The 55,472-nt window shown below is 58.3% G+C and carries 58 protein-coding genes and 9 pseudogenes (1 of these 67 cut by a window edge); 28 read left to right on the plus strand and 39 right to left on the minus strand.

What is annotated here, in order from left to right; genetic code table 11:
• Positions 1-175 precede the first annotated feature (175 nt).
• A complete protein-coding gene (locus N7E02_RS04265; protein WP_286578840.1) occupies positions 176-361 on the plus strand; it encodes a hypothetical protein in 186 nt (61 codons plus the stop codon).
• Between the two features lie 346 nt (positions 362-707).
• Here N7E02_RS04265 and N7E02_RS04270 read toward each other — a convergent pair whose 3' ends face one another.
• Complete coding sequence (locus tag N7E02_RS04270) at positions 708-866, minus strand: entericidin domain-containing protein (RefSeq protein WP_286578841.1); 159 nt, start codon at positions 864-866, stop codon at positions 708-710.
• Positions 867-1,114: 248 nt separating this feature from the next.
• Entirely contained in the window at positions 1,115-1,357 is a 243-nt protein-coding gene (locus tag N7E02_RS04275) for a hypothetical protein (protein ID WP_286578842.1), read from the minus strand.
• A 318-nt stretch (positions 1,358-1,675) separates the two neighbouring features.
• On the opposite strand from N7E02_RS04275, the gene N7E02_RS04280 reads away from it, so the two are divergent.
• Positions 1,676-1,933: a hypothetical protein gene (locus N7E02_RS04280; protein WP_286578843.1), complete on the plus strand. Its 258-nt coding sequence runs from the start codon at positions 1,676-1,678 to the stop codon at positions 1,931-1,933.
• Between the two features lie 82 nt (positions 1,934-2,015).
• On the opposite strand, the gene N7E02_RS04285 is transcribed toward N7E02_RS04280, so the two are convergent.
• From N7E02_RS04285 to N7E02_RS04320, 8 genes are all read right to left on the minus strand, one after another.
• On the minus strand, positions 2,016-4,778 hold the full coding sequence (locus tag N7E02_RS04285; protein WP_445344457.1) for a PAS domain-containing protein: 2,763 nt from the start codon (positions 4,776-4,778) through the stop codon (positions 2,016-2,018).
• Entirely contained in the window at positions 4,775-5,434 is a 660-nt protein-coding gene (locus N7E02_RS30160) for a PAS domain-containing protein (protein WP_286578844.1), read from the minus strand. The genes N7E02_RS04285 and N7E02_RS30160 overlap by 4 nt, the downstream gene beginning before the upstream one ends.
• Before the next feature lie 212 nt (positions 5,435-5,646).
• On the minus strand, positions 5,647-6,033 hold the full coding sequence (locus N7E02_RS04295; RefSeq protein ID WP_286578845.1) for a response regulator: 387 nt from the start codon (positions 6,031-6,033) through the stop codon (positions 5,647-5,649).
• A gap of 2 nt (positions 6,034-6,035) precedes the next feature.
• Positions 6,036-7,082 (minus strand): HWE histidine kinase domain-containing protein, encoded by a 1,047-nt coding sequence (locus tag N7E02_RS04300; protein WP_286578846.1) that lies wholly within the window; start codon positions 7,080-7,082, stop codon positions 6,036-6,038.
• 38 nt (positions 7,083-7,120) lie between these two features.
• A complete protein-coding gene (locus N7E02_RS04305; protein WP_286578847.1) occupies positions 7,121-7,300 on the minus strand; it encodes a hypothetical protein in 180 nt (59 codons plus the stop codon).
• A gap of 10 nt (positions 7,301-7,310) precedes the next feature.
• Complete coding sequence (locus N7E02_RS04310) at positions 7,311-7,589, minus strand: hypothetical protein (RefSeq protein WP_286578848.1); 279 nt, start codon at positions 7,587-7,589, stop codon at positions 7,311-7,313.
• A gap of 167 nt (positions 7,590-7,756) precedes the next feature.
• Complete coding sequence (locus tag N7E02_RS04315) at positions 7,757-8,203, minus strand: flavin reductase family protein (RefSeq protein ID WP_286578849.1); 447 nt, start codon at positions 8,201-8,203, stop codon at positions 7,757-7,759.
• 334 nt (positions 8,204-8,537) lie between these two features.
• A complete protein-coding gene (locus tag N7E02_RS04320) occupies positions 8,538-8,885 on the minus strand; it encodes a DUF4440 domain-containing protein (protein WP_286578850.1) in 348 nt (115 codons plus the stop codon).
• A 25-nt stretch (positions 8,886-8,910) separates the two neighbouring features.
• Between N7E02_RS04320 and N7E02_RS04325 the strand changes: the two genes are divergently transcribed.
• Positions 8,911-9,099 (plus strand): hypothetical protein, encoded by a 189-nt coding sequence (locus N7E02_RS04325; protein WP_286578851.1) that lies wholly within the window; start codon positions 8,911-8,913, stop codon positions 9,097-9,099.
• 80 nt (positions 9,100-9,179) lie between these two features.
• On the opposite strand, the gene N7E02_RS04330 is transcribed toward N7E02_RS04325, so the two are convergent.
• Positions 9,180-9,734 carry an NAD(P)H-binding protein gene (locus N7E02_RS04330; protein WP_286578852.1) on the minus strand — a complete coding sequence of 185 codons (555 nt, stop codon included), beginning with the start codon at positions 9,732-9,734 and terminating at the stop codon, positions 9,180-9,182.
• A 321-nt stretch (positions 9,735-10,055) separates the two neighbouring features.
• Between N7E02_RS04330 and N7E02_RS04335 the strand changes: the two genes are divergently transcribed.
• The 3 genes from N7E02_RS04335 to N7E02_RS04345 all read left to right on the plus strand — a co-directional run bounded on the left by N7E02_RS04335 (position 10,056) and on the right by N7E02_RS04345 (position 11,507).
• Positions 10,056-10,874: an alpha/beta fold hydrolase gene (locus tag N7E02_RS04335; protein WP_286578853.1), complete on the plus strand. Its 819-nt coding sequence runs from the start codon at positions 10,056-10,058 to the stop codon at positions 10,872-10,874.
• Positions 10,875-10,950: 76 nt separating this feature from the next.
• Positions 10,951-11,277 (plus strand): hypothetical protein, encoded by a 327-nt coding sequence (locus N7E02_RS04340; protein ID WP_286578854.1) that lies wholly within the window; start codon positions 10,951-10,953, stop codon positions 11,275-11,277.
• Positions 11,256-11,507: an iron transporter gene (locus N7E02_RS04345; RefSeq protein WP_510185300.1), complete on the plus strand. Its 252-nt coding sequence runs from the start codon at positions 11,256-11,258 to the stop codon at positions 11,505-11,507. Before N7E02_RS04340 ends, N7E02_RS04345 begins: the two co-directional genes overlap by 22 nt.
• Positions 11,508-11,550: 43 nt before the next feature.
• Here N7E02_RS04345 and N7E02_RS29435 read toward each other — a convergent pair whose 3' ends face one another.
• The gene (locus N7E02_RS29435; protein ID WP_353622825.1) at positions 11,551-11,823 is read right to left on the minus strand and encodes a hypothetical protein; all 273 of its coding nucleotides are present in this window, start codon (positions 11,821-11,823) and stop codon (positions 11,551-11,553) included.
• On the opposite strand from N7E02_RS29435, the gene N7E02_RS29440 reads away from it, so the two are divergent.
• Positions 11,746-11,970, plus strand: a complete 225-nt coding sequence (locus N7E02_RS29440; protein WP_353622807.1) for a hypothetical protein — start codon at positions 11,746-11,748, stop codon at positions 11,968-11,970. The genes N7E02_RS29435 and N7E02_RS29440 overlap by 78 nt on opposite strands.
• On the opposite strand, the pseudogene N7E02_RS04355 reads toward N7E02_RS29440, so the two are convergent.
• From N7E02_RS04355 to N7E02_RS04370, 4 genes and pseudogenes are all read right to left on the minus strand, one after another.
• A pseudogene (locus N7E02_RS04355) lies at positions 11,936-12,501 on the minus strand (flavodoxin family protein). The gene N7E02_RS29440 and the pseudogene N7E02_RS04355 overlap by 35 nt on opposite strands.
• A gap of 63 nt (positions 12,502-12,564) precedes the next feature.
• A complete protein-coding gene (locus tag N7E02_RS04360; RefSeq protein WP_286578855.1) occupies positions 12,565-13,149 on the minus strand; it encodes a glutathione S-transferase family protein in 585 nt (194 codons plus the stop codon).
• A gap of 78 nt (positions 13,150-13,227) precedes the next feature.
• Complete coding sequence (locus N7E02_RS04365; RefSeq protein ID WP_286578856.1) at positions 13,228-14,106, minus strand: SDR family oxidoreductase; 879 nt, start codon at positions 14,104-14,106, stop codon at positions 13,228-13,230.
• A gap of 75 nt (positions 14,107-14,181) precedes the next feature.
• A complete protein-coding gene (locus N7E02_RS04370; protein ID WP_286578857.1) occupies positions 14,182-14,478 on the minus strand; it encodes a PRC-barrel domain-containing protein in 297 nt (98 codons plus the stop codon).
• A gap of 229 nt (positions 14,479-14,707) precedes the next feature.
• Here N7E02_RS04370 and N7E02_RS04375 point away from each other — a divergent pair, with 229 nt between their 5' ends.
• From N7E02_RS04375 to N7E02_RS04385, 3 genes and pseudogenes are all read left to right on the plus strand, one after another.
• On the plus strand, positions 14,708-15,214 hold the full coding sequence (locus N7E02_RS04375) for a (2Fe-2S)-binding protein (RefSeq protein ID WP_286578858.1): 507 nt from the start codon (positions 14,708-14,710) through the stop codon (positions 15,212-15,214).
• Positions 15,211-16,197 carry an FAD binding domain-containing protein gene (locus N7E02_RS04380; protein ID WP_286578859.1) on the plus strand — a complete coding sequence of 329 codons (987 nt, stop codon included), beginning with the start codon at positions 15,211-15,213 and terminating at the stop codon, positions 16,195-16,197. The genes N7E02_RS04375 and N7E02_RS04380 overlap by 4 nt, the downstream gene beginning before the upstream one ends.
• A pseudogene (locus N7E02_RS04385) lies at positions 16,194-18,526 on the plus strand (xanthine dehydrogenase family protein molybdopterin-binding subunit). The gene N7E02_RS04380 and the pseudogene N7E02_RS04385 overlap by 4 nt, the downstream one beginning before the upstream one ends.
• Before the next feature lie 176 nt (positions 18,527-18,702).
• On the opposite strand, the gene N7E02_RS04390 reads toward N7E02_RS04385, so the two are convergent.
• Positions 18,703-20,364, minus strand: a complete 1,662-nt coding sequence (locus N7E02_RS04390) for an alpha-amylase family protein (RefSeq protein ID WP_286578860.1) — start codon at positions 20,362-20,364, stop codon at positions 18,703-18,705.
• 231 nt (positions 20,365-20,595) lie between these two features.
• On the opposite strand from N7E02_RS04390, the pseudogene N7E02_RS04395 reads away from it, so the two are divergent.
• Positions 20,596-22,247 (plus strand): annotated as a pseudogene (locus N7E02_RS04395) (alpha-glucosidase).
• A gap of 152 nt (positions 22,248-22,399) precedes the next feature.
• On the opposite strand, the pseudogene N7E02_RS04400 reads toward N7E02_RS04395, so the two are convergent.
• Positions 22,400-22,691: pseudogene (locus N7E02_RS04400) on the minus strand (type II toxin-antitoxin system RelE/ParE family toxin).
• 492 nt (positions 22,692-23,183) lie between these two features.
• Between N7E02_RS04400 and N7E02_RS04405 the strand changes: the two are divergent.
• The 4 genes from N7E02_RS04405 to N7E02_RS04420 all read left to right on the plus strand — a co-directional run bounded on the left by N7E02_RS04405 (position 23,184) and on the right by N7E02_RS04420 (position 27,631).
• On the plus strand, positions 23,184-23,360 hold the full coding sequence (locus N7E02_RS04405) for a response regulator (RefSeq protein ID WP_286578861.1): 177 nt from the start codon (positions 23,184-23,186) through the stop codon (positions 23,358-23,360).
• A gap of 464 nt (positions 23,361-23,824) precedes the next feature.
• On the plus strand, positions 23,825-24,349 hold the full coding sequence (locus N7E02_RS04410; protein WP_286578862.1) for a (2Fe-2S)-binding protein: 525 nt from the start codon (positions 23,825-23,827) through the stop codon (positions 24,347-24,349).
• A complete protein-coding gene (locus N7E02_RS04415; protein WP_286578863.1) occupies positions 24,346-25,362 on the plus strand; it encodes an FAD binding domain-containing protein in 1,017 nt (338 codons plus the stop codon). Before N7E02_RS04410 ends, N7E02_RS04415 begins: the two co-directional genes overlap by 4 nt.
• Positions 25,363-25,483: 121 nt before the next feature.
• Entirely contained in the window at positions 25,484-27,631 is a 2,148-nt protein-coding gene (locus tag N7E02_RS04420; protein WP_286578864.1) for a xanthine dehydrogenase family protein molybdopterin-binding subunit, read from the plus strand.
• 11 nt (positions 27,632-27,642) lie between these two features.
• Here the strand turns inward: N7E02_RS04420 and N7E02_RS04425 are convergent, their stop codons facing one another.
• Positions 27,643-27,927 (minus strand): hypothetical protein, encoded by a 285-nt coding sequence (locus N7E02_RS04425; protein WP_286578865.1) that lies wholly within the window; start codon positions 27,925-27,927, stop codon positions 27,643-27,645.
• Between the two features lie 98 nt (positions 27,928-28,025).
• Between N7E02_RS04425 and N7E02_RS04430 the strand changes: the two genes are divergently transcribed.
• Positions 28,026-28,772 (plus strand): catalase family protein, encoded by a 747-nt coding sequence (locus N7E02_RS04430; RefSeq protein ID WP_286578866.1) that lies wholly within the window; start codon positions 28,026-28,028, stop codon positions 28,770-28,772.
• A gap of 183 nt (positions 28,773-28,955) precedes the next feature.
• Here the strand turns inward: N7E02_RS04430 and N7E02_RS04435 are convergent, their stop codons facing one another.
• The 9 genes and pseudogenes from N7E02_RS04435 to N7E02_RS04475 form a co-directional block, all read right to left on the minus strand.
• On the minus strand, positions 28,956-29,249 hold the full coding sequence (locus N7E02_RS04435; protein ID WP_286578867.1) for a type II toxin-antitoxin system RelE/ParE family toxin: 294 nt from the start codon (positions 29,247-29,249) through the stop codon (positions 28,956-28,958).
• Positions 29,249-29,503, minus strand: a complete 255-nt coding sequence (locus tag N7E02_RS04440; RefSeq protein ID WP_286578868.1) for a type II toxin-antitoxin system ParD family antitoxin — start codon at positions 29,501-29,503, stop codon at positions 29,249-29,251. Before N7E02_RS04440 ends, N7E02_RS04435 begins: the two co-directional genes overlap by 1 nt.
• 208 nt (positions 29,504-29,711) lie before the next feature.
• A pseudogene (locus N7E02_RS04445) lies at positions 29,712-29,825 on the minus strand (GntR family transcriptional regulator); the annotation flags it as partial.
• The gene (locus N7E02_RS04450) at positions 29,804-30,070 is read right to left on the minus strand and encodes a hypothetical protein (RefSeq protein WP_286578869.1); all 267 of its coding nucleotides are present in this window, start codon (positions 30,068-30,070) and stop codon (positions 29,804-29,806) included. The pseudogene N7E02_RS04445 and the gene N7E02_RS04450, both read right to left, overlap by 22 nt.
• A gap of 227 nt (positions 30,071-30,297) precedes the next feature.
• Entirely contained in the window at positions 30,298-30,795 is a 498-nt protein-coding gene (locus tag N7E02_RS04455; RefSeq protein WP_286578870.1) for a GNAT family N-acetyltransferase, read from the minus strand.
• Positions 30,792-31,088: a type II toxin-antitoxin system TacA family antitoxin gene (locus N7E02_RS04460; RefSeq protein ID WP_286578871.1), complete on the minus strand. Its 297-nt coding sequence runs from the start codon at positions 31,086-31,088 to the stop codon at positions 30,792-30,794. The genes N7E02_RS04455 and N7E02_RS04460 overlap by 4 nt, the downstream gene beginning before the upstream one ends.
• Before the next feature lie 162 nt (positions 31,089-31,250).
• Entirely contained in the window at positions 31,251-31,700 is a 450-nt protein-coding gene (locus N7E02_RS04465) for a type II toxin-antitoxin system VapC family toxin (protein WP_286578872.1), read from the minus strand.
• Positions 31,697-31,867, minus strand: a pseudogene (locus N7E02_RS04470) (type II toxin-antitoxin system prevent-host-death family antitoxin); the annotation flags it as partial. The pseudogene N7E02_RS04470 and the gene N7E02_RS04465, both read right to left, overlap by 4 nt.
• A 672-nt stretch (positions 31,868-32,539) precedes the next feature.
• Entirely contained in the window at positions 32,540-33,766 is a 1,227-nt protein-coding gene (locus N7E02_RS04475) for a GGDEF domain-containing protein (RefSeq protein ID WP_286578873.1), read from the minus strand.
• A gap of 281 nt (positions 33,767-34,047) precedes the next feature.
• Between N7E02_RS04475 and N7E02_RS04480 the strand changes: the two genes are divergently transcribed.
• The 5 genes from N7E02_RS04480 to N7E02_RS04500 all read left to right on the plus strand — a co-directional run bounded on the left by N7E02_RS04480 (position 34,048) and on the right by N7E02_RS04500 (position 38,011).
• On the plus strand, positions 34,048-34,314 hold the full coding sequence (locus N7E02_RS04480) for a hypothetical protein (protein ID WP_286578874.1): 267 nt from the start codon (positions 34,048-34,050) through the stop codon (positions 34,312-34,314).
• 617 nt (positions 34,315-34,931) lie between these two features.
• Positions 34,932-36,305, plus strand: coding sequence for a sensor histidine kinase (locus N7E02_RS04485; RefSeq protein WP_286578875.1), 1,374 nt, complete (start codon positions 34,932-34,934; stop codon positions 36,303-36,305).
• 158 nt (positions 36,306-36,463) lie between these two features.
• A complete protein-coding gene (locus N7E02_RS04490) occupies positions 36,464-36,781 on the plus strand; it encodes a response regulator (protein WP_286578876.1) in 318 nt (105 codons plus the stop codon).
• Positions 36,782-37,016: 235 nt separating this feature from the next.
• Positions 37,017-37,787, plus strand: coding sequence for an MDR family NADP-dependent oxidoreductase (locus N7E02_RS04495; RefSeq protein ID WP_286578877.1), 771 nt, complete (start codon positions 37,017-37,019; stop codon positions 37,785-37,787).
• The gene (locus N7E02_RS04500) at positions 37,784-38,011 is read left to right on the plus strand and encodes an MDR/zinc-dependent alcohol dehydrogenase-like family protein (protein WP_286578878.1); all 228 of its coding nucleotides are present in this window, start codon (positions 37,784-37,786) and stop codon (positions 38,009-38,011) included. The genes N7E02_RS04495 and N7E02_RS04500 overlap by 4 nt, the downstream gene beginning before the upstream one ends.
• Positions 38,012-38,202: 191 nt before the next feature.
• Here the strand turns inward: N7E02_RS04500 and N7E02_RS04505 are convergent, their stop codons facing one another.
• From N7E02_RS04505 to N7E02_RS04540, 9 genes and pseudogenes are all read right to left on the minus strand, one after another.
• Entirely contained in the window at positions 38,203-39,114 is a 912-nt protein-coding gene (locus N7E02_RS04505) for a nucleoside hydrolase (RefSeq protein ID WP_286578879.1), read from the minus strand.
• Between the two features lie 120 nt (positions 39,115-39,234).
• The gene (locus N7E02_RS29445) at positions 39,235-39,438 is read right to left on the minus strand and encodes a TOBE domain-containing protein (RefSeq protein WP_353622808.1); all 204 of its coding nucleotides are present in this window, start codon (positions 39,436-39,438) and stop codon (positions 39,235-39,237) included.
• A gap of 403 nt (positions 39,439-39,841) precedes the next feature.
• Positions 39,842-40,339: pseudogene (locus N7E02_RS29450) on the minus strand (ABC transporter ATP-binding protein); the annotation flags it as partial.
• A gap of 1 nt (position 40,340) precedes the next feature.
• The gene (locus N7E02_RS04515; protein ID WP_286578880.1) at positions 40,341-42,077 is read right to left on the minus strand and encodes an ABC transporter permease subunit; all 1,737 of its coding nucleotides are present in this window, start codon (positions 42,075-42,077) and stop codon (positions 40,341-40,343) included.
• A gap of 120 nt (positions 42,078-42,197) precedes the next feature.
• Positions 42,198-43,268 carry an ABC transporter substrate-binding protein gene (locus N7E02_RS04520; protein ID WP_286578881.1) on the minus strand — a complete coding sequence of 357 codons (1,071 nt, stop codon included), beginning with the start codon at positions 43,266-43,268 and terminating at the stop codon, positions 42,198-42,200.
• Positions 43,269-43,337: 69 nt separating this feature from the next.
• A complete protein-coding gene (gene argE, locus N7E02_RS04525; protein ID WP_286578882.1) occupies positions 43,338-44,543 on the minus strand; it encodes an acetylornithine deacetylase in 1,206 nt (401 codons plus the stop codon).
• Positions 44,540-46,603 (minus strand): glycoside hydrolase family 3 C-terminal domain-containing protein, encoded by a 2,064-nt coding sequence (locus N7E02_RS04530; protein ID WP_286578883.1) that lies wholly within the window; start codon positions 46,601-46,603, stop codon positions 44,540-44,542. The genes argE and N7E02_RS04530 overlap by 4 nt, the downstream gene beginning before the upstream one ends.
• Entirely contained in the window at positions 46,600-46,881 is a 282-nt protein-coding gene (locus N7E02_RS04535) for a hypothetical protein (protein WP_286578884.1), read from the minus strand. Before N7E02_RS04535 ends, N7E02_RS04530 begins: the two co-directional genes overlap by 4 nt.
• A gap of 119 nt (positions 46,882-47,000) precedes the next feature.
• Positions 47,001-47,954, minus strand: coding sequence for a LysR family transcriptional regulator (locus tag N7E02_RS04540; protein ID WP_286578885.1), 954 nt, complete (start codon positions 47,952-47,954; stop codon positions 47,001-47,003).
• A 272-nt stretch (positions 47,955-48,226) separates the two neighbouring features.
• On the opposite strand from N7E02_RS04540, the pseudogene N7E02_RS04545 reads away from it, so the two are divergent.
• From N7E02_RS04545 to N7E02_RS04560, 4 genes and pseudogenes are all read left to right on the plus strand, one after another.
• A pseudogene (locus N7E02_RS04545) lies at positions 48,227-49,476 on the plus strand (flavin-containing monooxygenase).
• Between the two features lie 54 nt (positions 49,477-49,530).
• Positions 49,531-49,944 (plus strand): RidA family protein, encoded by a 414-nt coding sequence (locus N7E02_RS04550; RefSeq protein WP_145632231.1) that lies wholly within the window; start codon positions 49,531-49,533, stop codon positions 49,942-49,944.
• Positions 49,945-50,024: 80 nt separating this feature from the next.
• Positions 50,025-50,702: a DUF1028 domain-containing protein gene (locus N7E02_RS04555; RefSeq protein ID WP_286578886.1), complete on the plus strand. Its 678-nt coding sequence runs from the start codon at positions 50,025-50,027 to the stop codon at positions 50,700-50,702.
• A gap of 215 nt (positions 50,703-50,917) precedes the next feature.
• A pseudogene (locus tag N7E02_RS04560) lies at positions 50,918-51,651 on the plus strand (aldo/keto reductase); the annotation flags it as partial.
• Between the two features lie 764 nt (positions 51,652-52,415).
• On the opposite strand, the gene N7E02_RS04565 reads toward N7E02_RS04560, so the two are convergent.
• Positions 52,416-53,420, minus strand: coding sequence for an inorganic phosphate transporter (locus N7E02_RS04565; protein WP_286578887.1), 1,005 nt, complete (start codon positions 53,418-53,420; stop codon positions 52,416-52,418).
• Positions 53,420-54,064, minus strand: a complete 645-nt coding sequence (locus N7E02_RS04570; protein ID WP_286578888.1) for a DUF47 domain-containing protein — start codon at positions 54,062-54,064, stop codon at positions 53,420-53,422. The genes N7E02_RS04565 and N7E02_RS04570 overlap by 1 nt, the downstream gene beginning before the upstream one ends.
• 106 nt (positions 54,065-54,170) lie before the next feature.
• Here N7E02_RS04570 and N7E02_RS04575 point away from each other — a divergent pair, with 106 nt between their 5' ends.
• From N7E02_RS04575 to N7E02_RS04585, 3 genes are all read left to right on the plus strand, one after another.
• Positions 54,171-54,689 carry an NUDIX hydrolase gene (locus tag N7E02_RS04575; protein WP_286578889.1) on the plus strand — a complete coding sequence of 173 codons (519 nt, stop codon included), beginning with the start codon at positions 54,171-54,173 and terminating at the stop codon, positions 54,687-54,689.
• Between the two features lie 226 nt (positions 54,690-54,915).
• Complete coding sequence (locus tag N7E02_RS04580) at positions 54,916-55,176, plus strand: type II toxin-antitoxin system Phd/YefM family antitoxin (protein ID WP_286578890.1); 261 nt, start codon at positions 54,916-54,918, stop codon at positions 55,174-55,176.
• Positions 55,166-55,472, plus strand: the 5' portion of a protein-coding gene (locus N7E02_RS04585) for a hypothetical protein (RefSeq protein WP_286578891.1). The gene runs 116 nt beyond the window's last position; only the first 307 of its 423 coding nucleotides appear in the window; its start codon is at positions 55,166-55,168; its stop codon lies off the right edge, out of view. The genes N7E02_RS04580 and N7E02_RS04585 overlap by 11 nt, the downstream gene beginning before the upstream one ends.

Genomic DNA, 55,472 nt, shown 5'->3' on the forward strand with positions numbered 1-55,472 from the left:
GCTGCCGATCCAGTTTGGAAATGTCGCCCCTTCGACACAGTTTCCGCTGATGTCGCACAAGAAAGACAGATGTTCTGCGTCTTTGCGCCAGCGCTGAAGAAACGCTATCGAACTGGCTTCAGGGTCTCATCAACGACAATGGTTAATCTCTTCTCAACTTTGTAGAGACGAGACGATGTCGATTGAGCAGCCCACCGTTGAGCGGCTGAACGAAGTTCTGGATCTGATCCACGATATCGCGGCGACAGCGTCGTCGGAAGACAACATTCCTCCGGTCGTCGACGCCGCTCTCGATAAGATTATCGATTTAGCTCGGTCCAAGTTCAATGTAGCGGACGACAAATCTTCTTCCAGCTCGTGATTTCTCGCAGGTGCCGAACACGGCATAGAATTTGACACCTATCGCGCGACCGGCCTAGGTTAGGCCAAATCGCAGATGTTTGGTGTGGGACAAGTGTTCCGCGGTCGCCATCTTTTCTCGTGACTTTCATGTCTAGAACGACGTTTTAACGGAATAACAGCCGGCATCCGAGCCGAGGGCCGTCTCGGGTGTCCAAACTGCCACTGTGGACAGTTCCGCCGATCTCTGCCGCCCTTAAAGTGTCGTCGTTTCACCTGTCTGAGTGGGTGCGACATTTAAATCTACCGGACGCGTGAGGAGGTACCCCCAATCCGGTTTGCCGCCTCTCTTTGTTGCCAACGGAAGCCTAGTATTTCGCCGCGTTGTCCACGCGCTTACCGGCATTCTGAGTGGCGTCCACTGTGCCGGCTACATCCTTCCCCACTCCGCGGATGGTGTTGCCGCACGATGATAGCGAACCGGTGATCAGGGCCAGAGATGCGATGGTGATGAAAATCTTCTTCATCGTTGTCCTCTCCATTTGATGACATCAGTGAGATAGAGCGGGTTTGAACTATAAGAAGATGTGGGAGCACATACGTGGCAATAAAAAAGGCCGGAGCGAATGCTCGCTGCAACCTCCCTTGACCCCATCCGGCACTGTCAGCACATCCGTGGTCGCCGTCGAGCGATCGTTAGGCAATAGATAGTGTCGCAGCTCCTTCATTTGACTGGCGCATGAATGAGGCACGCCGCGAGCGCTCGATCTAACGCCTATAGCGTCAGTCCGGCGCTCGCACATTCTGTGGTCACGGATTGCAGTTGTTGAGACATAAGAAACGCTGCTATATCGCCATCCCACGCAGCGAGTAAGCGATCCACGCCGTAACCAGGCGCTTCTGCTGACGCCCGCAACACGCCCGCCAACATTGCGAAATCATGCTCGTGACCTGCAGGCAGCTTAGCAAAGAGACGCTCCTCAAGACGGTCGTCAATCCAATCCTCGATAACCGGCATATCCGTTTTCTCCGTTCGGTGACGCATAATCTTAAGAGCCGCTTTGGTTGCGTGAGAGTGTTCCTCGTCGCCCTAATGAAGGAACTGCCTCTCCGCCCGGAACCATCGGCGCGTACTACCCAGAGAGCAACGTGCTAAACGCTGTTGATCACCACGATCGGCTTTCAAAAACACCCGCTTCAAAAGCTATCCCGGTTCGAATTGAGAAAATGAACTCTTAGATCATTCGCTCTCAACGTTTTGGGTCGAGCTTCGATTGCCAGAAAAGCGCGTTTCACCAAGCCGTGAAACGCGGAAAGAACGGGAAGGCAACAACGGATGGATGACAGCGAAACTGTGAGAAAAATCGCTCGCGCAAATGACAGAAAGAATGAAGCGATCAGACTGCGGGCCAAGGCTAAGGACGCTGGGAACACCGCCGCCATCGAAAAGGCGACGGCAGCAGAGGCCCTAGCTCACGAAGCGATCCTCGCCTATGGCAGGGACCAAGCGATAGAAGGAGATCGGCTCTGTGAGGACAGTGCACAAGCCATCGAAAGAACAGTCGCTCGTTTAGGCTCCGAGCGTTTGCCTTGATCTTCTAAACTATCAACCCCAGGGAACTTGCAAAGCGGCTGACGTCAGATGACATTGTCTGCTCGCCGCTCACTTTAATACCTCATCTATAGCTTTTCATCTCGTCAGGCCCGTGCGGTTTGCGAAGCAGGACAGCTTTCGGCCCACTCTCCAGAACGGGGGCCTCATTCATGCCTGTTGAGAAAACGATACCGATGTGAGGCCAGCGACGGCGCACCACATGAGCAAGCATTTCGCCAGACATACCGGGAAGACCAAGATCAGTCACCAGAACATCAACAGAGTCGTTTTCTAGGATCTCCAGCGCCGCTTCGGCGGATTCGGCTTCGAGAACTTCGTGCCCCAGCTCAACGATCATATCCGCGTCAGACATACGAATAAGCGCATTGTCTTCGACTAGCAGCATGGTAATGGGCAACCGATCGCTTGCCGAACCCTCGATCTCCCGTTGATTCCGATCGCTCGTCGCGAGAGCCTCAGCGGACACAGCCGCTTGTTTCTCGTTGTTCAGAAGGTGACGAATCTTTCGGGCCAAGGCATCGCGGGTATACGGTTTTGAGAGGAGCTGAACGCCCGGATCCAGCCGACCGCCATGCACGATCGAGTTTTCAGTATAGCCAGAGGTGAACAGGATAGCGATATTCGGAAGCCGCTCCTTTGCCTTGCGAGCAAGCTCCGCGCTCTTGAGCGTCCCTGGCATCACAACATCAGTAAACAGCATGTCGATCGGGATGCCGCTTTCCAGAATTGTCAGGGCGGCGGCGGCATCCGAAGCCTTGAGCACACGATAGCCCAGTTCCTGCAACATTTCGACGACAGTGGCGCGAACACCCTCGTCATCCTCGGCCACCAGAATGGTCTCAGGCCCGCCCTCGACGGGACCATCCATCGTCACGACTTCCAGGTCCTCCTGGCCTGTCGACCGCGGCAGATACATCCTGATCGTCGTACCCTGCCCCACTTCGCTATAGATCTTTACATGACCGCCGGTCTGCTTGACGAAGCCATAAACCATGGATAGCCCGAGGCCCGTGCCCTTCCCTTCCGGCTTGGTCGAAAAGAATGGCTCGAAAACCTTCTCGATCAGGTCAGGCGACATACCCGTGCCGGTATCCGTGACCGACAGCGCGACGTATTGACCGGGCTCTACCTCCTGATGAAGTCTTGTATAGCTATCATCGAGATAGGCATTGCCGACTTCGATAGTGAGCTTTCCATAGCCATCCATCGCGTCGCGAGCATTGATTGCCAGATTTAGGATGGCGTTCTCGATCTGCATCGGATCGACGAGAGTGTTCCACAAGCCACCTGAGACGATCGTTTCGACCTCGACGCCTTCGCCGATCGTCCTGCGTAACATCTCGTCCATGCCGCGGAGGAGCCGGCCAATGCTCAGCACCCGCGGATCCAGTGCCTGACGACGGCCGAAAGCAAGAAGCTGAGACGCGAGTTTTGATCCCCTATCCACACCGGCGAGCGCGTTCGAGATACGGCGTTCGGCCTGACCGTTTCCGGCCACGTCTTTCGCGAGCAGTTGCAGGTTGCCAGCGACAACCTGAAGCAGGTTGTTGAAATCGTGGGCCACGCCACCCGTCAGATTTCCGATCGCCTCCATCTTCTGCGCTTGCTGAAGCGCTGCTTCCGTAGCTTTCAGAGCCGAGGCTGCTTTGCGCTCATCCGTTACGTCGCGGCCGACCGCGTGAATGAATGCCTCATCGGGCACCGCGGTCCAGGAAATCGCCCGATAGTCACCGTCGCGGGTCTGATAGCGGTTCTCGAAAGAAAAAGTCGTTACGCCCTCGCCGAGCTTCGCCACTTCCGCAAGTGTCGAAGCTCTGTCGTCCGGATGGATGAGATCCATGAAAGAGCGCCCAATGAGGTCACCCTCCTTCCAGCCGAACACGGATTGCCATGCCGGATTGACCGCCGTGATTTTTGCATTGAAGTCAGCGACCAGCATGATGTCAGTGGAAAGCCGCCACATCCGGTCGCGGTCGGCGGTTCGCTCCGCCACGTGGCGCTCAAGCGTCTCGTTCATTTCCTGCAGGGCCTGTTCGGCTTTTCGGCGCGCGGTGATATCCTGACACACAACGGCGATCTGGCGACGCGTGGCTGGCTCTACCCGGAACGCACCGACACTGAGGATTTTGCCTGTCTCATCGAAAGGCATTTCCAGTCGTCTTGGCTCACCGGTTTCCAATACCGGCCGATAATATTCCACCCATTTGCCAGCCTCAGTGGGAAATGCCTCCCGTACCGTTTTGCCAATCAAGCCGGAGACGCCCGAATGCCGTTTGTAGGCTTCATTGTACTCGACGTGCACATAATCGCTCAGCGGACCGCTTGGCCCGTCGAGAAACTCGATGATGCAGAGTCCTTCATCGAGAGATGAGAACAGGCTGCGATACCGCAATTCACTCTCGCGTAGCGCCACTTCTGCATCCCGAACCTGCGTCAGGTCGAGCATCGCACCAATCATGCGTAGCGGCTTGCCTTGCTCATCCCGGATAATGTAGCCGCGATCCAGCACAGGTGCGTAGGTTCCGTCCTGACGACGAAACCGATATTCTTCGGTCCAGTCGGTTTCCGTCCCGTCGATCGCTGCGTGGATGGACTGATCAATCCGGCTGCGGTCCTCCGGATGGATGTGGTGGATCCACCACTCGCCGGTCGGCTCGACGCTTTCGAGCGGATGGCCATAGGCAGCTGTCAGCGCATCGTTCCACAGCACATGGTTCGATGAGAAATCCCAGTCCCAGATCGCGTCATTGGTCGCGCGGCTCGCTAGCCGGTAACGCTCCTCGGTCTCATGGTGGATCAGCTCTTTCTCACGGGACTTCGTCACGTCGCGCACAGTGCCGATGAAGCGGATCGCTTTTCCACCCTCGAAAAAGGTGCGCCCCTTGGCAGCGACCCATCGAACCCGCCATCGACGACGCCTACTGTCCGGTAGGCAACGTCGTATTCGCCATTACCGTCGATGCTGATTGCAGCCTTTACAGCGGCATCGATGTCCGCCCGGTTATCGGGATGCAAGCCCGTCAAGAAGGTTTCGTAGGATACGCCCGCATCTGGCGGCAGACCAAACAGTTCACGGCATCGGTCATCCCATTCGAGAACGTCGTTCACAAGGTCATAGTCAAAGGTTCCGACCCCCGTGGCCTCGAGCGCCAGCGCGAGTTTCTGTTGCGCCTTGCGAAGATGGATTTCCGACGTCCTTCTGGCGGTGACGTCACGTGCAACCCCGAGAAAGCGCAGTGGCTTGCCGTCGGTGTCCCGCTCAAATTCGCCCTTCCGGGCAATCCATTTGACCTCACCGCTATCCGCTTTGCGGATTCGATACTCTACTTCCGTCGCGGCATCCCCGGCTGCGCGAGTCTCGGGATGGGAAACGAACTGCTCATCATCGGCAAGAACCAGTGCCTCGAAGTCGGTCGCTGGGCGACTGGCTACATGATCGAGGCCGTAGAGTTTCGAAAATTCCGGGGTCGCCGAGATCATGTCGGCCTTGATATCGATGACGAATGTACCGATGCCACCAGCCGCTTGGGCCGCGCCGAGACTTTCGGTGACGTTTCGGGTTTGGTCGTCAGATGTGTTCACTCGTCTCTCATCCTGCTATTGCCGCAAACCTTCGTAGAGTGATCAGGCAATATCGGCAAGTTGCGATCGATACCTCCACCGTTCGAGCAAGGCACACATTTGGCACATAGTTACGCGCCAGGGCGGGTCATTAGTTCGATCTGGCGCAGAATGCGTGTCGGATCGAAGGGCTTTGCGATGAATTGGCTGCTCGCTGGCAAAGAAGCGTCTTCAATATGCACGCCCCCAGATGTTAGCAGGAGGACAGTCGGCGGATACCTGTCGCGGATATAGTGTGCGAGTTTCAAGCCATCCATTGACCCTGGGAGCTGTATATCCGTGAGGACGATACGGATCGTCTTTTCTTTCTCCAGGATGTCGATAGCCTCCCTCGAGTCTCCTGCCTCGAAGACGTGGTAACCCGCATCAGTGAAAAAGTCGGCCAACTCGATCCGTATGAGGACCTCGTCCTCAACGAGAAGAATAGCGTGCGTGTTAATCGGTGTTGCCTGTCCCATCCTTAACCTTCCGCCATGCCGGCGGCCTCCAGTTCGCACTCGATCTCGAACGTGAGACCTTCGGGTCGGTAATCCATTCTCGCTTCACCTTTGAAATACGACCTCAGGGACCGCTCGATCATCGTCGAGCCGAATCCCCGCCTCATCGGCGGCATGACGAGCGGGCCGCCAATCTCCTGCCAGAGAAGTCTCAGCCGTGGCTCTCCCTGATTACCGCTTTCGATATTCCATGTCAGCTCGACATGGCCTGTCGCATTCGACAGAGCCCCGTATTTGGCCGCATTTGTCGCCAGCTCGTGTAAGGCGAGAGCGAACGCCAGCGCGCCGCGGGGGTTCAGCGTGAGAGGCGGACCGTCCACCCTGATGCGGTTGCCGATCTCACCGTGTGGCCCGAGCACCTGGGTGATCATCGCCATCATGTCGGCAGAAGCCCAAGAGTTCGCTGTCAGGACCGTCGTGGCGTCGCCGAGCGCGACCAGGCGCGCGGACAGCGCGGTATTGGCGGACGCAAGGTCGTGCGACTGGCGAAGCGTCTGCGAGACGATGGACTGGACGACCGCAAGGACGTTCTTCAGCCGGTGGCTGAGTTCGTCGTTCAAGAGAAGCTGCTGGGCTTCGGCCTGCTTAAGGACCTCGTTGGTTTCGGCGTGTTGTCTCGCGAGCCGTCGGTATCTTGCGAAGGCCGAGCGCAACTCCGCCGAGAGCCAAGCGAGTGCCGCAGTGACGACAAGAAACAGGATGCTTCCGGCCCATTGAGGTCCTGACATCCAGAGATCGTTTTCGAGGCTGCCGATGGTGAAGGCGGCCACGGTGGTGGAGAGGATACTCGCGTAGATGCCAGCACCTCGTCCTAGTACGAGACCGAACAGCACAATGAACGGGATGAAGAAGAGCCAGGGAAGTAGGCCTGTGATGAACAGGGAGCGGAAAACGCCGACGGCGATGACAGTGGCGGTCACGACCAGAAAGCGGTGGAACGCCGCGATCTGGTGCTGAAGCGACCACTCGAGGAGAGCGTCAAGCGACGGCGTTGTTCTGTGATGAGGCATACGTAGGTCGGAACTCCGGGTATCGGAAAGGGAAAGTGTCAGTTGACGCCCCTGTCGGTGTCCGGCGACCCGGCTGGCTTTGTCGGTGTGGACACAGAAACGGGATCGCTAGCCGGAAAGGTTTCCTTGAGGCCTTCGTCCAGCTTCTCTTCCTTGGACTTCCTGCTCTCGGCAGCCTTCTCAGCCTCTACGGATTTCACGGCTTCGAACTTGGGCATGGCTCTCTCCTCACAGGAAGCGGCGGTTGACTTCGTTGCTGATCATCGGGATCGCAACAGCTGTGGCGGTCGGGAGCCTGAAAGCCTGGATCAGCTTGCCGAGCGCGAACGTCTTGCCGACAGTGGCCGCAATACGGAGCCACGAATGTGGGTCTCTGACAGCGAAGTCGACATCGGACCGGTTGTGGATTTCCGCCAGCTTGTCCTTGAGGTCGGCGACCTCGGCGCGTAGACGTCGCACTTCCTCCATGGCGGCCTTCTCGGCTGTGGTCTTGCTTTGCGGGGCCATTCTTATTCCTTGTATTCAGCGAAGTAACGGCCAGCCGCGGAAAAAGATGCACGGGCATCGACGGAATATCCACTGCACACCCACAGGACACACAGGCTGTCCCGAAGATGTTCATTGAAGACCGTGCTATCCAGCACACGCCGTTAGAGTTATCAGGTCAGCTTCGCTCACGTCACCTTCGTGAACAGGGATTTCCGCGAGACGACCTTGCCTGCGGTCACGAACGACCCGTCGCCGATGTAGTGCAGCGTTTCGGGATGCGCGGGCCGCTCGGCGACTCGGGCTTTCACGATCTCGAAGACGAAGAAGTTGCGGCTGTCCACGAGAGCGTCGTCATGGACTTTGCACTCGAAACACGCATGGCATTCAGCGATCCCGCGCGCGCCTACTTTGACGCTTTCCGTCTTCGTCAGCCCAAACTCCTCGAACTTGTCCACGCTGCCGCCGTCGCAGTTGCCGATGCGCGAGACGGTTTCGATCATGTCGGCCGTGGGGAGATTGACGACGCATTCGCCGCTTTCGAGGATCATGTGATGGCTGTGATTACCGCGCGAGATCATCGCGCCCCAAAGTGATGGCGCAAACTCGAGGATGGTGTGCCAGCCGAGCGTCATAATGTTGTCCTGGCCCTGCCACCGCGAAGAGATCAGAACTACGGGACCGGGTTCGAGATAGCGCCGGACGTCGGAGGCAGGGAAATCTGTTTTTTGCTCATTGCCAGAGAATGAATCGACGGGCGATCGGGTTCCGGAATGGTAGCTTTGACCTTCCTCGGTCTGCGGCGCGACGATGGTGCAGACCCCTCGGGACGGTAGTCAAGCTTCCACAGAGCGCCAGCGCCGAGACCTAACTCGATCAGCCGCGTGCCGAAATTCCGACGCGCTCGTTGCTCCACGGCTGGCCCGCCGCTCCCCGCCCAGCGTAAGGTAAGCAAATCCGGCGCGTCACCTATGGTGTCGTCTGCTGGTGCTGTATGATACGCCACTCCTCGTGGGCGACGCGCCGTATCGTCGACGTGCAATACGCCCCGGTTGCCTTGCCATCCTCCATAGACGCCGAAACCCGGTAGGCTACAACGATCAAACCTTCCTGCGGCCGATAGACCTGTCGCTCTGAGAAACTGACTTTTGCCCAGCGATTGAGCTTCGACATCTCCGCTTTCGCCTTCGAGCCAACCACGACGTAAGGCGCTGCGGGAACGACAAAAAGCGCCTCGTCGTCAATGACCTTGTCAAAGTTGGACGGACCGCTTAACCAGACGCTTTCCTCGAAGTCCCACACCCGGCTATCTTCCATTCTGTTTCTCCAATGTCGATTTGAAGTGCTGTTCGAGCGTGACTTCCCCACGGATCGGATCATCGGGAAGTTCGGAACCCTGATCGAGAGAAGCGAGCATCATGTTGGTAAAGGCCTGCGCCGCTTCGTCGGAAAATCCCTGCCTGAGATAACTGGCGTTTATGCCGTCGCGCGGTATGCGCTCGAGATGAACATGCCGGCCGAGGGTATCTGACAAGATTGCGGCAACATCCGCGGAGCTGTATCTGCGCGGCCCTTCGACGTAGCTGACGCCGACATCGTCGATGGCACTCGTCAGTCTGGCAACGACGCCATTCCCGAGGTCGATCGGGGCATCACGAGGTTTTCTGGGAAGGGTGTGGATAGCTCGCCCTTCTTCGCGGGTTCGATTAGCATGTCAATATTAGTGAAGTAATATGCGCCCCGATTGACCGCCATCGCAACGCCGGTCGCCTTGATCTGCCTTTCGAATTTCCAGAGCACGGAGAGATCGCCGATGGCGTGGCCTTCCTGTGCGCCGTAGGTCGAGACCACCATGACCTTTTCGAGCCCCGAACCTTCGACCGCATCCGCTATGGAATTCGCCGTCCGCAGTTCCTCAGTATTCGTATCCGTCGTAGGGGGCGCTTGCGGAACGAGCAGGAACGCTCGCTTCCCTCTCCTGAAGACATCTCGAAGGGCGTCCGTATCCTTGAGGTCCACCGCAACGCCTTCGACCTCGCCGCCCGTGATAGAATGCGCCTTCTCGTTGTCGTGCGTCACCGCAAGAACATTCTCGTTTGACGCCTTGAGACTTTGGACCACCTGCGAGCCGATGTTTCCGGTTGCTGCGAGAACAATGCAGGTCAATTCCTCTCGTCTCCCTTACCACGTTCTGGGGGCGAGATCGCGGCGGACGGGTTGGGCACTCGCCTGGCATTTCGTTGCCCGCAACGAGAAACCGGAAAAACCGTTGCGTCTGCCATCCCCGTCGCGTCCGTTGACACGCCGCGATCTCGCAAGGCTAACCATTGGACTGCGGGATCGTTGCGACACAGATCGCGCAAGCAGGTCCGACGCGACGAAGCACCCTACTGACGGATGACAACTCTCTCGGGAACTCCAGCGCCCGTTAAGGAACGATCGGCTCCCGGTCGGGTTTAACCTCGTCATAAAAGGGAGGAAAAACCCATGGCATTCATCGAGGCGAAAGACGGCGTCCAGCTCCACGTCAAAGACGTGGGAACCGGTCATCCTGTGGTGCTGATCCACGGTTGGCCTTTGACGGGGGATATGTTCGAATACCAGACGCTGGCGCTTCTTGAGGCGGGCTATCGAGTGATCACCTACGACCGCCGTGGATTCGGCCAGTCCGGACATCCCGCCGACACCTACAATTATGACGTCTTCGCAGACGATCTCGGCGCGGTGCTGGAGGGTCTCGATCTCCAGGAGGCGCATCTGGTCGGCTTCTCGATGGGTGGCGGCGAGATTGCCCGCTACCTATCGCGCCATGGGACCGCGCGTGTCGCCAAGGCTGTGCTGGTTTCGTCTGTCGTCCCGTATCTGTTGAAGGACAGCTCCAACCCGGATGGTGTCGATTCCAGTGTCTTTGTCGACATGAAGCAGCAAGTCCGTGAGGATCGTTTCGCCTTTCTGCAGAGCTTTGCGAAGACCTTCTATGGTGTCGGTCTCGTTAGCAAGCCCGTCAGCCAGGGCGTGCTCGACTGGTCGTTCGTCCTTGGTGTCATGGCGAGCCCGAAAGCCACCATCGACTGCATTGATGCTTTTGGTCGGACGGATTTCCGACCGGATCTGAAAGCCTTCACCATTCCGACCCTGATTATCCATGGCACGTCGGACAAGACGGTTCCCATCGATCCATCAGGTCGAGCCGCAGCCGCAGGAATCAGCGGCGCGAAATTCATCGAATATGACGGAGAACCTCACGGGCTGTTTGCCACCGCACCGGAGCGTCTCAATCGCGATCTGATCGAATTCCTTGGCTGACAGAAACTCTGATCCGCTGCCATCCTGTCTGGCGGCGGGTCAAGCCCCTCCAACGTCCAACCGGAATGGAAAGACCATGACGACATCAGCCCGCAAGCCGCCCGAGAAGCCGAGCGACGAAGCAGACCGTCATCAGATCGCGATGGCCAAGAAGGAAGGCGCTGCCTACCACGCCTCGCTCAAGTACATGGCCGAAGAAGTAGCCGACAGCGGCGGCATGAAGCGTGCGGGCGACTATATCGTCGCCTACGCGCAGGAACGCGCCGAGGGCATGTATATGCTCAAGGGGAAGGCGAGCTCGAATGGGACGCGCCGACGGACGAAAACTGCCATCTGGAGATTTCCGTCAGCGACGCCGGCGACCAGCGCTTCATCCCCTATCTGGAAATCACGGCAAGACTGACCCCTGAAAGCGGCAAAGCCGTCGGCCCCTTCGAGGTACCTTTCGTGTGGCATCCCGGCCTCTACCACTACGGCACGAACATCAAGGTCCCCGGAGATGGGAACTACAAGCTTGACGTGACCATCAAGCCGCCAACATTCATGCGGCATGACGAGGTAAATGGGAAACGCTACGCGAAAACCGTCGAGGTGACGTTCGAGAAAGTAGCGATCAAGACCGGGCAAGAATGAGGGTCAACCCATTTTCCTTTCGTGAAGCTCCTTCTGCGCTTTCTCAGTCTTGAGGAGGCGCAGGCCCATGGCGTGCAGGACGCTCGGCGATTGGTAAACTGAAGATCGCCGTATTCAATAACCTCGATACGGTTACCCCATGGATCGAGGAAATCGGGAAAGTTTCCGCCCAGAAGTTTCGCGCCCGCCTTTTCAGCGAGGACGCGGACATGGCTTCCGTCATCGACCACCAGCCGAAATGACGATCGCGGTCAGGCCTCTGATGTCTACCACGGCTCAGCGCGATGAACTGATCGCCCATATCGATGAACGCCATCGCGACACAGCCCGTATCGTCTTTATGGCTGCCTCGAAGGTTGGAGGTGAAAATACTTCCGTGGAAATGCAGCGCTTGCTCGATATCCCCGACTTCGAGCGCGTCATCGCCATCACGCGTTCTCGCCTGGATACTGCGAGGCTTTGAGCAATTCTGCCAGATGGACGGTGTTGCGGACGAGCATATCGACGGTTTTGGTGACGACGTCGGGCGCCGTTTTCAGATCCACGAAGTTGGTGCTGCCCATGGCTTCTCCGACTGAGTAGGCGTCCGCGTTGCGGGGATCGTAAACCCGACATCGTTCAGCGTTTGATAGACGTCGGCGGAGACATTGTGCGCGCCGTCCTCGTTGCCGACCACAGCGACCGCTGCGACGCGACCGTAAGACACCATTCGGCCCTGCTCGTCAGTCTCTTCCAGAAAAGCGTCCATACGCTCGAGCGCTCGTTTGGTCACCAACGATGTCTGCCCCATCCAGATCGGGGTACGCATGACCCGGATGTCCGCGTCGAGAATTGCGGCTCGGATGGCAGGCCATGCGTCGCCCTCTCCTTCGTCGGACGTGACGCCCGGCAAGATGTTATGGTCTGCCAGGCGAAACAGTGTCGTCTCGACGCCATAACCCTGCATACCGTCAGCTATAAGAGCAAGCATGCGAGCCGTCGAAGATGGGCTCACCCCAGACGACTTGAGCGGTCCATTGAATCTACCGCTGTCAGGGTCATGACGATCTCCATCTCATCATCGGGAATACGCATAGGCCCCGCCCCGCTCCAAGGCAGTCCGGTAGGCAGGTCTCGCGTGAATTTTCTGAAGCCATGCCATCGTCGCGGGGCGACTTTGGTCCAACCCTGCGCGTTTCGAAGCCGCCTCGAGCGGAAAGCTCATCATGACATCAGCCGCGCTTATGTCGTCGCCGGCAAACCACGGTCGAGACCGCAACTGGCTTTCGACATAGTCCAGATGGACATCCAGCATCGGCCTGATCTTCTTCGCGGCCAGCTTTCCGACCAAGGGGATCTTTGAGGCAACGAGAACAGCGAACAGGACCGGCATCACCGACCCTTCCGCATAGTGCAGAAACTGCCGGTATCTGAGTGTGCCCTCAAGATCCTGGGGCGGCCCCAATCGGCCTCTAACCTTCGCCACCAGGTACTCACAAATCGCACCGGTTTCCACCAGCGTGATTGTGCCTCCATCACTTGTGTCCTGAACGATCGGAGATTTGCCGAGCGGATGTATCTGTCTCAGCTTCGCTGGGGCTGACATGTCCGCGTTTCGCTCATATCGCCGGATCTCGTAGTCGAAACCGAGTTCTTCCAGCATCCAGAGAATGCGCTGGGATCGGCTATTATTGAGGTGATGTACAACGAGCACTGAGGCATCCTCCCAACTGGCGGGCGATCACGGCTGGCCGCCACCTCCTGCCGCTCCATAAACCTGCCCGGTCGCATAGCTCGCCTTGGGATCCGCAAGCTGCACGTAGATAGAGGCGAGTTCCGCCGGCTGGCCAGGTCGGCCCATCGGCGTGTCGCCGCCGAATCCTTGAAGCTTCTCCATCGTCGCGCCGCCGGATACCTGTAGCGGCGTCCAGATCGGTCCCGGCGCGACACCGTTCACACGGATCCCCTTCGGCCCGAGCTGCTTGGCCATCGATTTGGTGAAGCTCATGCCGGCAGCCTTGGTGATCGCGTAATCGACGAGATTGGCCGATGGATCGTAGGCCTGCTCGGATGTGGTCTGAATGATGACCGATCCCGGCGTCATGTGCTCGAGCGCCGCCCTGGTCAGCCAGAACATTGCGTAGATGTTCGTCTTCATCGTCGCGTCGAAGTCCTCCGAGCTGATATCGCTGATCGACTGCGCCTGCTGCTGCCGCCCCGCATTGTTGACAAGCGTGTCAATTCCGCCCAAGGCTGCGACGGTGTCCTCGATGAGCGTCTTGCAGAAGGTCTCGTCACGAAGATCGCCGGGAAGCGCCACGCCTTTGCGGCCTTCCTTCTCGATCAGCGCGATGACTTCCTGCGCGTCGGCCTCCTCGTCAGGGAGATAGTTGATCGCGACATCCGCGCCCTCGCGTGCGTAGGCGATCGCGGCAGCCCGGCCCATGCCGGAATCGCCGCCCGTGATCAGTGCCTTGCGGCCGGTGAGACGACCGGAACCGACATAGGAGGTCTCGCCGTGATCCGGCCTTGGGCTCATCCGGCCAGCAAGGCCCGGGAACGGCTGGGTCTGCTTGTCAAACGGCGGCTTCGGATAGGTCTTGGTCGGATCGACGGTCATTGCAATCTCCGGGAGGCTATTGGCATTTGAGTAGTCAAGCGAAGAGCCCGGCGCTGAGGCCGGGCTCCTGTCATCTCAGTGCTTGTGCTCAGGCATGTCCTTGAGCTGGTCCTTGGTCCAGGTCGTGACGGCATGCACGTCGCCATCCTCGTCGCGCATAAACTCGAGGTCGGACAGCGGAACAGCAACCGGCTTGGCACCGATCCCTAAGAACCCGCCGACATCGATGATAGCCTGGCTGCCCATGCCGGAGCCGTGGACGTGATCCAGCTTGCCGATTTTGTGGTCATCTGCGCCGTAGATGGTTGCGCCTTCGAGGATAGCCGGGGTGAGCTCGGTCTGGGTCAGGCGTACGTGATTGGTGTGGTCCATTGTCGTTTCCTCCGTGTGCTCGGAGACTGGCAAACAGATCTACAGAGAGATTGTTCCAGGTTCGCCTCGGGGCCACGCAACTCCCAACTTACCTCCGCCGGCGGTTCTGGGTTTCCAATCGGCCTAGGCACCGCTCTCATGGTATGCCTGACGGCACAATTATGCTTCCCGCGCGTTGAGGACGATCCTCTCACGTCGGTATAACGCCGGCTGCACTCGGAGATAGCCCATGACCATGTCCGTCAACGGCCAAGCCGTAACGCTTCCCAACGATGCCCGTGTCTCACTCCTAGATTTCCTGCGTGAAGACCTCCACCTTTCCGGTACCAAGAAAGGCTGCAACCAAGGTGCTTGCGGCGCCTGTACGGTTCTGGCGGATGGCGAACGCATCCTTTCCTGTCTGACGCTGGCAGTTCAATGCGAGGAGCGTGCGATCACCACGATCGAAGGGCTGGAGCAAGAGGGCGTTCTTCACCCACTACAGCAGGCCTTTATCGAGCACGACGGCTTCCAATGCGGATACTGCACGCCGGGACAGATCTGTTCTGCGATCGGCATGGTGGCCGAAATGCGCCGTGGTGTGCCAAGCCAGCTGACCGACGACTTGGCTGCGGACGTCGTCCCGCTCGATCGGGACGAGGTCCGCGAACGGATGAGCGGTAATCTCTGTCGCTGCGGAGCCCATAACGGCATCGTCGAGGCCATTGAGGATGCGCTGAAGGAGGCGGCAGAATGATACCGTTCTCCTTCATGCGTGCGGGCGACGCCAATACCGCCCTTGATCTTGCCGCCAATGGCGCAGCAAAGTATCTCGGCGGCGGCACCAATCTCGTCGATCTCATGCGTGAGACTATCGAGAGGCCTAGCGCGCTTGTCGACGTCACGAACCTATCGCGCGAAATCGATACGCGCGAGGATGGCAGCATTCTGATTGGCGGCGCCGCGCGAAATACGGCTGTAGCGGAGCATCAGTCTATCCGGCGGAACTATCCGATACTGTCACGGGCGATCGTGGCCGGCGCCTCCCCGCAGATCCGGAACATGGCAACGGTTGCTGGCAATATCCTCCAACGCACCCGATGTCCCTATTTTTACGACAACGAAGGCTCGCATTGTAACAAGCGTCAGCCGCAAGATGGATGTGACGCTATCGCCGGTTTCAACCGCTATCATGCGATCTTCGGGGCCTCGCCGTCCTGTATTGCCACCCATCCTTCCGACATGTGCGTGGCATTGGCGGCGCTCGATGCGATCGTCCATCTGAGAAGCGAGAATGGCGACCGGAGCATACCTCTCAGCGAACTCCATCGCTTGCCGGGTGACCGGCCAGACATCGAGACCGTCATGCTTCCGGGCGAATTGATCACCGCAATCGAACTGCCCGCCTTGCCGTTCGCTGCAAACTCGACCTATCGGAAGGTGCGCGACCGGGCAAGTTATGCGTTTGCGCTGGTCTCGATCGCGGCGGCGATAGATGTCGAGGACGGGCTCGTCACCGACGTCAGGATCGCGATGGGTGGCGTGGCGCCGAAGCCATGGCGTGCGTTGAGGGCCGAGGAGGCTTTGCGCGGCCAGCCAGCGTCGGAAGGGTCCTTCCGTGCCGCAGCCAGAGCTGAACTGTCTGATGCGAGGCCTGCCACTCGTAACGCATTCAAGGTCGAACTTGCCGAGCGCACGCTTGTCGCCGTGCTTTCGGACCTGACGGGAGAAGCAGCATGAGCATGTTCGACAAAGCAAAGGAAACAGCTCAGGGTGCGATGCAGGCGGTCATGAAGAAGGCGGTCGAGGTCGCTCCGGACCGGTGGATGCCAGGCGGCGTCCCCGACCCATTGATCGACGCCAAGCATGGTCATGTCGGTCGGCCGGTCACGCGGATCGACGGCCCACTCAAGGTCAAGGGCGCAGCCCGCTTCGCGGCAGAGTTTCGCTCGGACGGAATGCTCTATGCGGCACTCGCCTACAGCACCATTCCCAAGGGCCGGATCTCGCATATGGAAACCTCGAAAGCTCAGGCAGCGCCGGGCGTCTCGCTGGTTATGACCTATCGCAACGCGCCACGCATGAACCCTCCGCCCAAGTTTCTGTCACAAGAAAAGGCAGCGGGTGGCGATGATCTGCCCGTGATGCAAGGCGACGATGTTCATTGGAATGGCCAGCCGGTTGCACTCGTTCTGGCAAGCACGCAGGAGCAGGCCGATCACGCGGCATCGCTGCTTGAGGTGAGCTACGTCGCTGAGGCCGCAGCGACATCGCTTTCCAACGCCAGAGTGAAAGGTACCGAGACCGGTGCCTTCATGGGCGAACCGCTTCATAACGAGGTCGGCGATGCCGAAGCGGCTTTTGCCAATGCCGAGGTGAAGGTTGACAGCACCTACCATTCGCCACGTCACAACCACAACGCCATGGAGCCTCACGCTGCCACCATTCTGTGGGAGGGCAACAGGCTTATCATCCATGATGCTACTCAGGCTGTTGCGCATACCGCCTGGTCGATGGCACAGGTCTTCGACATGGATGAGAAGGACGTGCATGTCACCTCCCCTATGTCGGTGGAGGATTTGGATCGAAGACCATGTGGCAGCATCAGATCCTTGCTGCTGCTGCATCCAAGCTATCAGGACGTCCTGTTCGGATCGCGCTGTCACGCGAGGGCGTATATCGCATCGTTGGCGGCCGCAGCGAAACCGAGCAGCGTGTGGCGCTCGGCAGCACAACCGGCGGCAAGCTGACATCACTCATTCATACGGGCCTGACACCACAGTCGCCACATAGTGCCCTCCCCGAACCATTCATCATGCCGACCCGTGGCGCCTATGCGGTTGAAAACATCAAGCTCGACGTGCAGACATGCCGTCTCGATATGATGGCCAACACCTTCATGCGTGCGCCGGGAGAAGCGGTCGGCACGTTCGCACTCGAATGCGCCATGGATGAGCTGGCTGACAAGCTCGGCATTGATCCGATCGAGCTGCGTGTTCTGAACGAGCCGGACCAGGACCCGATTGGTGGAAACCCGTTTTCCTCCCGTAACATCGTCGAGGCTTATCGTCTCGGTGCTGAACGGTTCGGATGGAACGAACGCAATCCAATCCCGGCGAGCCGGCGGGAGGGCGAGTGGTTGATCGGCATGGGTTGCGCTACCGGCACCTATCCCTACTACCGCATGCCGGGCGCGGCGGCCCGCCTGACAATGGCCGCCGACGGGCATGTCACGGTGGATGTCGCCGCCCATGAAATGGGCATGGGTACATCAACCGTGCAGACCCAAGTCACTGCCGATCGCCTCGGCCTGCCCCTAGGCAAGGTGACGTTTCGTTATGGCGATAGCTCGCTCCCTGGTGTGATCCTGGCCGGCGGTTCTCAGCAGACCGCAGCAATAGGCATGGCTGTCATGGTTGCCTATGGCGAACTGGTCAGCGAGCTTCTGAAACTCGCTGGCAATGACTCGCCGCTGGCGGGCCTGGGCGCCGAGGATGTCGTCAGCGCGAACGAAGGCCTTGCCAAGCGCGACGAGCCCGGTCGCTTCGAAACCTATTCCTCGATACTGTCGCGCGCCCAGAAACGCGAGCTGGTCGTAGACGGCAATCCGCCCATGCCGTTAGAGCTTCAGCACTGGTCGATGCATTCCTACAGCGCCATATTCTGCGAGGTCCGCGTAAACGCGATCACAGGCGAACCACGCGTCAACCGCATGCTTGGCTCGTTTGATTGCGGCCGCATTATCAACCCGAAGACGGCGGCGAGCCAGTTCAAGGGCGGCATCATCATGGGAATGGGCCTCGCTCTGACCGAGGAGACCTTGTTCGACGAACGGAATGGCCGGATCATGAACCCGAGCCTTTCCGATTACCATATCCCCGTTCATCTGGATGTCCCCGATATCGACGTCATCTGGACCAACATCCCCGACCCCCATACACCTATGGGCGCCCATGGTGTGGGCGAGATCGGCATCACCGGGACTGGTGCGGCGATCGCTAATGCGATCTATAACGCCACCGGCAAGCGTGTCCGTGATCTCCCGATCACGCTCGACAAGCTGCTCTAGGCGGGAGTGTGCCTGCTGACCAGAACCAGCCCGCAGGTACCTCTTGGACAGATCCAGGCCGTCGGCTTGGAGGTAATTGCTCCAACTAAGCGACTTGAACCCCGACTTGTTTGCGACGTTCGATGCTGAATAATCAATAGCCAGGATCTACGCCGAACACCCAAGGCATGCCGGTTTCACACATCGCTTCGTTTCAGGAGGTAATCCAAACCGCCAGCACGGTACCATCGATAACCGTAGGGCTCGATCACCATGTGATGCTTGCCGCCACCATTTGCCTGGCTATTGGTTCCGTCGGCTATGTCGATAAGTACATTGCCATCATCGCCAATGCCCGCCTCGAATGTGATCTCCACCGGCTTGTCGTGAAAATTATGAATGGTGACGACGGCATTATTGCGCCAGTCGTATCGCATCGCCAATACTCCGTCGTCGCCGCAATCCAAGACCTCGAACGTCCCCCAACCGATTTCCGGCGCCTCCTTGCGCATGCGGATCATCCGCTCAGTCCAGTTCAGCATCGACTGCGCATCGCGGCGCTGGAAGGCGACGTTAAGATGCTCGAAGCCGTAGGGCCCTTTCTCGATCACCGGCAGAACAGGCTTGGTCCCCTTCGTAAACCCGCCTTGTGGCTCGTTCGACCATTGCATCGGTGTGCGCGCGCAATTGCGCTCTGGAAGTGACAGATCGTCACCCATGCCGATCTCGTCACCGTAACGCAGAACCGGTGTTCCAGGCAACGAATACATCAAGCTGTATGCCAGCTTGAGGCGCCGTTCATCTCCGCCCAGCATCGGTGCCAATCGACGGCGGATCCCACGATCGTAGAGCTGCATCGACTTGTCCGGTCCAAATGCAGAAAAGACCTGCTGGCGCTGGTTTTCGCTAAGGCGCCCGAGATCAAGCTCATCATGATTGCGCAGGAAGATCCCCCACTGACCGGTATGCGGTCTCTCCCTGGTCGCATCCATCGCCTTTGCAAGTGGGCGGGTGTCGGCGCTGGCCAGCGCGTAGAACAATGACTGGTTGACATGGAAGTTGAACATCATCTGCATACGGTCGCCGTCATCACCGAAATATTGCAGGTTCTCTTTCGGCACGACGTTGGCCTCCGCCAATATGATGCTATCGCCCATCCGCCACTGAAGGAACTCCCGGAAAGTTCGAAGCATATCGAACTGCTCCTTGGGCCTCTTCACCTCGGCGCCCTTCTCGGCGATCACAAACGGAACAGCGTCCATCCGGAAACCAGACACGCCAAGCTGCAGCCAGAACCCCATGATCTTGAGGATTTCTGCCTGGACGTGGGGGTTGGACGTGTTCAGGTCCGGCTGGAAGTCATAAAAGCGATGAAAGTAGTATTCTCCTGACGTCTTGTCCCTCGTCCAGGTGGTTTTCTGGACACCCGGGAAGACCATGCCTTCATCGGCATTGGCGGGCTTCTTAGCCGACCAGACGTACCAGTCCCTGTATGGAGAATTCTTGTCGGAGCAAGCCTCAAGAAACCATGGGTGCTCGTTCGAAGTGTGGTTGACGACAAGATCAATCAGCACCCGGATGCCGCGCTGCTTTGCGCCGTGGGTGAATTCCACAAAGTCGCCCAGCGTCCCGTAGCGGGGATCGACGTTATAATAATCGGAGACATCGTAACCGTCGTCACGGCCCGGCGATGCCTGAAAAGGCATCAACCAGATCGCGTTGACACCGAGGCCTGCCAGATAGTCCAGTCGGCGTTGCAGTCCCTGGAAATCGCCCACGCCGTCGCCGTTTGAATCCATGAAGGTTTCGACAGAAAGGCAATAGACGATGGCATTCTTATACCAGAGATCGTTGATCAAAGCGGCCTCCACACGCAATTTGCAAGCAGGCCCAAGTGCGTAATCAACCGAAAGGTTCCCTTTCAATCGACGTCCAGTCCGAATGCAAGGCAAGCTTTGATGTCGATTATCGCGGTGACAGTATCTGCGAACCGATTGGAACCGTTCGAAAATCGCGAGCTGGAACTTTCGAATGATATCTTCCTTTACCGAAGATCCCTCCGACATTCACTGAACCATGCGAGGACGCCGATGACTACCGAGTTCAGATCTCCCAATTGGTGGCAGCGATCGACAATCTATCAAATCTACCCGCGCAGTTTTGCGGATAGCAATGGTGACGGGGTCGGTGATATCGAGGGGATCATTTCCAAGCTCGACTACCTAAGAGCACTCGGCATCGAAATCATATGGCTATCGCCAATCTATGCCTCTCCGATGGACGACAACGGGTACGACATATCCAACTATCAGGATATCGCTCCTGAGTTTGGCACGCTTCAAGACTTTGACCGGCTGATCACAGAAGCGAAGAGCCGCGGCATCGGCATCGTCCTTGATCTCGTTGTAAATCATACGTCGGATGAGCATCGCTGGTTCCAGGAAGCGCGTAAGTCGGCCAGCAACCCCTACCGCGACTTTTACATCTGGCGAGAAGCGATTGACGGCGGGCCGCCCAATGCATTGACGTCTTCTTTCGGCGGACCAGCGTGGACGCTAGATCCTTACACCGGCGAATACTACCTGCATCTTTTTCCCGCCGGCAACCCGACCTCAACTGGGAGAACCCGTCGGTGCGCGCCGAAATCTATAAGATGATGAACTGGTGGCTGGAGCGCGGCATTGCCGGATTCCGGATGGATGTCATCGACTATATCGGCAAACAGATCGACCAAGGGATCATCACGGATGGCGCTCATCTTCACCACTACCTGCAGGAAATGCACCGCGAAACGTTCGGGAAGCGGAATGTTCTGACAGTCGGAGAGACCTGGAGCGCAACACCGGGGTCGGCACTCCTTTATTCCGGCCGGGACCGGCACGAACTGTCGATGGTCTTTCAGTTCGAACATGTGACGCAACAGTGGGACGAGGTCTATGGCAAGTGGCGATCGCGCCCCTTCGATCTCGTCAAACTGAAGTCTACACTCAGCAAGTGGCAATATGCGCTGGCAGATGACGGCTGGAATTCCCTTTTCTGGGGTAACCACGACCTCCCCCGCGCAGTTTCGAAATACGGAGATGTGAAAGGGTATCCGGTTGAATCGGCCAAGATGCTGGCGACCGTGATGCACCTCTTGAAGGGCACTCCGTTCATCTATCAGGGCGAGGAGATCGGCATGACGAATGTGCCGTTCACCAAGATCGAGCAGTATCGCGATATCGAGACCCTCAACATGCACCGCCTCCATCTCGAGGCGGGTCTATCGCCGGAAGAGTTCATAAAAGGTGCAAACGATAATGGACGGGACAATGCGCGGACCCCGATGCAGTGGACATCGGAGGCAAATGCAGGTTTCACCACCGGTATTCCATGGATCGAAGTCAACCAGAACTATACGGTCATCAACGCCGAGCGCGCCGTCTCCGACGAAAATTCGATCTGGAATCATTATCGCAAGCTGATCGGGCTCAGAAAAGAATACCCGATCATCGTCCATGGCCGGTATCAATCGTTTCTCGACCAACATCCCGACGTCTTCGTCTACACCAGGAGTCTGGATGACGCTCGCCTCGTTGTCATCGCCAGCTTTTCATCGAGAGAGCTCATAGTTGAGATTCCGACTGAACTGCAGGTCTCCGGTCGCTGCCTGATCCATAATTACGAGCCGGTCGAGATTTTACTCACTTCTATAACACTTCAGCCTTATGAGGCGTTCGCAATCTTAGGAAGCTCGAACTGAACGCCGGAACATAGGTGGGGACACGATGAGATTTCGCTTATCAGCTCCTGGCGGACGCATGTTCTTGAGCGCGCTGTACTATCCTGATCGATCGCATGACTCGTAGTGCTTTTGAGCGGGATCGAACAATCGGCCCACCTGATTGTAGTCGCTCAGTTCTGCGGCAGATATTCTGGCCATTCCTGCGCGCCATGGAGTATGCGAAGAATTCGGACTGTCGTATCGGTGATGGCGTAGGCGGCAACGTAAGGCGTACCATTGATCACGAGTTCGCGTGTGCCGGCAACTCTACCAATGCGCCCACTAGCAGGAAAATCGAGCAGGCGACGGGCGGCCTCCTATCCGCTCCTCGATGAGAACCGCGGCTACAGGCTTATCTGCCTCAAAGTGCGTGAAGATGGCGTCGCGATCCGATAGCGCAAACGCAGACCGAGTAAGCTTCACAGAAGGTTTTTCCTCCGCACTATCCGCTCCAAGCGCGTTTGAGTTCCTGAATGGACATGAACCTTTGACCCCCATTTTTTAGAAGAGACATGGATTCAACCGCTTAGAGTTTGGACGGCACGCGCCCCTTATGGAATCAGCCGTATCGCTGGCAAGAACGAAAGCCTGAAGCACGAGCGAGCCGAGGAACTTTCTGGCGACTTGTTAGGCCGGGCCTCAGGAAATAATGCCATCAGATCAACCTTACCCGCTCGTCAAAGCCATGGGACTGCCAGCTTTTTACCCTGCAGGGTCCAGACCAACCTACCGCTTCAGTTTTGGAGTTGATGCTCCTCGGGATTGCCGTCCATCAGCATAGTCATATATAGGACCGCAAAAACGCCTTCGGGGCGAAGGACGGGGTTAATGGACAAAGCAGCGCGCAGTTCCCAGCGCGTGTCGGTTGGACCGGACGCGCCAGCGCTCACTACGATTTTTGGAGGGACACTCGAGATGACTGACGCGCCTGACCTGACGACCCGAAAGGTCCTGGTCGTGGAGGATGACTACTTCATCGCCAGCGACATGGCCGCAGCGCTTCGCGGTGCAGGTGCGGAGGTTCTCGGTCCATGCCCCAACCAGGAGGCGATGCTCGATACAGTCGCAGACGCCGACACATGTCGTGCTTGATTCGAACTTGGGCGGTGGCGGACCATTCAATGATGTCTCCCTGCTCGCTCATAACAGGAACTGCGCCGGACAATGTCCAACCGATTTGGCCATCGGCTTAGCGCACACGATGCTCGAACTCGGAAGCCTGTCCCTCAGCGACAGGATGACCGTCAGGAACTAGCGCTGGATATGGCTCATTCAATGCACGAAGTGATGCAATGCGTGCCACCTGACCGTCACATCACACTTTGCATCTGTCCAGATCCCGCAATATCCGTGCGGATGTCAGCGCAACATTGGCGATCGCTGTTGGCTCGCGCATCCACTCAAGAGTGTTCTATCGGAAGGCATGCCTAGAAACCAATGGGCCTCGGTTCACCTTTTAGCCGCTTCTTTTGAGGCGGACTTTCGGCCCCAGTAGAGGAACAATCAGCATAGCGCTCCGTTAGGCCGCCATCACCCGGTAAAAGAAAGGCTGTTTCATGGACATTAATGCTACCCAGTCCGCCCTTCCAAGCTGTCCCATCACCCTGAAGATCAATAGCGAGATCCACTCGCTTAATATCCAGCCGTGGGTGACGATGCTCGACCTCTTGAGAGGGCCGCTTGAACTGACTGGCACAAAGAAGGGTTGCGACCACGGCCAGTGCGGCGCCTGCACGATCCTTATCGACGGCGAGCGGGTCAACTCGTGTCTCAAGCTCGCTGTCTCGCTGGATGGTTGCGAGATCACTACGATCGAAGGCCTTGGTTCGCCAGAAGCAATGCATCCGATGCAACGAGCCTTCGTGGAGCATGACGCGTTCCAGTGCGGCTATTGCACTCCGGGACAGATCTGTTCAGCCGTTGGCTTGATCAAGGAAGGCCACGCCCATAGCCGCGCAGAGATCCGCGAACTGATGAGTGGCAACCTGTGTCGCTGCGGCGCCTACACCAACATTGCCGATGCTATCGAGGACGTTTTGGGCTCGGAAGCCGCTCGCAATTTCCGGGAGGCCGCAGAATGAGAGAGTTTTCTTATACCCGCGCCGAAACCGTCTCAGACGCCGTTTCCGCCCTCGCCTCCAACCCGCAAGCCCAGCTTCTCGCCGGCGGCACCAACCTCGTTGACTTAATGAAATACGACGTCATGCACCCGGCCGCGATCATCGACATTAACCGCCTGCCGCTAAAATCCATAGAGGAAACCGAGGACGGCGATATTCGTATCGGCGCCCTCGTGAGCAATTCCGCCATTGCCTATGACGAACGGATCAAGGAACGCTTTCCGCTGCTTGCCAACGCGATCCTTGCTGGTGCCTCTCCGCAGCTTCGCAACGCCGCGACTACCGGCGGCAACCTTTTGCAGCGCACCCGCTGTTACTACTTCTATGACCCGTCGACTCCTTGCAACAAACGCGAGCCCGGCTCGGGCTGCGGCGCAATCGGCGGCGTCAATCGAATACATGCCATTCTCGGCGCGAGCGACAAATGCATTGCCGTCCATCCGTCGGATATGTGCGTGGCGCTCGCCGCCCTCGCCGCCACCGTCGAGGTAGAAGGCCCGGCCGGCCGCCGGGACATTCCGTTCACCGAATTCCATCGCCTTCCTGGCGATTATCCGGAGCAGGACAACACCCTGCAGGCTGGCGAAATGGTTACGGGCGTGCGTCTCGAAGGTCATCACTTCACCCGTAACTACACCTACCTGAAGCTCCGCGATCGCTTGTCCTACGCCTTTGCGCTGGTTTCCGTTGCCGTCGCCATGGATGTTTCCGATAGCCGCATCGTTGACCTGCGCGTCGCACTCGGCGGCGTAGCTCATAAGCCGTGGCGCAATACGTTGGTAGAAGCCCAATTTGCTGGCGCAACTGCCGACGAACCCACCTTCCGCCGTGTTGCCGACCGCCTGCTCGCGGGCGCCGAAGGCCAGGGCGAAAACGACTTCAAGATCCCGCTCGCCCGCAAGGCGATCGTCCGGGCGCTCAGGCAGGCCGCCGCCGGCACACCCCAGGATCAGACCGTCAAGGCGATCCAGTGAAGGAGGACACGACACATGCTGAACGAGATCCAAAGTCGTCGGCCTTCCGAAATCCCGCATTGACGGGCCGCTGAAGGTCACCGGGCGGGCGCGCTATGCCGCCGAGCACTTCGAGCCCGGCATGCTGCAGGGTTATGTCCTCTGCTCCACGATCGCCACCGGCCGCATAGCCGAGATCGATACTTCGGTCGCCGACCGTTTTCCCGGCGTGATCAAGATCTACACCCATGAAAACCGGCCGAAAGTCGCCGAAAGCGACAAGAAGTGGAAGGACGAGGTCGCCCTGCCCGGCCACCCGTTCCGGCCGCTTGAAAGCGACCGCATCCTGTTCGACGGTCAGCCGGTCGCGCTCGTCGTGGCGGAAAGCTTCGAAGCTGCCCGCGACGCCACCTCGCTGATCCGGGTCACCTACGCAGGCGAAACGCCCCATACCGACCTCAGCCGCGAGGAGCCAAATTCCTACGTCCCGCCGGTCCCGCGCATGGAGGCCTTCATGCCGCCGCCGCCGCGAGGAGACGCCGAAAAAGCCTTTGCCGAGGCGCCCCGGAAGATCGCCGTCGATTACACGATCGAAGGCGAACACCATAATCCGATGGAGCTTTTTGGCACCACGGTCCTTTGGGAAAAAGACGGTGAACTGACGATCCACGACAAGACGCAAGGATCGCAAAACAGCCACGACTTCGTCTGCAACGTCTTCGGTCTCGACCCCGAGACGGTCACTGTGCAGAATAAATTCGTCGGCGGCGCGTTTGGCTCGGGCCTGCGCCCCAAATATCAGCTCTTCCTCGCCGTTATGGCGAGCCTCGACTTGAAGCGGTCGATGAAGGTCGAGATGAGCCGACGCGAGATGTTCTACCTCAGTTGGCGTCCCAAGGCGATCCAGCGTGTGGCGCTCGCGGCAGATGCAGAAGGCCACCTTCAGGCCGTCTTACACCACGCCCTCCATGCCACCTCACGCTACGAGGACTACCAGGAAAACGTCGCCAACTGGTCAGGCCTCGCCTACAAGTGCGACAACGTCAAGATTTCCTACGAGATCGCCAAGCTCGACGTTTCGACCCCGGGCGACATGCGCGCTCCCGGCGCCGCCACCGGCGTCACGGCGCTTGAAACAGCAATGGACGAACTCTCCTACGAAGTCAGTATCGACCCACTTGAACTGAGGATCAGGAACTTCGTCCACCGCGACCAGAACACGGATAAGGATATCACCTCCAAAGCCCTGCATGCCTGTTACCGCGAAGGTGCCGAGCGATTCGGCTGGGCGAAGCGCTCACCCGAACCCCGCTCGATGCGCGATGGGGAGGAACTGGTGGGCTGGGGCATGGCGACGGGCTTCTGGGAAGCTCAGCTTTCCCCGGCCGAGGCCAAGGCGCGCCTCTCGTCCGACGGCAAGGTCGTTGTCTCTGCCGCCGCCTCCGATATCGGGACCGGCACCTACACCATCCTCGCCCAGCTTGGTGCCGAAGCTTTTGACGTGCCGCTTGAGGACGTAACGGTCAGGATAGCCAAGTCAACGCTGCCCAAGACCTCTGTCGAAGGCGGCTCCTGGACCGCAGCGTCAACCGGGTCCGCTGTTCAGGTTGCGGCAAAGACCGTCATCGCCACGCTCTTGAAGCACGCCCTTAAGATGGACAACTCGCCTCTCGAGGATGCCAAGTCGGAACAGGTTGAGATCGTCGGGGGTCGCCTCGTACTGGAAGCCAACCATCAGGTCGGCGTCGCGATTTCCGACATCATGCAGGCCGCCGGCGTCTCGTTCATCGAAGAACTTGGTCAGGTCGCGCCTGACAAGGCGATCCAGAAAAGGTTCTCCGCCTATACCCACTCCGCCGTGTTCGTGGAAGTGAAGGTGGACGAGGAGCTCGGCCGCCCACGTGTCACCCGGGTCGTTAGTGCCATTGGCGCCGGTCGCATTCTCAACCCAAAGACGGCGCGCAGCCAGATCCTCGGCGGTGTCGTTATGGGAATCGGCATGGCGCTTCATGAGGAAGGCATGGTCGATCACCGCACCGGCCGGATTATGAATCACAATATCGCCGAATACCATGTGCCGGCCCATGCCGACATCGAAGATATCGAGGTGATCTTTGTGGACGAGGACGACGACAAGGCGAGCCCAATCGGCGTTAAGGGCCTTGGTGAAATTGGTATTGTGGGGGTCGCTGCGGCTGTTTCGAACGCGATCTTCCACGCGACAGGAAAGCGCATTCGCCATTTTCCCATCACGATCGACAAAATCCTCAAGGACGAAACAAGCCAATGAGCAATGGAATTTTAGCTGCGCCAGTCCGCTACACTCTTGGCCTGGAAGACATCCAGCCGGACGAGCCGCAGACGGCCCGCGATCTTGCCGAAACGATGCTGTCGATCTCGGAAAAGACTTACGCCGATTCCGGTCAAGCGATGCGCGCCGTTCATGCAAAAAGCCATGGGCTGATCGGCGCGACGGTCGAAGTGCTGGACAACCTGCCGCCGGAACTGGCGCAGGGAATTTTCGCCGAACCGCAGCGTTATGAGGCTGTGATCCGGCTTTCGACGACGCCCGGCGATCTTCTGCATGACAGCGTCTCAACGCCCCGCGGCATGGCGCTGAAAATTCTCAATGTCGAGGAGCGCGTCTTCCCGGATCGGAGGGATCGCTCAGCCAGGACTTCGTCATGGTTAATGGTAAGGAGTTCAACTCGCCATCGGGCAAGGCTTTCCTCAAAAACCTCAAGTTACTCGCCTCTACGACCGATCGGATGGAAGGTACGAAGGAAGTCCTCTCCAGGATTATGAAAACGCTAGAAAAAGTATTGGAGAGCGTTGGAAGCGAGAGCGCTGCTTTGAAGTCGATGGGAGGCAATCCCAAAACTTATATACTTGGAACAAGCTTTTTCACCCAGCTTCCGCTTCGATACGGCGAGTACATCGCCAAGATTGGCGTCGTTCCGGCATCCGACAATCTCAAGGCACTCAACGATGCGACTGTGGACACATCCACGGATCCCGACATCATACGCCACGAGACGGAAAAATTTTTCGAGAACGAGACGGCCGTCTGGGACCTGCAGGTCCAGTTGTGCAGGGACATCGATGGCATGCCAGTAGAAGGCGTTAAGGCTTGGGACGAGGAAAATAGCCCGTTCGTCACAGTCGCGCGCATCACAGCATCGCCGCAGGCGGCATGGAGCGAGCAGCGCTCAAAAACCGTCGATGACGGCATGCATTTTAGTCCATGGAACGGCATTGTCGAGCATCAGCCGCTCGGGTCGATCATGAGGCTCCGCAAGCTCGCCTATCATCGATCGGCAGCCTTTCGCTCTCAGCGCAATCGTACCCCGGTGACCGAGCCGCTCGCCTGTCCATTGAGCTACGGAACCGCCACTAACTCGTCGCCCGGACTGGATAAAGTCGACCGATAACCCTCGGTAGTCTCGGACCGGATGAGTTCAGCGCTGTCTCATTGCGAATTGGTTCGGAGCCTCCCGACGGCAACAAGCCTCTAACGAAAAAAGGCGGCAGAGATGCCGCCTTGCCCAGCGTCACGTCCACATATGGGAATCGAACTCACGACCAGCACGCAATAGAGTAGGAGAATGAATTGATTAAAAGGAATCTCCTGCCCAATCTTCATGACTGTTCCGGATACGGATCACGAAAACGCCTCCATCTTCGATGAGGCGATAGACTACAAGGTGAGCTTTGAAGGGATGTATCCTGACAGGCGGAGAAATCTCATCGCGTCCGCGCGCCATTCGCGGGTTCGCGGCGATGAGTTCGAATAAGGCAAAAAGTTCGTCATGATAGCGTTTGGCGACAAATGCTCCGAAGACGTGGATGCCCTCTTCAGCAATGGACACAATGTCCTCTTCCGCTTGGGCTGAAAGGCTAAACGGCATTAAGCGCGTCTGCGGTTGACATCGGCTCGCGCGGTCGCTTCTGCAAACAGTTGGTCACCTGAACGGTTCCCAACTCCACTTGCGATCCCGTCGTCGACAAAGCGCTGCATCTCGGCAATCTTGTCTGTGCGGGTCTGGTCTCTCCGGATCAGATCTCTGACATAGTCGCTTACATTTGAATACCGACCCGTCTTGGCTTGTGCTTCAACCCAATCCTTCATAGGGTCCGGCAGTGATACATTCATCGTCGCCATTGCAGTCTCCTTGGTACCCCAAGATATCTATCAATGGCAAAGTTTGTCAAATCTGTCATCGCATGATTAAGCTCTTGAGAAGAGCTGGACTGCGAACTAGGATTTGAGCGGCTTGAAAACGCAATGTAGGACGGACATAGCGGACAACGGCTTTTCAAAACCAATTCACATGGCCAGTGCCGTTATGCACCGCTTCTGATCACTTTCGCTACGGCTGCAACCCTGCGCAGCGTGCAGTATTGCGGATATGTGTCTCCATTTCACTGCATGCACCATCTCCGTCATTGTTCTTCAAGGCAGCTATGATGCGGCGGTGCTCTGCCGGGCCGATGATGATGCAATATCCATGGTCGGATCGATGTCGTGTCCGAGCTCGCGTAGCGCCGCGCGGCAGCTCGACAGGATCCCAAGCTCCGATGCGATCAACGTTCCATTGAGGTCGAGTAGGATAGCAGGAAGGTCATTTGCCAACGCGGTCGTGCTCCATTGATGTGCCTGACAGCGCAATAGCTTAGAAAAACCGAAACGCATTTCGTCATGGCGCCATTCGGAATTCAGGTGGGCCATTATATCCCAGTAAATTCTTAGCCGCGGGAAGGATCGACACATGAAGACTGCCACTGCCTGCCGTGATTGCACGTTAAAGCAACAGAACCCCCGGCTGTGAAGGGAGCAAACGAGCTCCATGCAGGTAGCATCCGACTGAAAATCATAACGTCCCAAAGATAAATTTCGAGCGCAAGCGGAATGATACCCCTAGCGTTACCTGAACAGGAACGCTAAGATGATGTCGTCTATGCGTTCACTGCGTTGATGAGATCTTTCAATCCAATCATCAGCATCATCGGGTCGGACGGAGACGGTAGAAATCCAACGGCTTCATAGAAGGCACGTGCGTCATCGGATATGGCATGCACCAGCACGCCACGGATACCGAGGATCTCCGCGGCATTGAGCAGACGCAGGCCGGCATCGCGCACCAAAGCTCGACCAATACCGCGGCCCTGATGAGACAGGTCTATAGCCAGTCGACCAAGTACGGCGACTGGGATCGGATCTGGCATGTTTCGCTTAAGGCGCCCTGGTGCTTCTGGCGTCCTCACCGCGCCAGAGGCGAGAGCGTAATAGGCAACGACGCGATTTCCGTCGCAGACCACGAAGGTACGAGACGCACCGCCCGCCTGATTGGCTCGCGCTCGTCGACGCAGCCAGTCATCTAGCTCCGGAACGCCGGAATCAAATTCGACAAGCTCATGATGCTCGGCCAAAGGAGCAGGGGAAGTGAGGGTCACGCCTTATCCCATGGAGCTTTAGTCGACATTGTGCGTTTCAGACGCTCATTCAGCTGCGCTGGCGCATCGAGCCGGGCTAGGTATTCGGCATAGGCCTCCGGGCTGACCGTGAATACGGTACGGTCAAGCAGCACTTCCTCGGCGCGGCGTTCAGACGCCTCCAGCATGAAATCCGTCCGCGTCTTGCCAAGCAGTTCAGCCGCGCGGTCGATGAGATTGCGCGTCGCGGGTTTGATACGGATGTTCAGTGGAACACTTGCGTCCACATTTTTGCGAGTATGTGACGTCGGCATAGGCACCTCCAATGTGATAACGTTATATAGTGTAACGACACCATCGTTACAAGAGCTGTACGATGGTGTCGTTACACGCCCACATGCTGAAAGGTTTTATTGGTGCTGTTGATGAGATACGAACCTCAGCCCCGTAGTTCACGTGAACGTACAGCTAGCTTTTTAAATGGCTCTGAAAAAAGCTGGGAGGTCAACGGCTACATTCAGAGGCTCGAAGTGCCGCAAATTATCGGTAATCACCGTCAAATCGTAGGCGCGAGCTGTCGCGGCGATGACGATGTCACCTAACCCGGGGCTCTGGCCTTTTCCTCTCGCTTCATCCTCCATGGACCCGGCGATTCGAGCGACAACGGTGTCCAAGGGTAATATTCGATCATCAAAGGTCGTGGTAATAAAATCCAGCCAGAGCGAAAGCCTCTTCGCCCGTAAAAAACCACCACGGCGATGGAGCGACCGCAGCCCTCTCTCGACCTCAGCTACCGTCATCGCGGACAAGAATAGCGCATCCGCCTCACCTTGCTGATGAAACCATTCGCGAACCTCAGCAGAGGGCGGATTTTTATCCGGTGCAAACTTGATGATGATATTTGTGTCTAGCAGATACGCGGTCACAGATCGGCGTCGCGCATAGTTGAATGGTCACGCCCGAGGTCCGCACCGCCTGGAAAGGTCAACAAGAAATCCCCAAAGTTCGCCCTAGGCTTCATCAGCGCCTTCTTTGCTGCTTCCGCAGCCTCAACGCTCACAATCACCGCAGCCGGTTTTCCATGCCTTGTGATATGTCGGCGATCTCGTTTGTGGTCGTCATGGCAGTCCTCGTTGCTCGAAGACCACAGCTTTTCTCCACTTGGAGCGAACTGTCAGTAGTGACTTTGACATCCGAGCCTCAGAGGCGATGATGTCCACAGCTAAAGAGCTACAAGGCCGTCCCTCCGGTTCGTCCGGTCCACTTCCGTCTTGCCACCTCCTCTGTCACGCGCAATTGCTCCTGGATTAAGGGATTACCCTCCAGGCGACGGCTCGGCTGCCTCGGCGCCCGCATCGCCTCCTGATGGCCGCCCTTCAGGCGGATCCCTTGGGGACTTATCTTTGCTGTCTTGCCTCTGCAGGTCGCGCTCAATCGTCTCACGCGAACCTTCGGCGGGATCCTGTTCGGGGTGGTCTTTTGGGTCGGCCATATCAAATCTTCTGTCCGTGACGAACCAGATCAAAGGTCGAAATGTTCCGCGCCGGACCACCTTGATGCTTAATGCCGGGCCTGTGGTCGCTCTGATGCACTCGAGCGCAATACCCTCATCCGCAAGCATGGTGCGGGGATGACCTTCTCAAGGCTGCGGCGTATGGCGGCAACGGGCTGCGATCGACTTATCAGCGACGAAGGAGATCGATGCCAAACTCGGTTCCCATGTCTCGATGGGAAGTCTCGCTGGTCGAAGAACTTTATCCGACCCTCAATCAAGACAGTCGTCTCGGCGGCTTACGACGCGCAGATTTCCTTTGCCATTTTGATTGTTCCCATCGGCTTGTAGACCTGAGCTCTTGCTAAGCTTAACCCGATTTCGGCCGGAATTCTTCGCATCATAGAGCGCCATGTCAGCTCTACGGAAGGCGGCCGAAAGATCGTCGGCTGAAGCAACTGCCGTCACTCCGAAGCTCGCGGTAATTTTCACATCGGCCGGTAGATCGCCGATCGTCGCTGTGGCGCTGCGCAAAGTCTGCGCAAACAACACTGCAACCTCAATATCTGTCGCTGGCAAGAAGATAGCGAATTCCTCTCCACCCAGGCGCCCAGCAACCCCACCGTCCAGCATGTGTCGGCGCAAAAGCCTGCTGAACTCCTGGATCACAAGATCCCCGACATGATGTCCGTGCGTATCGTTGACAGATTTAAAATGATCGAGATCGCAGACGACGAGAGCATGGCCAACAGTGCCGGATTTCGCGAATGCAGATTGGATCGCCCGATCGAAACCACGGCGATTGGAAAGGCCGGAAAGTGCGTCGCTGTCGGATTCATTCTGCTGAGCCGTCATGATCTCCAGCACGAGCACAGCAAGCAGCGTAAGACCCACCGCCACCACAAGCACCGCCGTTGAGCTTTGCGAAATCAGCGCGTAGTTGGTTCGCACGTAATCGCTTGCGGTTACTCCCGAACCGACCAGCACCGCTAGCCATGCCTTGGCAAAAAAATGCACGCCGGTAAAAAGCATCAACCAACCGAGAAATCGGTCAATCATCAGACGCCTGCGTGATGAAAGAACGGCGAGCGCACTAGACAGGACTGCGATTGCAAAAGGCGCTTGATAGGAGAATGACTGTACCGTTGTGCCCCGCGGAAGACCGTAGATGAAATAGCTGAACAGCATGCTTGCCGCGAGAAAGGAGATTCCAACGTCTTTCCTCAGCGGCCGGCCATAAAGCTCGCCGATCCCGAGACGAAGCAGCACCATTCCTCCAAGAAGCGAAGAAAAGGCGGCAAGGCCGAAGAGTTTCGGGAGATTCGTGTAGGCGACCAGCATCTCGCAGACAGCCGATAGCGAGGCGACGCCAAATCCAGCAGCCAGCCAAAGCGCACCCGCGCGAGACCGACACCGTGTCGCGACGACCGCGAACACGGCGCCAAAGCACATGGCGACGAGAAAATTCACCGCCAGAAGAAATACCGCACCGTTCATCATGTCGTCAGTCAATCCGTTTGTAGCCAGCCGTATTAGAGCAGAAGTCTGAAACTGCCATTGAGCTACAGCACTATAATCGAATGAATTTTAGACGAGCTTAATGTTCCGTTACACATTATGGAAGTGTCAAATAGGAGTGGGGCTCGTATCGTAGCCCTGTCGCGCGAAAATGCGGCGCGCCGATATGACGCACTTGCATTCCTACCTTCTAATATACTGCGTAGTAACTATATCATTGCTGGCGTATATGAACGCCACTTCATAAACCGATTGGAAAAATCTTGCTCCCAGGACTCTCGGCCGCAGAAAGCGCCCGCTTCTTCGAACGTGTCAGCGCGACCGCTATCGCCAACCAGGCGACATTGAAGTGCTGTCTAGAGGGAATGCCCCTTACGGTCGACAATGTCATTCTCTTTGTAGGAGACTTCGTCGAGCCGGAACACGCTGAAGCAACTGGTTTGTTCCAGGGGATTATGGGCGCGATCCAGGAAGTGCTCGATTGTAAGGGGATGATGTCGCGCGTCGGTGCGGCGAATGACATGCGCTGACGTTCCTGAGTGGACAGGGGATGTCGCGGCCGGGACGCACCGATCAAGATCATCACAGGTCGTGAGCCGCCGCGAGATCCCCTAGCGCCCTGTGGCGTTCCATTGCGCCAAGCAGGTTCGGAAGCGTATCGTAACCTTCACGGAAAAGATTAAGGCAGATTTCTGCGGCGATGACTGCGTCGGGATCATCTTTGGATAGCCCGTACCGATTTCTCCAGGAGCTCAAGGCGAAGTCGATGATTTCTAGCTCGACCGGGCCAAACGTAGTCTCGAAAAAGATGGCATTCTAAATTCCTTCATAGCGCTGAGCGATTTGGAGGAATAGGGGGCGAATTCAAGATTTTGTCTCAAGGATTTACGTATCACCCGCCCGGGATCGAGCACACTGCACTGAATAGTCCGGATCCTCGCCCTCTGGTCTCGACGCGCCGACCGGCGTCATCGTTTCCTTCATGAGCAAGTCTCGTCTCGCCCAAGGAAGGATAGCCAGCCGGGCAGTTAGATTTCACCCATATCGTAAGCGAAGAAAATTTCCGCTTTAGGAATATTGCAGATGGCTTGTTCTTTAGCTGGTTGGCGATAGTTATCCGGCCAGTGCAATGTATTGCGAGTAACCCGTGCTTCAGCCAGCCAGCGACGACGCCGATCCGTTTCAATTCCTTGGACACCAAGGTGAGGTCGCTGACCTCATTCGAAAGCATGAGTGGTCGAAAACGCCACTGGGTGGCGTCGAAAGCTGGCCCTCCTCTCTGAAGACCGCTACCGCCCTGCTGCTCCAGTCCCCTGTTCCGATTGTGATGCTGTGGGGCGAGCAAGGCGTGATGATCTATAACGATGCCTATTCGGTTTTCGCTGGCCATCGTCATCCCGAGCTTTTCGGATCAAACGTCCGCGAGGGCTGGTCGGAGATCTCTGATTTCAACGACAACGTCATGAAGGTCGGCCTTGCTGGTGGCACGCTGTCCTATCGCGATCAGGAACTGACACTCCACCGGCATGGTTATCCCGAGCAGGTGTGGATGGACCTTGCCTATTCCCCAGTGCCGGACGAAAGCGGGAAGCCTGCCGGCGTCATCGCCATTGTGGTCGAAACAACCGAGCGCGTTTTGGCCGAGCGGAGAAACAGGGAAGAAGCGCAGCGACTTCAAAATTTGTTCGAGCAAGCGCCAACCTTTATGGCGATGATCAGTGCCGACCAGCAGCGTTTCGAAATGATCAACCCGGAATATCGAAGGCTGATAGGCGATCGAGACATCGTAAGCCTGCCCTTCGCTGAAGCATTGCCGGAAGTCGCCGAGCAAGGTTTTGACAAGTTGCTTGCTCAGGTCTTCGCCTCAGGAGAACCGATCAGACGGACGTCGGAACGCGTGATGTTCCGATGGCGCAAGGACGGTCCGCTCGAGGAGCGGTTCGTCGATTTCGTCTATCAGCCGATCCGGGAGAAGGGCCAAGTCACCCACATCTTCGTGCAGGGATCGGACGTAACCGAACGTGTACGTGCGGAAAACCATCAGAAGCTTCTGATCAACGAGTTGAATCACCGGGTGAAGAACACCCTGACGTCGATTCAGTCGATCGTGACGCAGACCCTTAGGGGCGTTCAGTCTAAAGAAGAGGCCTCAAGCGCGATCACGGCGCGGATATTGGCGCTGTCGCGTGCCCACAACGTTCTGACCGACGAGAATTGGGATGGAGCGGATCTGCATGGAATGGTAGAAAGCGCCCTCGAGGCGTTTCAGCAGGAAGGCCGACAGTCGATAAACATCAGCGGTCCAGCTCTTCGCGTCGGACCCCACGCCGCACTTTCGATCGCTCTGGCTCTGCATGAGCTCGCGACAAATGCGGTGAAATACGGTTCTCTATCAAGCAGCAATGGAGCGGTTGACGTATCCTGGCATGTCGATGGCCATGATCTGTTCAAGCTGGAGTGGACTGAGATCGGGGGCCTGAAGTTATCCGGGGAGACAGACATGGTTTCGGATCGCGCCTGATCCTGCGGGTCTTGCCAAGAGAGCTTCAGGGAACAGCAGACATAGATTTCCGTCCGACCGGCGTTGTCTTCGTGCTCGAGACGTCATTGGAGGCCATCAGCGATCGACCTTTGGTGGATAAGACCTGAATGGCCCGAATTCTGATTGTTGAAGACGAGATGCTGGTTGCCATGCTGGTCGAGGATGTCGTCCTCGAGCTTGGACATCAGGTCGTCGGTCCGGCAATGCGGCTTGAGGATGCTCTTTCCGCGACTGAAGTCGAAGATTTCGACTTTGCTATCCTCGACATCAATCTTGCAGGCAAGCAGTCATTCCCGGTTGCCGACCGGTTGGCCAGGCGCGGCATCCCATTTATGTTTGCTAGCGGTTATGGGGCCGCGGGCCTCGCCGAGGCTCACCAAGCCGCTCCGGTTCTTCAGAAGCCGTTTTCGCCGGCGCAAGTGGAAGCCATGTTGCGCCGTCTTTGTCCGGCATGAGCCGCAACGTCATCGGCGGCTGGAAATCACTCGTCGCGTCGTTCCCAATTCCGCTTATTCGGCGGCCGCTGCCCCGGCACCCGCATCTTCAGAGGTCAACTGGTTTGCCTCCAACATATCTCTGCTGTAAGTCCATCAGGCTCAAACTGAACCTTCACCGATCCTGTGTCCTTCGACAGCGAACTCATCAGCAAGCGTGTGCCGAAACCACGGCGCGAAGGCTGAGGGCTGACTTGTGGGCCACCTGTCTCCCACCACCCGATCACCAGCGACGCATCCTCATAGAGGTGGCGACGTTGACCCGGCCGGAATTCCAGAGGTGACCGAAGGCAAATTGCTGGTGAAGACGCTCTGGCTCTCTGTGGACCCATATATGCGTGGGCGGATCAGCCCAGCGAAGAACTATGCCACGGGCTTCAAGATCGGCGACCTCATGCGAGGTGGCGGAATTGGCGAGGTCATAGCTTCCGAATCCATCGATTTCCGTGCTGGCGACATCGTAACCAGCGATTATTTCGGATGGCAGCCATTCAGCACCATTCCGGCGGGAAGTGCAAAGACAGTGGCAACAGAAGATGCGCCGGTTCAGTCCGCACTCAGCTATCTCGGCATGCCGGGTCTTACCGCCTATTTCGCCCTGCTCAAGACGGGGCAACCAAAGGCCGGCGAGACAATCCTGATCTCGGCGGCATCGGGCGCTGTTGGGCAGATCGCGGGCCAGATTGCCCGGATAAAGGGGCTCGATCCCGTGGCAGTCGCCGGGTCGGACGAAAAGCTCGATTGGTGCAACGCACTTGGATATCGTGCAGGCATCAATCACCGGACCTCGCCCGACCTTGTTGCGGATGTAGCGGCTGCCTGCCCCAAGGGTGTGGATGTGTACATCGACAACACGGCAGGACCCATACACGATGCCGCAATGCTGAATCTCAACACATTCGGCCGAGTAGTGATAGTCGGGACGATCTCCTTGCCGATCGCTTCGACCAACCGGATATCGGCTTGAGACATCTCAGAAGAGCTCTGATCACACGTGCCCGGCTCGAAGGCTTCCTTCTCGACGATCATGAACAAGAATATCAAATGGCAATCGCCGATCTGGTGTCGTGGTACAGGCAGGGATTGCTCGAAACGCGCGAAGACATTGCCGAAGGGATCGAGAGCGCGCCCCACGCCTTCTTAAGAAGGTTGAGGGGAGAGAACTTCGGAAAGCAGTTGGTCCAGCTGTAAACACACGCGAGCAGTCATGCCGGCGACGTCTGCGTGGGGCCGAAAGCTGACGACGCTTTTGTTATGGCTCTTGAGCTGAATCGGACCAAGAACCGTTAGATTCAGAATCGTAACCTCAAAAGAGATCAGTTACTTCGAGCAACAGGTTGGAGACGGCCATAACCTTCCAGTGCCCCCTCAACGAGGTAGCACTATAGGAGTGAAGCTGAGAACAGTGTCCTAAATTCTGCGGCCTGGACATCCGTGACGATGGTGCAGTTCGGCGCGCGGCCAGCAAGATGCCGCTCACTCACCGCCGCGATAACCTGACCGGCAGCGGGGCCACTGTCCGTGTAGATCGAAACATGTGCCTGCACGGTCTTAAAGATTTCGGGCTTCAGCATCCACGCAATCGCCGCGGGATCATGAAGACAGGGATCCTTGGAGCCGTAATTGATCAGCAGATGCGCCGCTTCAGCCGCAACCGGCGTATCAACCGCCTGCACCTGGCGGATCATCTCATCCGTAACGGTCGCCTGGCGCGTGACGTCGAGACCCAGCATTGTGATCGGGATGCCGCTGTCGAAGACGATCGCGGCCGCATGCGGGTCGACCGCAAAGTTGAACTCCGCAAGGGGTGTCGTATTGCCAGGACAGAAGGCCGCACCGCCCATGATGGTAATGGCACTGATGAACTCCGGCAATTCCGGATCGAAAAGCAGGGCCAGCGCTAGATTGGTCAACGGACCCGTTGCGCAGACATGCAGCCCGCCTTCGGCGCGAGCGATGCGCGAGATTTCGTTGGCCGCATGGCCGCTGGCAAGCGGCATTGACGGCGCTGGAAGCGTGCTACCGGCAAGACCATCTGACCCGTGCATAATGGAAAGGCGGCCACGCGACGCCATGATCGGGCGGGCGGCACCCGAATAGACCGGGATATCCTGACGTCCGCACAATTCGAGGATGCGTCTTGCATTGTTGACGACAGGCTCGAGACCGACATTACCGGCAACGCAGGTCACGGCGATCATGTCGAGCGCATCCCGTCGACCAAGCGCCAGCACCATGGCAAGCGCATCATCGGCGCCGGGGTCGCAATCATAGAGAAAACGCAGTGCGGCCATGTTTCGTTTGCTCCGGTCCAATAGGGTAGGAAGCACCCGGGAGGCGCCACCAAAGTTTTTAATTGCCACCCGAGCCGGGAGCGCTGCCGCTCCCGGCTCGGGTGCAAAGGCCCTGGGGAATTAGGCCTTATCGATCAGGAAACGAGCAGCTTCCGACGCCCAGCCGAAACGGACGGTGGAGCCGACCTCGACATCACCCGCGGTTGCAGGCGCGCGGGCGATGATTTCCTGCTCGCCGGCATCGATGATGACGCGCAGTTCCGAACCGCCATAGACGGTTTCGCGTACGCGCCCCTCGCAAAAACCTTCGCCGAGTGTGATCATTTCCGGGCGAATGACGAGCGCGCCCTTGATGCCATCTGTGGGGGGCACCGGCAATCGGCAGCGTGCCGATGGCGGTCTCAAGCGCGCCGGCCTTGACCGTGCCACGGATGATCGACGACACGCCGATGAAGTCGGCTACAAAGAGGTTCTGCGGCTCGTCATACATCTGGCGCGGCGTGCCGAGCTGGGCGATCTTGCCGTCGTTCATCAGGCAGATGCGGTCGGAGAGTGCCAGTGCTTCCTGCTGGTCGTGGGTGACAAAGATGATCGTCGCGCCGGTTTCACGGTGAATGCGCTTGATCTCGATCTGCATGACTTCGCGCAGCTTGGCATCGAGCGCGCCAAGCGGTTCGTCCATCAGGATGATGGCCGGATCGTAGACGAGGCAGCGGGCAAGCGCGACGCGCTGCTGCTGGCCGCCGGACAGCTGCGAGGGAGAGCGCTGCGACGCGTGGGCAAGACCGACGGTTTCCAGCGCCTTGGCAACCTTGGCGTCGATTTCCGCCTTTGGCAGGCTGCGCATCTTCAGCGCAAAACCGACATTTTCCGCCACCGTCATATGCGGGAAGAGCGCGTAGTTCTGGAAGACCACGCCGATATCACGCATGTTGACCGGCGCATGCGTCTGGTCCTTGCCGTCGATGATGACGGTGCCGGATGTCGGCTCCTGCAGGCCGCAGATCAGTTGCAGGAGGGTGGTCTTGCCCGAGCCCGAAGGACCAAGCAGGGTGAGAAGTTCGCCCTTGCACACTTCGAGATTGACGTGATCGAGTGCGGTGGTCTGGCCATAGAGCTTGGCAAGCCCCTGAACTTGAAGCTTGATTTCCGGCGTGTTGGCAGAAGCGGCTGACATGTCGAAACGTGTTCCTTTGGTCGTGATGGGATCGGCAGGGTTGCGCATATCAGCGCGGCCTTGCCTTTTCGGCGATGACGAAAAGTACTGTCACCACCGCCACGATGAAGACCGAGGCCGCGGCCAGGGTCGGAGAAATGCTGAGAATGATATCGTCCCACATCTGCTTTGGCAGGGTCTGCTTGACGCCCGCACCGACGAACAGCGCGATCGTCAGTTCTTCGAAGGAATGCAGCAGGCCGAACAGGAAGGCTGCGATGGCGCCGCCCTTGACCAGCGGCAGAAGCACGAGACGGATCTGCTGCCAGCGGCTGGCACCGAGCGTTGCCGCCGCCTGAAGCAGGCGCCAGTCGAAACCACGGAACGTGGTCAGCAGGATGACGAAGACGATCGGCATAGCCGACAGCGTGTGGCCGAGTATGATGCCGGTATCCGTCGCGATCAGGCCGACCTTGGCCAGCACGTAGAACAGCGACACGCCGATGACGATATTTGGCACGATCATCGGCAGCATGAAGGACAGGAAAATCAGGCCGCCCGCCTTGCGCTGCGTTCGGGCCAGACCATAGGCTGCCATGCCCGAGATGATCGTGGCAGCGATACCGGTCACGATGGCGACGATCACCGAGCGGGACGTCGCGCCCATCCACTGGCTGGAATTCAGATAGGTCTGGAACCATTTCAGCGAAAAGCTCTTCGGCGGAAATTCGAGAAAACTCGATCCGGAAAAGGCCATCGGCGGGAATGCCAGAACCGGGATGACCAGGACGGCAATGACGATCCACACGAACACGGTGAAAACGCCGCGACCGAAACGCGCCGGAAACAGGTTGGCGACAAAATCGCTGACGGCGGCCCCCATCTCGATGACTGCGCCACCGATGGCCCCAATCACGCCACCACGCCTGGTCGCCGCGCCATTGCCGGAAACGGCCGACATGCCGAAAAAGCGGTCGTAGACGGCGATGGTGATCAGCGTGACGGCAAGAAGAAGCGCTGCGAGAGCACCGGCGAGGCGCAGATTGAAGAGTTGCTGTACCTGGGTGATCATCATCTGACCGATGACGGTTTCGCGCGGCGAACCAAGCAGAGCCGGCGTGATGAAGAAGCCGAGGCCCATGACAAAGATCAGCAGGCCGGCGGCGGCAACACCCGGCATCGAAAGCGGCACAAAAATGCGCCAGAAGGACTGGCTGCGGCTTGCACCCATGGTCATGGCGGCAGGGATGAGACGGCCATCGATGTTCAGCATGGTCGGCAGCATGGTCAGGATCGCGATCGGCAGCATGGCATGCGCCATGCCGAAGATCACCGCGCCGCGCCCATAAAGCAGATCGAGTTGCGTGTCGAAACCCATGCCGGTCAGCATCTGGGCGACGATGCCCTTGCGAGCGAGCAGAACGATCCAGGCGAAATTTTTCAAGAGTGGACTGACCCAGAAAGGAAGAAGCACCAGCCACATGGCCATGCGGCGGCGGCGCTCAGACATGCCGGCCAGCCAGACTGCGATCGGATACCCCGCGAGAAGACTGACGATGGTCACCTGCGCGGCAATGGCAAATGTATTGCCCAGAACCCGCACATAAACGCCGGCCGAGATCATCTGCTCGTAGACGCTGAGGTCGAAGGCGCCGGATTTGGGGTCGATGAAGGATTGCCAGATCAGCGCGCCGGCCGGAAGGATCAGCAACAGCGCCATATAGACAAGCCCCGGCATGGACAACCAGAGGCTATCCAGCCTCAGGCGCTTCCGTGAGATCGTGTCTGTGGCAGAAAGTTCAGCCATTGGGAGTCCCGTCTGTTAAAATGGCCCGTCCCGCATGTCGCAGGACCGGGCCACCCTTTGTCAGATATGCAGCTCCGCCGGAAAACGGAACTTGAAGCTCAGGTGGAATTCAGGGACTGATCAGCTCAGGATCCACTGCTCGAAACGCTGCGTCAGCGCATCCTGGTTTTCGGCCCAGTATGCGGCGTTGAGAACCGTCAGACCCTTGATGTTTTCCGGCGAGGTCGGTAGAAGCTGCGCCTTCTCGGCATTCAGGTGTTCGTAAGCCTTCATGTTGGTCGGGCCGCAAGCGAGAATGTCGGTGTAGGCAGCCTGACGCTTTGGATCGAGGCACCATTCGATGAACTTGCGGGCGAGATCAGCCTTTTCGGTGTTGCCGGCGATCGTCCAGCCATCGATGTTGAACAGGCCACCGTTCCAGACGATGCCTGCCGGTGCGCCGGCATTGATGGCCGCCTGCGCGCGGGTCGACCAGGTCGACATCATGTCCAGTTCGCCGTTCTGGAGAAGCTGCGTGGCGTGAGCGCCCGAGGTCCACCAAATGTCGATGTTGGACTTGATCTTGTCGAGGCTTTTGAAGGCGCGGTCGACATCGAGCGGATAAAGCTTGTCGAGCGGAACGCCATCGGCCAGCAGTGCCATTTCCAGTGTCGTTACCGGGCTGCGCCACAGGCCGCGACGGCCCTTGAAGGATTCGACATTCCAGAAATCGGCCCAACTGGTCGGCACCGTCTTCATCGTGTCCTTGCGGTAGCCCATGGCCAGCGCGAAGATGGCGACGCCGGCAAAATCATTCTCGAACGTGTGCGGCGTGAAGTCGTCCTTGTTGGGCACTTCGATATTGAGCGGCAGCATGTAATTGCCGCCGAGCTTGCGGATACGCAGCACGTGTTCCGGCGTCATCAGCGCGACGTCGAACAGTTTGGTGTCGGTGTCGATCGCCATCTTGTATTGCGGGATCGGATCCGGCTCGTTGGTATTGGTCTGAATCGTCACGCCGGTTTCGGCGGCAAAGGTGTCGTAGAAGGCGACCTTGAAGCCTTCATAGAAGGCGCCGCCCATATCGCGTACGACCAGCGTTTCGCCGGCAAAGGCGCGGGTGCCCTTCAGCAGCGCCGGAGCAGCAAGCGCTACGGCGGCAAGGCCGGTGGTCGCCTTCATGAAGCCACGGCGCGATACATTGTTATTCATTTTTACCCTCCGGCGTTTTTGTTTGACCTTCGTCAACTCTACTCTTTCCGTCACTGCGGCTTCGGTAAATTACATTTTTCCGTGCATCTGCTTTGGCACATGCGAAGCAAGCGGCCGACGGCTTGCGCAAAAGCGAAGAACAGCCTCGGCAAGCACGTTGTCACAGATCGCTAGCTGGGATTCCTCGATGAATTCATCGGGGCGATGCCCCTGTTCCATGCTACCCGGCCCGCAAATGACCACCGGCACATCCAGCGCCTGTGCGAACAGACCCGCTTCCGTGCCAAAGCTGACGCGACATTCCTTGCCACCCTTCGGCAGGCAGGCGGCAAAGGCCTGCACGACAGGATGATCGCCATCAATCGAGTGGCCCGGATAATTGCCGGTGATCTCGATATCGATCGACGCCTCCTTGAAACGTTCCTTGTGCGGGGCGACGGCCGCAGCACCTGCCTTGCGAACCTGCTCGGCCAAAGCCAGCGGATCGTCCGCCGCCATCATGCGGCATTCCATCAACAGCTCGGCATTGTCCGGCACCAGATTGACCGCCGTGCCGCCCGAAAGCTTGCCGACATGCACGGTGGCATAAGGAACGGAATAGCCCGGCTCACGCGGACCACGGGCCTCGATTTCATCCTGCAATTTGCGCAGGCCGGAGATGAAATCGCTGGCGATATGCAATGCGTTGAGCGCGAGCGGTGCCTCGGCGGAGTGGCGCGGCACGCCGGTCGCCTTAACGTGCAAGGCCATCTTGCCCTTGTGGCCAAGGCCGAGCTGCATCGATGTCGGCTCACCGACCACGATCAGGTCCGGCAGGATGTCGCGTGCGGCGATTTCCTCAAGCATTGGTCTCACTCCGACACAGCCGATTTCCTCGTCATAGGAGATTGCAAGCCACAAGGGGGCCGCCAGGCTTTTCACGTCGATCGTTTGTGCCAGCGCCAGCGCCGATGCGACAAAACCCTTCATGTCGGTCGTGCCGCGCCCATAAAGCTTGCCATTCTTAAGCGTGAGACTAAACGGCGGCACCGTCCAGTCCTGCCCGACAACCGGAACGACATCGACATGGCCGGACAACATCAACCCGCCAGGTGCATCCGGGCCAAGCCGCGCCAGTAGTGCTGCCTTCTGTCCGGTCGCGTCGTAGAAGCGTTCGCAGACCGCGCCCGCTTCTTCCAGTGCTGTCTCGACTTCGTCGATCAGCGGCAGGTTGGTGTCCGAACTGACGGTGGGATGCGCGACGAGGCGCTCAAGCCACGCTTGCGTCACCGTCACAGCCTTGCCTCCGCCTCATCCATCGCCGCGTTGATGTCGGCAACCAGGCCGGCAACCTCGGCTTCCGGAATGGACACGCGAAGACGGCGTTCCAGTGAGGTGAAGATGCCGAAGAACGAGTTGGCGCAATGGTTGAGCATGCGCATCGCGTCGTCTTTCGAGATATTGCAGCGGCTGACCAGATAGGCGCAGATATGCTCGCAGGCGATGGCATTCGGCAGCACATAGGCTGGCTGGGTGTCATAGGCGATGCGACGGAACGGCAGGACCGACGGCTTGATCGTCAGGTCGGCGGACAATTTTGGATCACGCGAGGACGCGCCGATAACGAGGCGGGCATCCACACCTTCCAGCACCCAGCGTCCGAGCGCCGGGTCCCAGATCGCCAGATCCGAGCCCTTGAGGGTGATCTCGATCCGTTTGCTTTCGCCGGGCGCCAGAACGGGCTTGGCAAAACCCTTCAACTCCTGCGGCGAACGCTTCAAACGTTTGCCCGGTGCATGAAGATAAAGCTGCGTCACTTCCGCACCAGCACGGCCGCCCGTGTTGGTGACGGTGAAGGCAACAGTGATTTCATCCTGCAGGCCGATCTGGGCGGACGACACGCTGAGATCGGAATACGCGAAGGTCGTATAGCTCAGGCCATGACCGAACGGGAAGAGCGGTTCTATTTCGCGCAGATCATAGGAACGATAACCGACATGAATGCCTTCGCCATAAATATGGCGGCCGTTTTCGCCGGGATAATGCAGGAAGCCGGGAACATCTGCCAGACGCTTCGGGAAGGTGACGGAAAGCTTGCCGGACGGATTGACCTTGCCGGTCAACACATCGGCAACGGCACCGCCCATGGCCTGGCCGGCATAGAAGGTGACGAGCACCGCCCCAACCGCATCCACCCACGGCATTTCTACCGCATCCGGGCATGCGATCACAACTGCGACCTTATCCGAAGCCTCGGCAAGCGATGCGATCATGTCATCCTGACCAGGGCCAAGCGCCAGCGTCGTACGGTCGGAACCTTCGCCATCATAGGCGCCCTCGGTCGAGGTATAGACCAGAACCAGATCCGCCTTTGCGGCCAGCGCCAGCGTTTCGGCATCGGCCTCTTCACGGAAGGTCAGCATATGGTTTGCGCCAAGCGCCTGCTGCAACTGCTCCAGCGGCTGGTCGACCATGGTGGGGATTGTGGTGGCACAACCGGAACCCTGAATGACCGGCGTGCCAGCATCACGACCGACGACGAGAATGGTCTTCATGTCCGGCGTGATCGGCAGCAGGTCTGCGTTGCGCACCAGAACCATGGAAGCAGCCGCCATGGCGCGCGCTTCGGCATGATGGTCCTCGGCGGTGTAGACCGGCACCGGATTTGCCGCGCCTGCATTGCAGCGCTCGATCATTTCCAGCATGCGCGTGCAGGACAGGTTCGCCACGTCTGACGGAACGGTGCCGTTGTCGAGTGCGGCCAGAAGATCGGCCTTGCGGCGCGGGCTTTCCGGCATGTCGAGATCGCCACCCGCCATCAGCGAAACCGGACGATCCTTGATGCCGTGCCAATCGGAAACAACCACGCCGTCAAAGCCCCAGTCATCGCGCAGCACGTCGTTCAGGAGCCACGGATCCTGTGAAGCCTGCACCCCGTTGAGGCGATTGTAGGAGGACATGATCGTCCAGGGCTTTGATTGCTTGATGGCGATCTCAAAACCCTTGAGATAGATTTCCCGAAGCGCACGTTCCTCGATGACACTATCCATCGTGGTGCGCTCGACCTCGGAATTGTTGCAGGCAAAATGTTTGAGCGAGGTACCCACGCCTTGGCTCTGGATGCCTTCGATAACGGCTGCCGACAGCTTGCCGGTGACCAGCGGATCTTCGGAGTAATATTCGTAGGAGCGGCCGGCGAGCGGCGTGCGGCGCAGATTGATGCCGGGACCAAGCAGCAGATGCACGCCCATGGCGCGGCATTCCTGACCGAGCAGCACGCCGAGCCGCTGCATCAAACCTTCATCCCAGCTGTTACCCATCGCCGAACCGTTGGGGAAGCAGGTCGCCGGCTTCATTTCCCCCACGCAATCGCGACATCGCTGGCACGCTGGTTGACAACGGAGAGGAAGGCATCGAGATCCATGCCGCCGCGTTCATCACTATCGATCTGTGGGATCGAATATCGTACGCCATAGGTGCCGTCAGTCATGACGATCGGCTTGATGCCATAGGCGGGAACAGCCGCAGTCTTCCACATTCCGAAACCGGAAAGCAGGTCGACCTTTTCCTGATTGGTCATCGCCTCGACGATCGATGCGATTGTCTGATCTGCGGACTTGGTCTTCTCGTGCATTCTGGACTCCGTGATGCGGCACTCACCGCGCTGGTCAGGCGGTGTTGGCGCGCACATTGTCAGCCACCGAACAAAAATCAAAATAAGATATTCAGAAGTGATGCTTTGAAAAAGCGAGCCTAGCTTTGGCTTGTCCGACGCAGGTTGAGGATCGGCGCCTCCATGCCCGGCACATAATTGTCGGAAATGAGGTTGCTGCAATGCTCTTCAAACGTCCGCACCATACGCGTCGAAACCTGCTGGCCGACGCGGATCAGGCCGATACGCATCGGCCGGTGCTCTCCCGACAGGCGCAGGCTGACAAGCCGTCTCCCATCCAGCGCTGCCTTGTTCTTCGGCCGGACATTAGCAAGCGTATAGCCGTAACGGCTGGCCACCATCGTGCGGATGACTTCCTGATGCTGGATCTGCGCGACGATATTCGGTGTTGCTCCGGCGGCCGCGAACAGGCCGAGGAAATAGTCGCGCGACAGCGGCAGATCGAGCAGGATGAATTCATGTTCCTGTAATTCGACCAGCGAAATCGCCGAGCGTTCGGCCAGCGGGTCGGTTTCGGCCACCTGAACATAGGGCGGAAGCTCCGCCAGCGGCGTAAATTCGAAACCTTCCGGAACAGACAGATCGTATGAGAGCGCGATATCCAGTTCGGCGCGTTCCAGGCGCGTCAGCAGTGTCCGGTGATCGGCGACAGTCGGCCTGACAGTCACGCCGGGATAGGCTGCCTTGAAACTCTGGCTCACTTCCGGCAGCAGCATCGGCGCAAAGGTGAGCAGGCAGCCGAGCGACAGGGTTCCGCGAATCTGGTCCGTTGCTTCCGAGGCTGCGGTATAGAGGTTCTGCACCTGCTCGATCACCGCCTTCGCCTGCAGCAAAAGTTTCTGTCCGGCCGGGGTCAGCGACAGTCCCTGCGCATGGCGCCGCAGGAATAACTGGGTGTTGAGCTCGATCTCCAGCTGCGAGATCGCCGTCGAGATAGAGGGCTGAGAAACCCGGATACGGTCCGATGCAAGCGTGATCGAACCGGCTTCTGCCGTGGCGATGAAATATTCGAGCTGCCGCAAAGTGAACCGCATGTGAGGCCCTGATGCCAAAAGTCACGCCGCAAGGCAGACGGATAGGCCCCCGTCAAACGAGGCGCCGGACGGCAGCCTAATATTTGTGCTTTGCTAAAATGTAAACGTTCCCTCACCGAAGTGACCTCGTCAGCCCGCCCGTGCCCTGCTTTCGGCAATCCTAACCAGTGCTGCAGCAAATCATAATTTTCCGAATGCCAAGCCTTCGCTAGACCGGAACGATAGCTGAGCGCCGAACGGCGGGTCGTTGCGAAATAAAGAAGGGCGAATGCATGTCAGTCGAAAAGATCCATACGCTGGTGGTTGGCGCCGGCCAGGCGGGTGTCGCCATGAGCGAACACCTGAGCCGCAACGGCATCGACTACATCGTGCTCGAGCGCGGGCGTGTTGCCGAGCGCTGGCGTTCGATGCGCTGGGATTCGCTGGTCGCCAACGGCCCGGCCTGGCATGATCGCTTTCCGGGGATGGATTTCCCCGGTCATCCTGACGCATTCGTGCCCAAGGAAGGCGTCGCCGATTATTTTGAAGCCTATGCCGACATGCACAAGGCGCCGATCCGCTGCGGCGTCGACGTCACCAAGGTCGAACGGCTTGAAGACCGGCCCGGTTTTCGCGTCGAAACCTCCGATGGCGTCATCGAAGCTCTCAACGTCGTTGCCGCTACCGGCCCGTTCCAGAAACCTTCCATTCCACCGATCGTGCCTGCGGATGCCGGTATCACGCAAATGCATTCGAGCGATTACCGCAATCCCGCGCAGCTCGCCGAAGGCGCGGTGCTGGTCGTTGGCGCAGGTTCGTCCGGCGTGCAGATTGCCGAGGAACTGATGTTATCCGGCCGCAAGATCTATCTCTCCGTTGGCCCGCATGACCGCCCGCCGCGCGCCTATCGCGGCCGCGATTTCGTCTGGTGGCTCGGCGTGCTTGGCAAATGGGACGCACAGGCACAGGCCCCCGGTTCAGAGCATGTGACCATTGCGGTCAGCGGCGCACACGGCGGCAAGACCATCGATTTCCGCCGTCTGGCGGCGCAAGGCATGGTGCTGGCCGGCATGACAGTTGCCTATAATAACGGATCGCTTTCCTTCGCCGACGATCTTGTCCGAAATCTCGATCGCGGTGACCAGAATTATCTGTCCCTGCTCGACGAGGCGGATGCCTTTATCGCCCGCAATGCTTTCGATCTGCCGGAAGAACCCGATGCCCGCACGCTGGGACCGCAGGTCGACTGTGTCACCAATCCGTTGCGCGAGCTCAACCTGCAAGAAGCGGGTGTAACCACGATCATCTGGGCGACCGGTTTTGTCTCGGACTACAGCTGGCTGAAGGTCAACGCTTTCGACGAGGCCGGTCGTCCAAAACACCAGCGCGGCGTTTCCGCTGAAAAAGGTATCTACTTCCTCGGCCTCCTTGGCTTTCCGGCCGCGGTTCCAGCTTCATCTGGGGCGTATGGCACGATGCCAAGCATGTGGCCGACCATATCCTCATCCAGGACACGTACCTCGCCTACGCGCCGCAACCCTGATCATCCGGCAAAAACCTGCCGACGACCAACATGAACAATCCGATGGAGAAGAGAATGGCCCATACGCGCATTCGCAAGTTCAACACCAAGGAAACATACCCCGAGCAGAAGCTCGACAACGACCTCTGCCAGGCCGTCGTCGCCCGTGGCACGATGATCTTCCTGCGCGGCCAGTGCCCGCAGGATCTCGACACCGCCAAGAACATCGACAGCCATGATCCGGTGGACCAGACCCACAAGGTGATGCAGAACATCCGCCAGCTGGTTGAAGAATCCGGTGGCAAGATGGAGCACGTCACGAAGCTGGTCGTCTATCTCACCGACGTGCGTCACCGCGAAGCCGTTTACCGGACCATGGGCGAATACATCAAGGGCGTCTTCCCGGTCTGCACCGGCCTTGTCGTCGTCGCGCTGGCACGCCCCGAGTGGCTGGTGGAAATCGATGCGACCGCCGTCATTCCGGACTGATTCTTCCTCACATGGTGGCGGTCGGCATTTATCGGCGGCCACAAAGGCACACCGACATCCCACCTGATACAGGAGTTCCCATGACCTTCTCCATCGTCGCGCGCTGCGATGAGACCGGCCAGTTCGGTGTGGCGATTTCGTCTTCTTCTCCGGCTGTTGCCGCCCGCTGCGCCTGGGCGCAGGCCCGTATCGGCGCAGTGACCACGCAGAATGTCACTAATCCCGCGCTTGGTCCCAAAATGCTGGAGGAGCTCGCAAAGGGTGCCCACGCGGCGGATGCAGTTGCAGCAGCCCGTCAGAGCGATGATTTTCCGGACCATCGCCAATTGCTGGCAATCGATACCGAGGGCAATACAGCCATTCATTCAGGCCCCAAGGCGCTTGGAATCTGGAGCTCTGCGACCGGTCACCAGTGCGTTGCCGCCGGCAATCTGCTGGCCAATGACGGCGTGCCGCAAGCAATGATCGACACGTTCGAGAAAACACCCGGATCTCTCGGAGACCGCCTCGTCGCGGCACTGAAGGCGGGCACCGATGCCGGCGGCGAAGCTGGCCCTGTTCGTTCGGCAGGTCTGCTGATCGTCGACAAGCAGAGCTGGCCCTATGCCGAATTGCGGATCGACTGGCTCGATGAAGGGTGCCCGATCGCGGCGGTTGCACGCGCATGGGAAGTCTACAAGCCTCAGGCCGCAGATTACGTGACACGCGCCCTCAATCCGCTATCTGCGCCGTCATATGGGGTGCCGGGCGACGAATGACCCGCAATGCGGCCTGAACGGCAAGAGCAAACGCGCGGTATCGTCTTGACCTTCCCCCGATCCTGCCCCGGGATACGAGGATCGAAAGGTCGGCTCTGTCGCCCAGAACCATCACAGTCGTATGTTAAAGGCATTTTATGGAAACCATCCCCACCCGTGCCCGTCAGCAAACATTAGGCGCGAGCGGCATCACCGTTTCGTCGATTGCATGGGGCATGTGGCGCCTGGCATCCGGCAATCCTTCCCTGAGCGACGTCCATAAACTCGTTTCATCCGTTCTGGATGCCGGGATAAACTTCCTCGATACGGCAGATCTCTATGGATTTTCCGCTCCCGGTGGTTTCGGGAGCGCCGAGGCGCTGCTGGGGGATGCTATCGCCGCCGATCCGTCCCTGCGAAATCGCATGGTGCTTGCCACCAAGGCCGGCATCCGCCCGGGTGTGCCTTATGACCAGAGCCGTTCCTATCTGGCGGAAGCCCTCGAGGCCTCTTTGCGTCGATTAAAAGTCGATACGATCGACCTGTGGCAGATCCACCGGCCGGATGTGCTCGCACATCCGCAGGAGGCCGCCAGGTGCCTGCAGGATGCCATCGCCAAGGGGAAGGTCAGGGCGCTTGGCGTGTCCAATTTTTCCATACATCAGGTTCAGGCGCTCCAGCATTTTCTCGGGCATCCGCTCGTTTCAACGCAGCCGGAGATCAGCCCGTTGCGCATCGACTGCTTCGAGAACGGCGAACTCGATCAGGCCATGATGATGGGGCTTACACCTCTGGCGTGGTCGCCCCTGGGGGCGGCAGGCTTCTTGATCCGCGCGACGACAAAGATAAAAATGTTGCCGCAGAACTGGATAGGGTCGCAGAACGCGCGGGCGTCACACGCGATATCGCATCGTATAGCTGGCTGATGTCCCATCCTTCCGGGATCATTCCGATCATTGGCTCGCAAAATCCCGAAAGAATTGCTGCTGCGCTTGCCGCTTTCGATGTCCGGTGGACCCGAAGCGAATGGTACGCTGTTTTTACATCCGCCCGCGGCAAAAAGCTTCCTTGACCTCAGGATGGGTGAGCAAGCTAGCGGGTGACAGGTCAATCGACTCCCGCGACCGGTCATGCCATGTCACCGGAGAAAATGGGCTGATTTGGCGAACGTCTTAAAGGCGACTGATTTCCACAAGACGCCACGCAGCTCGTTACCCGATGGCTGGCCAACAAGGCTGTGCTCCCGCGGTTCGCAAAATGCGTAGAAATCTGCAACCCAACAACCGTGCATCCGCGTGAGGCGGTGGCGTGCGCTATGGTCTTGAAGGAATGTGATCCCTCAACCCACTCATAGAAACCTCGATTATCGGCACTTCCAGATCGAAAACGCGAAAATTTCTTGCAAAAGGCGATTTCTCGGTCGAGCTTTCCGAGACAAAGTTGTGGGAAGATACGACATTTGAGGGGTTGCGCTTGCAATGGATTCTGAGCGCCTTCCTCGTGAGGACAGCACGCTCGGAGCCTATGGGCGCGCTCTGGCAAATGCTACAAGGAACCTTCTCAGCAGCAGCGCATTGTCGCTACGTCACGAGGGCCGCGCCCCCGTCCCCCTGCGTATAGAGAGTCTGGACCCCACCCCGAACTCCCAGGCCCTCGTGACCATTCCCGATGATGGCAATGGACCGACGAGAATTTCATTGAAAAGCCTCCGCACCCTGTCGCGACTGAAACAGGTCAGGAAAACAGGGCAACGACTCTGTACGTTATGTAGGAGATCAGCGCCGCCGCTGGCATGGTGACGATCCAGGCGATGACGATGTTGCCTGCCAGCCCCCAGCGCACCGCCGACATCCGACGGGCGGCACCCACGCCGATAATGGCACCGGTGATCGTGTGCGTCGTCGACACCGGTATACCGAGCCAGGTCGCGCCGAACAGGGTCAGAGCCCCACCGGTCTCCGCACAAAAACCCTGCATCGGGTTGAGCCGGGTGATCTTCGATCCCATCGTGTGGACGATGCGCCAGCCGCCGAAGAGCGTGCCGAGCGCCATCGCCGACTGGCAGGTGATCACCACCCAGAACGGCACGTAGAACTCGGAGCCGAGATAGCCCTGGCTGAACAGCAGCACGGCGATGATGCCCATCGTCTTCTGCGCATCATTACCGCCATGGCCGAGGGAATACAGCGAGGCCGAGATGAACTGCATGATGCGGAATGTCCGGTCGACAGCGAAGGGCGTCTGGCGCACGAAGATCCAGGAGACGGCAAGCACCAGCACCAGCGCCAGGAAGAAGCCGATTGCAGGTGACATGAAGATCGCCCCCGCCGTCTTCAGGAAACCGCTCCACACGATCGAGGAAACACCGACCTTGGCAAGACCTGCACCGATCAGCCCGCCGACCAGCGCATGCGATGAGCTGGACGGAATGCCGAAGACCCAAGTGACGATGTTCCAGACGATTGCGCCCATCAGCGCGGCAAAGATCACCGCAGGCGAAACGATGCCGGGATCGATGATGCCGGTTCCGAGCGTTTCGGCCACATGCAGGCCGAAGAAGAGGAAGGCGATGAAGTTGAAGAATGCCGCCCAGGCCACCGCATATTGCGGCCGCAGCACACGCGTCGAGACGATTGTCGCGATCGAGTTGGCGGCGTCGTGCAATCCGTTGAGGAAGTCGAAGAACAGCGCGATGCCGATCAGGCCGGCAAGAAGCGGAAAAGCGAGCGTCGCGTCCATCAGACGTTCTCGATCACGATGCCGCTGATCTCGTTGGCGACGTCCTCGAACCGGTCGACGACCTTTTCAAGTTCGCTATAGATCTCGCTGCCGATCATATAGGCCATCGCGTTGCCGGCTGCGCCATGGCGGATGAAGAGATCCTTGAGACCCTGGTCGTGCAGGTCGTCGGAACGGCCCTCGACGCGGGTGACTTCCTCGGCGATGGCGCTGAGCCGCTGCGCATTTGCACCGACCTTGTCGAGTAGTGGAATGGCCGCGGCGACCAGGTGCGCGGCGCGCACGACCTCCTCGCCCATCTGCCGCATCAGTGGATCGAAGCTGGTTTGTTCGAACAGACGGATGGTCTTGACCGTCTTGTGCATCATATCGATCGCGTCATCCATCGACTGAATCAGGTCCTTGATGTCGCCACGATCGAACGGAGTGATGAAGCTGCGTCTGACCGCGAGAAGCACATCGCGGGTGATATTGTCAGCGCGGTCCTCCAGTCTCACGATTCGTTCGCAGTTGTTCTGGACATCCACGCCATTGAGAAGATCGCGCAGGGCCTCGGCGGCTTCCACCACCGTCTTCGAGTGCTCGCAAAACATGTCGAAGAACTTGTCCTCACGCGGCATCAATTTTCGGAAAATACTCATCATAGGCTAGCTCCCTACGTGATTTTTGCGTGCGGCAGCGCTGTCATAAAACTGTCATAAACACAGGCTGGCCATTGTAGCAACGGCGAAAATAACCGATTGATATTACATGAAGGCCATAAGAAAGGACCGCAGGCGGTCAGTTGCAAAAGACAAGACGTTGCTCCAGCAGCTTGCCGCGATGCCCGACAGGTTGTTCAGCGGAGAGTTCCGGACACAATATGGCGCTCTCTGTTACCGATGGACTGATGACGGGCGAGATCTGCAAGTCCTTCTGATTACATCGCGAGGCACCGGACGTTGGATCATCCCGAAGGGTTGGCCGATGAAGAAGAAGAAGCCGTACGAAGCCGCCGCGATTGAAGCTTGGGAGGAAGCTGGGGTACGCGGCCGTGCGAAGAAGGCGCCGGTTGGACGCTATACCTACATAAAGTGGCTTGACGACGGGAATGTCGCTCCGTGTGTCGTTGAGGTGTTTCAGGTCGAGGTCTCAGCGACTGCTACCGAGTTCAAGGAACGCGGCCAGCGGACTCTGGCTTGGCTCTCTCCTGAAGAGGCGGCGCGGCGAGTACGCGAAGTCGAGCTCAAGTCGATGCTGATCGATTTCAGACCCAAGAAGAGGCTTTAGGCGAGCGACGATTGAGTTGGTTGAAGCAAAGTATCTGCTACGGTCTTGAGCGGATCAGAACCGTCGCCCCATAATTTGATAGTCTCTTTTTCGCGGAACAGATTTCAGCTCTATACGTGCCATCCAATACAAATACCCTCGTCACTCAATCAATTTTCCCAAAAGCGAAATATCTTGATAATATGGAAAATCCAGATATTCTGGATATCCATTTCGGAGATAGTCTATGCGCCATTACACGACGGGTGACCTCAACAAGCAGGTCGGAGATGTCACAGATGCGGCCAGCCGTGAGCCGGTAGTTCTCACCAAACACAGGAAGCCACGCTTCGTGTTGATGAGCTATGAGCATTATGAACGGTTGCGCACCGGTGGCGACCCCCGCAAGCCTCATCGGGCCGCGGACATGCCCGATGAGCATGTAGAGCTGTTTGGTGCGGAAATCGATCGGTTGGCGCGTGGTGACGGGTACGGCGATGAGCCGTGAGTTCCTTCCCGGTCAGATAATCAGCTATCCATATCTATGGAGTTGGCAGGATGAGCGTGGTGAGACTGAAGGACGCAAGTCGCGCCCGACCTGCGTCGTCGTTGCGGTTCGTAGTGCCAAGGACGGCCTTACCCACCTGGCTCTTCTCGCAGTGACAACGCATCCTCCGAGGACCGACCGCGCCGCCCTGGAAATCCCTGATACGGAGGCACGTCGAGCCGGCCTGAGCGATCTGAAGCGCTGTTGGGTGATGGTCGATGAATACAATTACGATGTGGCTGAGCGTTCTTGGTACA

The sequence above is a fragment of the Terrirhizobium terrae genome, assembly GCF_030323265.1.
GTDB lineage: Bacteria > Pseudomonadota > Alphaproteobacteria > Rhizobiales > Rhizobiaceae > Neorhizobium.

Coding starts and splice junctions, on each gene's coding strand:
- N7E02_RS04275 (WP_286578842.1), bottom strand. CDS start 1,357: ATGCCGGTTATCGAGGATTGGATTGACGACCGTCTTGAGGAGCGTCTC.
- N7E02_RS04505 (WP_286578879.1), bottom strand. CDS start 39,114: ATGGCCGCACTGCGTTTTCTCTATGATTGCGACCCCGGCGCCGATGAT.
- N7E02_RS04535 (WP_286578884.1), bottom strand. CDS start 46,881: ATGCACGAGAAGACCAAGTCCGCAGATCAGACAATCGCATCGATCGTC.
- N7E02_RS04430 (WP_286578866.1), top strand. CDS start 28,026: ATGGTTAATGGTAAGGAGTTCAACTCGCCATCGGGCAAGGCTTTCCTC.
- N7E02_RS04405 (WP_286578861.1), top strand. CDS start 23,184: ATGACTGACGCGCCTGACCTGACGACCCGAAAGGTCCTGGTCGTGGAG.
- N7E02_RS04270 (WP_286578841.1), bottom strand. CDS start 866: ATGAAGAAGATTTTCATCACCATCGCATCTCTGGCCCTGATCACCGGT.
- N7E02_RS04490 (WP_286578876.1), top strand. CDS start 36,464: ATGCTGGTTGCCATGCTGGTCGAGGATGTCGTCCTCGAGCTTGGACAT.
- N7E02_RS04365 (WP_286578856.1), bottom strand. CDS start 14,106: ATGACCGTCGATCCGACCAAGACCTATCCGAAGCCGCCGTTTGACAAG.
- N7E02_RS04335 (WP_286578853.1), top strand. CDS start 10,056: ATGGCATTCATCGAGGCGAAAGACGGCGTCCAGCTCCACGTCAAAGAC.
- N7E02_RS04300 (WP_286578846.1), bottom strand. CDS start 7,082: ATGCCTCATCACAGAACAACGCCGTCGCTTGACGCTCTCCTCGAGTGG.
- N7E02_RS04575 (WP_286578889.1), top strand. CDS start 54,171: ATGAAGGCCATAAGAAAGGACCGCAGGCGGTCAGTTGCAAAAGACAAG.
- N7E02_RS29435 (WP_353622825.1), bottom strand. CDS start 11,823: ATGGCGTTCATCGATATGGGCGATCAGTTCATCGCGCTGAGCCGTGGT.
- N7E02_RS04515 (WP_286578880.1), bottom strand. CDS start 42,077: ATGGCTGAACTTTCTGCCACAGACACGATCTCACGGAAGCGCCTGAGG.
- N7E02_RS29440 (WP_353622807.1), top strand. CDS start 11,746: ATGACGATCGCGGTCAGGCCTCTGATGTCTACCACGGCTCAGCGCGAT.
- N7E02_RS04315 (WP_286578849.1), bottom strand. CDS start 8,203: ATGACGCTCGGCTGGCACACCATCCTCGAGTTTGCGCCATCACTTTGG.
- N7E02_RS04265 (WP_286578840.1), top strand. CDS start 176: ATGTCGATTGAGCAGCCCACCGTTGAGCGGCTGAACGAAGTTCTGGAT.
- N7E02_RS04475 (WP_286578873.1), bottom strand. CDS start 33,766: ATGATGAACGGTGCGGTATTTCTTCTGGCGGTGAATTTTCTCGTCGCC.
- N7E02_RS30160 (WP_286578844.1), bottom strand. CDS start 5,434: ATGATCTCGGCGACCCCGGAATTTTCGAAACTCTACGGCCTCGATCAT.
- N7E02_RS04340 (WP_286578854.1), top strand. CDS start 10,951: ATGACGACATCAGCCCGCAAGCCGCCCGAGAAGCCGAGCGACGAAGCA.
- N7E02_RS04530 (WP_286578883.1), bottom strand. CDS start 46,603: ATGAAGCCGGCGACCTGCTTCCCCAACGGTTCGGCGATGGGTAACAGC.
- N7E02_RS04370 (WP_286578857.1), bottom strand. CDS start 14,478: ATGGACCACACCAATCACGTACGCCTGACCCAGACCGAGCTCACCCCG.
- N7E02_RS04295 (WP_286578845.1), bottom strand. CDS start 6,033: ATGGGACAGGCAACACCGATTAACACGCACGCTATTCTTCTCGTTGAG.
- N7E02_RS04305 (WP_286578847.1), bottom strand. CDS start 7,300: ATGCCCAAGTTCGAAGCCGTGAAATCCGTAGAGGCTGAGAAGGCTGCC.
- N7E02_RS04380 (WP_286578859.1), top strand. CDS start 15,211: ATGATACCGTTCTCCTTCATGCGTGCGGGCGACGCCAATACCGCCCTT.
- N7E02_RS04550 (WP_145632231.1), top strand. CDS start 49,531: ATGGCCCATACGCGCATTCGCAAGTTCAACACCAAGGAAACATACCCC.
- N7E02_RS04280 (WP_286578843.1), top strand. CDS start 1,676: ATGGATGACAGCGAAACTGTGAGAAAAATCGCTCGCGCAAATGACAGA.
- N7E02_RS04360 (WP_286578855.1), bottom strand. CDS start 13,149: ATGCTGGAAGAACTCGGTTTCGACTACGAGATCCGGCGATATGAGCGA.
- N7E02_RS04580 (WP_286578890.1), top strand. CDS start 54,916: ATGCGCCATTACACGACGGGTGACCTCAACAAGCAGGTCGGAGATGTC.
- N7E02_RS04425 (WP_286578865.1), bottom strand. CDS start 27,927: ATGCAGAAGATCGCCGGGCGTCGTCGAAAGCCGGATCACAGCCTCATA.
- N7E02_RS04415 (WP_286578863.1), top strand. CDS start 24,346: ATGAGAGAGTTTTCTTATACCCGCGCCGAAACCGTCTCAGACGCCGTT.
- N7E02_RS04435 (WP_286578867.1), bottom strand. CDS start 29,249: ATGCCGTTTAGCCTTTCAGCCCAAGCGGAAGAGGACATTGTGTCCATT.
- N7E02_RS04420 (WP_286578864.1), top strand. CDS start 25,484: ATGCTGCAGGGTTATGTCCTCTGCTCCACGATCGCCACCGGCCGCATA.
- N7E02_RS04320 (WP_286578850.1), bottom strand. CDS start 8,885: ATGGAAGATAGCCGGGTGTGGGACTTCGAGGAAAGCGTCTGGTTAAGC.
- N7E02_RS04555 (WP_286578886.1), top strand. CDS start 50,025: ATGACCTTCTCCATCGTCGCGCGCTGCGATGAGACCGGCCAGTTCGGT.
- N7E02_RS04450 (WP_286578869.1), bottom strand. CDS start 30,070: ATGGCCCACCTGAATTCCGAATGGCGCCATGACGAAATGCGTTTCGGT.
- N7E02_RS04440 (WP_286578868.1), bottom strand. CDS start 29,503: ATGGCGACGATGAATGTATCACTGCCGGACCCTATGAAGGATTGGGTT.
- N7E02_RS04565 (WP_286578887.1), bottom strand. CDS start 53,420: ATGGACGCGACGCTCGCTTTTCCGCTTCTTGCCGGCCTGATCGGCATC.
- N7E02_RS04540 (WP_286578885.1), bottom strand. CDS start 47,954: ATGCGGTTCACTTTGCGGCAGCTCGAATATTTCATCGCCACGGCAGAA.
- N7E02_RS04460 (WP_286578871.1), bottom strand. CDS start 31,088: ATGCCGACGTCACATACTCGCAAAAATGTGGACGCAAGTGTTCCACTG.
- N7E02_RS04410 (WP_286578862.1), top strand. CDS start 23,825: ATGGACATTAATGCTACCCAGTCCGCCCTTCCAAGCTGTCCCATCACC.
- N7E02_RS04520 (WP_286578881.1), bottom strand. CDS start 43,268: ATGAATAACAATGTATCGCGCCGTGGCTTCATGAAGGCGACCACCGGC.
- N7E02_RS29445 (WP_353622808.1), bottom strand. CDS start 39,438: ATGATCACACTCGGCGAAGGTTTTTGCGAGGGGCGCGTACGCGAAACC.
- N7E02_RS04570 (WP_286578888.1), bottom strand. CDS start 54,064: ATGATGAGTATTTTCCGAAAATTGATGCCGCGTGAGGACAAGTTCTTC.
- N7E02_RS04375 (WP_286578858.1), top strand. CDS start 14,708: ATGACCATGTCCGTCAACGGCCAAGCCGTAACGCTTCCCAACGATGCC.
- N7E02_RS04310 (WP_286578848.1), bottom strand. CDS start 7,589: ATGGCCCCGCAAAGCAAGACCACAGCCGAGAAGGCCGCCATGGAGGAA.